This window comes from Apibacter adventoris (assembly GCF_002964975.1).
GTDB lineage: Bacteria > Bacteroidota > Bacteroidia > Flavobacteriales > Weeksellaceae > Apibacter > Apibacter adventoris.
Genome location: NZ_PSZM01000040.1, coordinates 288,358 through 344,999, shown reverse-complemented (window position 1 = coordinate 344,999; position 56,642 = coordinate 288,358). Strand labels below are relative to the sequence as shown.

Sequence of the window (56,642 nt, the reverse complement as noted above, 5' to 3'; positions counted from 1 at the left end):
AGGATTATACCCGAGAAGAATGGGAAGCATTTGAGCAAAAACAATTTGAAGCCTATGCCCGTAAACATAATATTTCTATAGCCAAAAATGATAAGAAAGATACCCATGGGTTTACTTCCCGTTTTTTACTAGATGAATAAGATTATTTTATATATATGAATAATATTCTAAACAAAAAAAATATCTATAAGCTGTTAGTATTTTTTTCTATGAGCGGGATTTTTATTTCTTGTCAAGGACAGGAAATAAAAAAAAGTAAACCAAATACAAAAAATACTCACATGATAGAAAAATTTGATTTTAATGTATATGAAAAAACCAATAAAGGGTCTGATGAATATACTTTACCTAATGGTAATACGATATTTTCTATAGGATTTATTAAAGATAAAAAAGGATTTCAAAGAGAACGGCTTCCTTCCCCTTCTTTTTTAACTGTATATAAAGAATTTTATGCCAATGGAAATTTAAAGTTAAAAGAAACCTATATAGGAGAACATGTAAAAGTGGGAATTTCCCGATATTACGATGAAAAAGGAAATTTAATCAAAGAGGTAAATGAAGATAAAAAATTCGGAAAAATAAAGCCCCAACAGGTACTGGAATTTTTACAGGAAAAAGGCTATATTAACCTAAAAACCGGAAAAGGAAGGGTAGATGAAGATGGACGAGCCGTTTTTGAATTATATTTTGGAGAACAAAATAAAGAAAAATACTGGATTATATCCATAGTTAAAGGAATTCCCAATACCGACCCAAAAAACTTTCCGGAATATGGAGAACCTCCTGCTTTTATACCGTTAAACTATGTAATGGATGGAGAAACCGGAAAAGTAAAAATAGAGGGAGCAGAGGATAAAAAGACATCTGGAGTTTACAAAACCTATGAAGGGAAGGATTATACCCGAGAAGAATGGGAAGCATTTGAGCAAAAACAATTTGAAGCCTATGCCCGTAAACATAATATTTCTATAGCCAAAAATGATAAGAAAGATACCCATGGGTTTACTTCCCGTTTTTCACTAGATGAATAAGAATATTTTATATATGAATAATATTCTAAACAAAAAAAATATCTATAAGCTGTTAGTGTTTTTTTCTATTAGCGGGGTTCTCTTTTCTTGTCAAGGCCAGGAAAGAAAGAATAGATTGTTAGAAGCTACAGCAAAACAACCAATACCTAACGATACTATTACGGAAAGATTTAATATAGACGAATTTAATAAACATCAAAAAAATGGAAGTTGGTTATTTACAAAGAATAATCAAGAATATTTTGTGAGAAAAGTAAAAGATGAGTATTGGATAGAAATTTCAAGAAAAGATAATCCTTTCATTTTAAAATGTAATTATTATTTAAACGGAAATATAAAGATAAGAGGTCTAATATTTCATGGTAATGCCTTTACTAAAGGAATTGTAGTTGATTATGATGAACGAGGAAATATAATTAAACAGACTGATTACGATGCTCCCTATAAAGATTTTCCTTGGGAAAAAGTAAAGCTTTGGTTGGAAAACCGAAAAGTAAATTTATTGGATCCTTTTACACGGGTATGGAGAGAAAATGAAAATAACCATCCTATTTGGTATTTGAGTTGGGATACTAAAGAATTTGATAAATATGGAAATCAAATAATACAAGAAATAGAGCTGGATGGAAGAACTGGAAAGTTACTTAAAGAAACTACTCATACCTTTGGGGAATATATACCGGAAGAATACAAAAACGATTTGGATAAGAAAGAAGATAAGAAAACATCTTCAAATTACAAAACCTATGAAGGGAAGGATTATACTCGAGAAGAATGGGAAGAGTTTGAGCAAAAACAATTTGAAGCCTATGCCCGTAAACATAATATTTCTATAGCCAAAAATGATAAGAAAGATACCCATGGGTTTACTTCCCGTTTTATATGAGAGGAAGAATAAATACATTATAAAAATGCCACAAAAAATTACAGAAAAAGCCAAATTACAATGCAATCAAGGAACTGCACTAACTCAATTGAAAGTAACCAGCCAGAATTTTTTCTTTATTGAAAATAAACCTATTGCTACCGAAAAAGATAAACAAGGTAATATCAATATAAAGGCTTTTGGTTTGTGTAAACTAAAACCGATACCCGGTGGATTTCTTCCCTGTGTGCCTACACCTATTTCTTGGAAACAAACAACAAAAAAAGACAAATTAAATGACTATAAAATATTATTAGATACCTCAATTTGTCCCTGTGCTATTGGGGGAACTATTAAAGTTATAGATAAAGGTCATTCGGAAAATCATGAAGAAGAATAGATAGTTTATGAATATAATATGATTACAATTATATTCAAGTATCATCTAAAACAGCTCATTTAATAGGGTGAAAAACATCAACCGGAGAATGCCTCACAAGATATTTAGATCCTATTGAATTTAATTATTAGAGGAAGCGGTGAATAGAGAAAATTCTAGATATCTACATTTTTAGAGTTTTTCTATTAACTCATTTTTCTGGATTATTCTTCTACAAAGTTTTTTTTATATAATAGAGATCTACTTTTTTTGAAAACATATTCTCTAATACTATACTATTTTAATTTAAATAAAAATGTTAATTTTAATTGTAATTAGTTAGGATTTTCATTTATTTAAAACCTCAACAGCCTTTTCAATAAAAGGGTCTTTTCCTTGTTTGATCCCTTCAATTGTATAATCTATGTAAATATCTGGTTGTACTCCTTTGGTGAAAAATTGAGAGCCATCAGGATTTTTTACTTTCATTCCTGTAAAGGTCATAAAAAAATTATCTGCTAATTTAATTCTATTAACGTTACCATTAGCTCCTGCTGTGGAATGTCCCAAAATAGTAACAAACTTATTTTCCTTTAAATAGGATGTCACGGATTCTGCATAGCTAATACACCTTTCATCAACTAATAAAATTATTTTAGCTTGCAAACTATCGGTCAATTTATAGAGCCATCTTCCTCCTTTCCATTCTGCCCCTCTAAGTTCTGGTTCTTTAATAAGTGGTTTGAAAAACACATCATTAAAAAATTTATTAGGAAAAAAATTGGTGAGCATTTCACGTACACCTTTATTAGGGTATCCTCTTAGATCTAAAATAATTTTATGAAAGGATTTTATTTTATCGTATTGTTGATAGAATTGATATTTAGTTATTTTATCTAAATTAAGATATAGTATATTACTGTTTAGTTCCTTAAACATTATAGTATCGAAAGAGAGAAAGGAAAGGAATTACTACAGGATATAGAAACTGGAAGTATCAACTATATCAGCGTACACAGCATAGACCGATTGGGGAGAAACCTCTTTGATATACTTTCTACTCTGGAGGTATTCAATGAAAAGAATATTACTTTAAAAGTAGATAATCTGGGAATAGAAAGTTTAGTAAATGGAAAGCCTAACAGTGCTTTTAAGCTTATTATAAGTGTTATGGCTAACATAGCAGAGATGAAGCAAACTATGTTAGAGAGGCAGAGAGAGGGTATTAAGATAGCTATTGCTAAGGGTATTTACAAAGGCAGAGTCAAAGGGTCAAAGGAAACAGACCAGCATGTTTTGGACAAGTACAAAAATGTAGTGAAATACCTGAAACAAGGGCAATCACTCAGAAATACAGCTAAGTTATGCAATGTGAGTCTGGGAACTGTGCAGAAAGTGAAGGGGATTTTAGGGCAGAAATAATTATTTAAAATTCAATAAGATAAAGTAACACATTTTCACTAAATTTGAATGTAGTATAAAAATACTTGTATTAAATTATTACCTATGATAAAAACTGAAATAGAAGAATTAATTGATAAAATAACTTCTATGACTAATTTAGCTTCTGCAATAGATGAATTTGTGGATAAATTAATTGAAACAAAAAAAATTACTATTTCAGTGAATGATTACACTCCAAATGAGATATTGACTAATGAAAAAATAATAAGTATAGTTGGAGAAAAATATGTTATAAACAATCCTTTAGCAATTGCCATTAAGGTAATTGAAAAATATAAGAAAAAATTTTCATTTGATTTTCAAGAGGATTTTAAACTAAATTCTGAATTTCTAAATAAAATAGAGCAAGATTTTGATGTTAGAAATTTTAGACTTCTTAGAAAAGAATTATGGAAAATTACAATATTAGAATCAAATAACCAATATAAATCCAATTTTCATGATTTTATAAATTCTTTTAATAAAGAAGATAAACCCAAAGAGTTATATGATTTCATTAGTGTATATAACTTATTGTTAGTGGAATTAGATATTACAAGTGATATGCTATATGCAAATTCATTAAAACTTTTAGAATTGAATCAAAAAGAAGTAGATGTTAATATCTCATATAACAACATTTTATTTGCAATTAAACAAAAATGCTTTGATGATGAGTCTGTAGGATTGGAATTATTAAAAATTGCTCTTCAAGAAAATTCTTTACATAATGAAAATATTATTTCTTCTATAGTAACTGGATTATATGATAAAATAGGTTATGCATTCTATAAAACACATTTAAAAGATTTTGTGGAATCCAATAAATTTCAAAAAGGAATATTTACAGGACTTTCTTGTGTAAAGAATATAACAGAAATAGAAAGTAAAATATTTATAAATTTGTTTGATACATATAAAAATTTTAATGATTTAATTTTTTCTTTACTTCAATTATTATTTTCTATTTTAAGTTCTAAAGATTTTGAAAACAAACAAAGTTATATTTCACCATGTTTTGATAGGGTATCAAAGGCTGTTGAAGATGAAAAAGTTGTGTATTTCGTTATTAATGAGGTAGTTTTGTTAGAGGAATTCGAAGTAGAAAGAATAAATTTGATAATTAAGATTGTTAATCAAAGTTATTTTAATATTGAGAAGCATTTAAAATCTATATGTCAGATATTTTGGTACATTAAAGATGTAGAAACATTTAAAAAAATTTTAATAAGTCTTGCCAAAAATAATCCTTTTACTCCTGTTGCAAAATATTTTGAATCAAGTTTTTCATATTTTGATAAAAAAGAATTAGATAGAATATTAGTAGAACTTTTAATAAATAATAAAGCTAATATAAGATTTGTAGCAAAGGATATATTTAATAACCTATCACAAACGGTAGTAGATGGATATGGATATGTTTTCTCATATAATATATTAAAATTAGAGTCTATAGACCAATATAAATTATGTATTTCTTTGTATCAAGAGTTTAGAGAGCCTAAATTTATTGTTCCAGCATTATTACCTTTATTTGATTCTAAATCAGATACAATAAAAGAAATTTTTATTGCTAAATTAGAAGAATGCTCTGAAAATTATGGAGGACATTTATTAGAAACTTTAGAAAAGTTCATTAATAATAGTTCTAAGCATATAGAAATAACAAATAGGATTAAAACTTATATGAATCATTTTTATGAAGTCAATGCAAATGTTAAAAATGATATTAAAGAGTTAAATCCTATTTATACACACAATAAACTCTTTAATGATTATAATCTTTTCCATTGGAAGAATATGAATAAAAGTATTAATAATGCAGAGATGAATAGTCCATTTTTAAATTTGATAGGAAATAATACTATCATCCTAGCCAAAGGAGGAGGGTGGAAAACTGGAAATAAAACAGAAATTTCCAAATTAGCAGAAATTAGAACAAGTTTTGCTTTACCAAGAAGTTACTTTATTAATCCCAATAAATTTGATATAGAAGAATGGCAAAGAATAATAAACGATTGGAAAGATGAAGATTTTGAAATTGTAAAAAAATTCATTTCTAATGAGCAGTAATAATATTATTGTACGAGAATACCTAAGCTCTTTAAAAGAAGATACAGAGTTGGATTATCTTTTCCCATTACTATTAATTATCATGGGATTTAGAATTATACAGACAGCTAAGGAGTCAAAAGGGCAAAGTCAATATGGGAAAGATATTGTGGCAATAGGTACAGATGAAAAAGGAGATAAGTACCGATGGTATTTTGAACTAAAAGGGTATACAGATAAAGATATATCAGATAAAAACTATTCTATTCCAGATGGTATAAGAGAATCAATTATTGAAGCTAAAGATACTGCTTTTAAAGATTCCTCAATTCCTGAATTCAATAATCTCCCTATTAAAATAGTATTAGTACATAATGGAGTATTGAAAACAAACATAAGACCAACATTTGAAGGATTTATTACTAGAGAATTTGAAGATGGTCAATTTGAAAGATGGGATATATACTTTTTAACTGATTTATTCAGCCAATTTTTATTTAGTGAATATCTACTATTGGATAGTGAAAGCAATAGGTTATTTAAAAAGACTTTAGCCTTTTTAGATACTCCTGATTATGATTATAGAGATTTTAAGAATTTAGTCAAACTCCAATTTGATAAAATTAATTCAATAAAAGGCAGGGCATTTAGAAAGTTATTTGCAACATTAGGTTTATTAGAATCATTAATTTTTCATTATAGTAAAGAAAATGATAATTTAGTACCAGCCAAAGAATGTTCAAAACATCTAATATTATCTACATGGCATTGGATTTTAAGTAATAATCTGGAAAAAAGAAAAGCTGTATTAAATGAATTCAAAAAGCTTTTAAATATTCAATATGACATCTTTAATTTATATTTTAGAAAGACTTTTCAAATTGCTAAGTTAGAAAATGGATTATATGCAGAAAATGGTTTGTTTTTTGAAAAAATTGGTTATCCCATTAGGTGTTTTGACTACCTTGATGATGTTATTTATTTCTGTAGACTTAGAGATAATTATCCCCATTACAATTTTCCATCAAAACATATTTCTAAAATAAAGAATAAGCAAAAAGATTTAATAATTGAATTGATTGAAAATAATTCTGGATTCTATATACCTATTATGGATAATAACTCTATTCCCATCATTCAGTTATTTCTATTTATCGCAGATAAAAATTATTTAAGACAAAAAGATATTGAATTTTTAGTATCTTATATTTTTAAAGTTATTTATAGTATTAATATTGAAAAAGTAAAACATAATAGATTTCCAGAATTATATAATAATTTAAATGCAGTAATAGAAACAATAGCGTTAAATGAAAAATCAGAAGAGTATTGTGATTCTTCATCAATTTTAATTGCCACCCTATTAGAGTTAATGGTCGTATTTAACTCAAAAGAAATGTTTGAAGAAATCTTAAAATACATTGATAATGATTTAAGTCTGCAAATAGCATCAATTAGCTTTGAAGAATATGATGTAGAACAATTGTTATTTGAAAAACATTTACATAATGAATATCATGTTGAGTGTATAGAAAGATTACCTAAAAGTTTGAAATATTTAAAAGTAGAAAAAGATTTTGAATCATTTAAAAAATCTACAAAGGATAAAATAGAGTCTTTGCATGAGTATAGAACTGATAAGGCTGGTTATTCTTTTCTACGATATTTAGCTCACAGTTATTATAAGAATGAAATTCTTCCAGAAGAATGGAGGCAATATATAGAATAAAAACTCATAAGTTCCTTTTAAAAATTTACAGGAAACATAAGAAAAACTAAAATCCTTTTGAGAAATTAGTCATGGTATAGTTTGTTTATATATTATGAAATGTCATCTCTTAAAAATATAATTCTTGCATATTTAAGAAAGAAAGAACCAATAATAAATATTCCTTCTTTTTACTTAAAAACCTGACCTGTATCCTGACCAATATAAAAACAAAAAGCACCTACATTAATGTAAGTGCTTGATTGTCATTTGCTCCTCCTGCTGGGCTCGAACCAGCGACCCTCTGATTAACAGTCAGATGCTCTAACCAACTGAGCTAAGGAGGATTTTGCGAGTGCAAATCTATAAGATTTTTTTTATATCACAAAATTTTTAATGAAATTTATTTATTTATCATACTCTGTATAATATTCCAAATATCATTTCCAAAGACTAATATCATGATTGCTAGGAGTATAAAGATCCCTACCATTTGAACTTTTTCCATAGCTTTATCACTTAACTTTTGTCCGGTTATCATTTCCACAATCGTAAACAAAGCATGTCCGCCATCTAACCCGGGAATAGGTAAAAGGTTTAAAAAAGCCAGCCAAACAGAAAACATAGCGGTAAAGTTCCAGAATTTCACCCAATCCCATTCAGGAGAAAAAGCCTGGTATAATCGTAACGGACCGCTTACTTGTTTATAAGCTTCTGTCTTAGGGTTAATAATTAATTTAAATTGCTTTATCTGAATAACCAACATTTCCCAGGACAAGGCAGGAGCTCTTTTTAAAGCATCAAAAAATCCATATTTCTTATAGGTAGTCGCATTTTTAAGAGACGTTATTATATCTGTAGAAAATCCTAATATAGCACTATCAGGAACATAAATTTTTTGAGTTATAGCTTGGCTGTTTCGTTTCAAATTAATTGTAATAGTATCTTTTTTATATTTAGGAAGTTCGTTTTTAAATTCATCAAAAAATGGAGTAGGTTTATTATTTATACCTGTGATTATATCTCCTTTTTGAAGAATTTTATAAGCAGCACTATTAGGCAATACAGAGTCTACACGGGTAATGATTCTTGGAGAAATAAATCCTTTTCCTTCACTAGTAAGTACATGTTTTTTTTCTTCCGGCAAAAGATTAAAATTCAATATCTTTCCGTCACGTTGCACTGTAACATTATCTCCAAATAAAATATATATAGGAAGATAATTAAAAGAAGATATTGTTTTACCATCAACTTTTAATATGTTATCTCCATCTTTAAAACCCAATTTTTTACCAACCTCTGAAAACGAATATCCATTGGGTAATTTTTGTGTATCAACAGTACTTTCACCAACAGTCATTAAAATACCGGCATATATAATAATAGCTAAAATGATATTAACAATAATTCCAGCAAGCATAATAATAAGTCTTTGCCAGGCAGGTTTAGACCTGAATTCCCATGGTTGAGGTGGTTTTTTCATTTGTTCAGTATCCATACTTTCATCAATCATTCCAGCAATTTTAACATAGCCTCCCAACGGAAGCCATCCTATACCATACTCGGTATCACCAATTTTCTTTTTATAAAGAGAAAACCAAGGATCAAAAAATAAATAAAACTTTTCAACTTTGGTTTTAAAAAATTTTGCTGCAAAAAAATGCCCGGCTTCATGAAATACAATAAGTATAGAAAGACATAATAATAGTTGAGCAATCTGAATAAATAAATGCATATTTTATTGTTATTAAGTAAACATGTAAGCTGCAAAAATAACAAATTTTATTAAAAGGATTTTTTATTCATTGAAATAAAATTTTTTTTATCTTTAACAAGATATATTAAAATTCATTAAACCTATGAGATCAATAGTTGTTCCGGTTGATTTTTCTGAATCTACCGCATATATTATAGAAGAAGCTATTTACTATGCAAAAGCAATTCATAGTAAAGTATATTTATTGCATGTTGCAAGTTTAGATTTAGGGTTTGTAATAGGAGATATTGGATTTCAGTACTTACCAGAATTGGAAGAAGCAGGAATGAAAGAAGAAACAGATGAATTACTTAAATATGAAAAAAAAGTAAAAGAGGCAGGTGTAGAAGTTGAAATTATTGTAAAACAGGGGGCTCCGTCTGAAATTATTTTAAAAGAGGCAAAAGCAAAGGAAACAGATCTGATTATAATGGGATCTCATGGCAGAGGAGTTTTTATGGAAGCTATATTAGGAAGTGTATCTAAAGATGTAATAAAAAAGGCAAAAGTTCCGGTATTAATAATTCCACCTAAAAAATATGTAAATCACAAATAAATGTTACAAATAATATTAATTCCTAAAATATCAGTTTTAAAATTGATTCAATATGGTTATATTTGCCCCTTAGAAATAACATATGAACGAAATTAAAATACTTGATAAAACATTTACTCCGTTTGTAACTTCTGAAGAAATAAACCATGCGATTCAAAGAATGAGTAACACACTTTATGAAGAATATAAAGAAGAAACCCCTGTTTTTGTTGGAGTACTTAATGGGGTAATTATGTTTTTTAGTGATTTGTTGAGACATTATAAAGGAAATTGTGAAATAGGTTTTCTTCAATTATCTTCATACCATGGTGGTGTTAAGAGTTCTGGTAGAGTAGATTTAGTTACAGATATTGGCATTAATATAACTAATAGGCATGTAATTATATTAGAAGATATTATAGATACAGGAAACACTTTAGAATATTTATATAAATTATTGGAAACCAAACCAGTAAAAAGTATTAAAATTGCTACTTTATTTTTTAAACCGGAAGAATATAAGAAAGAATTAAATATTGATTTGATTGGTATGAATATACCCAGTAAGTTTGTAGTAGGATACGGTTTAGATTATGAAGGACTAGGTAGGAATTTAGAAGGTCTCTACCAATTACAAGAATAAATGAACAAAACTAAAATAAATGATTATTATTGTATTATTTGGCCCTCCGGGGAGCGGTAAAGGAACACAAGCTCAAATTTTAGCACAAAGATTTCACTTGATGCACATATCCACAGGGGATTTGTTCAGGTATAACATGAAAAACAATACTCCATTGGGATTAGAGGCAAAATCTTATATAGAAAAAGGAAAATTAGTACCTGATGAGTTAACTACAGAAATGCTAAAAGATGAATTGCAAAGAAATTCAGATCAAAAAGGATTTATTTTAGACGGATATCCAAGAACAACCAGTCAGGCTGAAGCTTTAGATCATTTATTGCAAGAATTATATAACTCAGATGTAGATAAAACTTTAGCCTTACATGTAGAAGATGAGGCATTAGTAAAAAGAATACTAAAACGAAGTATAGATAGTGGAAGATCTGATGATGGAGATGAAAATATAATAAGGAATAGAATTAAAGAATATTATGAAAAAACAGAAATAGTTTCAGAATATTATAAAAACCAAAATAAATTAGTTGAAGTAAAAGGAGAAGGAAATATAGAAGAAATCACTCAGGCTTTATCTCATGAATTGGAAGAAATTTTGCAATCCAAGGATTAAAAAGAAAGTCCGGTATTGTATAATAAAATAAATTTAAAAATATAATAAATTAAGGGGTTGTTATGAAATATACATGATAATCCCTTTTTTATAAATTCTAATACTAAAAAGGAAATGCAATCTAATTTTGTAGACTATGTAAAAGTTAATTGTAAAAGCGGACATGGAGGTGCGGGTTCAGCTCATTTACATCGAGCTAAATATATTCCTAAAGGAGGTCCCGATGGGGGAGATGGAGGACGAGGAGGACACGTTGTATTAAGAGGAAACAATCAATTATGGACTTTATTGGCACTAAAATATTTACGACATATAAAAGCTGAAAATGGTAAACCAGGAGGTAAACAGGAATTAACCGGTGCAAATGGGGCTGACGTTTATTTAGATGTACCTATAGGAACAATAGCTAAAGATGAAAAGGGAAATATTCTTGGAGAAATAACGGAAGATAAACAGGAAATAATACTTTTAAAAGGAGGAAAAGGAGGCTTGGGAAATTCTCATTTTAAATCTTCAACTAACCAAACTCCTCGCTATGCACAACCTGGATTGGAAGGAGAAGAGGCTGTTGTTACTTTAGAATTAAAATTATTAGCAGATGTAGGATTAGTAGGATTTCCTAATGCAGGAAAATCTACATTATTATCAGCGATAACTTCTGCAAAACCTAAAATAGCCAATTATGCTTTTACTACTTTAGTTCCAAATTTAGGAATTGTTGAATATAGGGATTTTCAATCTTTTGTAGTGGCAGATATTCCTGGAATTATAGAAGGAGCTTCTGAAGGTAAAGGCTTAGGGTATAGATTTCTAAGACATATTGAACGAAATTCAATATTATTATTTTTAATTCCGGCAGATGCAGAAGATTATTATAAAGAATATCAAATATTATTAAATGAATTAGCTAAATATAATCCTGAGTTGGCAGATAAGGAACGATTAATTGCAATTTCAAAGTCTGATTTATTGGATAAAGAATTAGAAGAAGAAATAATAAAAACTTTTCCTGAAAATTTTAAGTTAATATTTATATCAGCAGTTACCGGAAAAAATTTAGTAGAATTGAAAGACGAGCTTTGGAAAATTTTACATTAATATAAAATTTTTTTCGTTTTTAAATAATACATTAGTGGAATTTAAATGAAAAAATATAAATAGTGTTATAAATTATTAATTACATTAAAAAATTTAACAATATATAATTTGTTCAATTTAGAAGTTTTGATATAAGCTATATAAATTAGTAGAAATTATAGGCTTATAAAATTTATATAAATTCTAAAAAATCAATGCATAAAAAATGCAGTTTTTATTTTAATAAAAACTGCATTAAAAACTACTAATTAAATATATGATTTTAAGCTGTATTTTTATAATTTAAAGCCTCTTCTGTATATTCTTCCATACGTATCTACATATCTTACAGAAACAGTTCCTTTATAATTTTTTAATATTTTTTCAATATCTTTTTCACTGTTTACAGGCTTATCATTAACTTCCATTAAAATATAGTCTTCATTAATACCTGCAGCCCTCAATTTTCCATTTCCATCGATACTTGAAATAACCACTCCAGATTCCAAACCGTAATTTACTTTTTGTTGATCGGATAATTCTTGGAAACTCGCTCCTAATTTTTCAGCTACACTCAAATCATCTTTTGTTTTTACGGAAGTTCCCCCTTTAGCATCTTTTAATTTAACAGTAAATGTTTTATTAGTGCCATCTCTTAAAACAATAACTTTTACAACATCTCCCGGTCTTTTTTCACCTATAATACCTGAAAGAGTAGGGAAATTTCGGATAGTTACCCCATCAATCTGAGTAATAATATCTCCTTTTTTCATACCGGCATCTTTTGCACCTCCATCATTCTGAATTTCTGTAACCAATACTCCCTGCTGAGATTTATAAGAAGTTTTGTTTTGAGTATTATATTGTTTTACAGCAGCATCATCACTCATGTCCAAAGCACCGATTCCTAGATATCCTCTTTGTACTAAACCATATTTTTTAATATCTTCTACTACTTTTTTGGCTAAATTGGAAGGTACTGCAAAACTGTAACCTTCATAGGTTCCGGTTCCTGAATGCGAAGATATTGCTGTATTAATTCCTATCAAATCACCATTAGTATTTACTAACGCACCCCCACTATTTCCTGGATTTACGGCAGCATCTGTCTGAATAAATGATTCAATAGGTGAACGGGAATTAGATTTTAATATATCTAAACTACGACCTTTTGCAGAAATTATTCCGGCAGTAACTGTAGAAGTTAACCCAAAAGGATTACCAACAGCTAATACCCATTCTCCTACTTTTACATCATCAGAATTATAGAAATTAAGAAAAGGAAGCCCTTTTTCATCTATTTTTAATAAAGCAATATCAGAATTAGGATCAGTACCTACTAAAGTAGCCATGTAAGTTTTCTGATTGTTTAAAGTGATTTCAATTTTATCAGCTCCATCAATCACATGATTATTGGTAACAATATAGCCATCTTGGGAGATAATTACCCCGGAACCTATTCCATTAGGTACATCTTTAGGAGCTTGTTGTTGTCTGGGTTTTTGTGGAGCTGAATCGAAAGGATCTCCAAAAAAGAAATCAAACGGATCAATCATTTGACGTTGTTGTCTTTGTTGTGTGAAAGAGGAATAATTTTTTACACTCACAACTGCATTTATAGTTTTTTCTGCTGCAACAGTTAAATCTGGCGGATTAAAATTAGCCGCACTAGTAGCAGATGTAAAATATGCATCAGATTTTTTATTTTGTTTAAATAATTCAAAATCGCCTAAACTTGTATTTTTAGTCATTGAAGATACACCTATGGAAATAGAAGCACTTAAAATTCCAACTAAAAGGTAAGAAGCAATTTTTTTAAGTTCAAATTTATTTTTTTTCATAGTACAAAATATTTTTATTCATTATTATACTGCTCTATTTACTTTCAAAAGTGATACCAAAAATGAAGGCGATTTGTATCTTTAACGATTTTTAACACGACCTTAATATTTTCTTATTAGTAGAATAAAATTTAATATTTTTTTTATTGTAAAAATGTTTAACTAAAATAAAGTAATTAAATATTTAAAGTTTTTAAATTAGCACTTTATTTAAAAAACCTTATTTATAATATGAAAAATATATTATCTATTCAATCCCATGTTGTTTACGGACATGCGGGAAATAGTGCAGCAGAATTTCCAATACAACGTTGCGGGGTTGGGGTATGGTCGCTTAATACTGTGCAGTTTTCGAATCATACACAATATGGACAATGGACAGGAGAGGTAATGTCTGCCAATCATTTAACAGATATAGTAAAAGGTATAGATCATATACATCAGCTAAAAAAATGCGATGCTGTTTTAAATGGATATATAGGTTCGCCTGAACAAGGAAAATCTATTTTAGAAATTGTAAAAAAAGTAAAGTCGGAAAATCCAGAAGCAATTTACTTTTGTGATCCGGTTATGGGGCATCCCGAAAAAGGTTGTGTAGTAGCACCAGGAGTTTCTGAATTTTTTACCCACGAAGCGGTTAAGGTTAGTGACATTATGGCTCCTAATTTATTGGAGTTAGAAATATTGACAGGTAAAAGTATAAATTCTGTAGAAGAATGTATAAAAGCAGCCAAAATTTTGCTTGAAAACGGAGTAAAATTAGTATTAATAAAACATTTAAGCAGAGCTGGATATAGAACAGATAAATTTGAAATGCTTTTGGTTTCTACATCTGAAATATGGCATATTTCTCGTCCTTTAATAGATTTTGGAGTTCGTCAACCAGTTGGGGTAGGCGATTTAACTTCCGGGTTATTATTGGCTAATTTACTATTAGGTAAATCTCACAAAGAAGCATTGGAACATACAACTTCAGCGGTGTATGCTGTAATGTTGGAAACTCATAAACTTGGTGAATATGAGTTGCAATTGGTCGCTTCTCAAAATCAAATTGTAAATCCTTCATTAATTTTTGAAGCAGTAAAAATATAAAAAATAATACATGGAATTTATATCCATTGAAATGGATCTCTTTGTTCTAAAAACTTATATTTTTTCCTCCATTTATGTATTTCAGTTTTAAAAAGAGTGCATTGATATAAGGATTTATGAATTTTTTTTGTTTTAACTTTTTTTCCTAAAGGAGATAAAATTGTAGAATGTCCTGAATAATATAAATGATTTCCATCTATTCCAATCCTGTTTATTCCACATACATATGAAATATTTTCTATGGCACGTGCTTTAAGTAGGCTTTTCCAAGCATCAAGACGTGTATCTGGCCAAGAGGCTACATTAATCATTAAGTCATAATCTTCCATATTTCTATTCCAAACGGGAAATCTAAGATCAAAGCAAATCATAGGACAAATTTTCCAACCTTTATATTCGAAAATCACTTTTTCATTTCCAGGAGTATAAACCATAGATTCACCGCTATAATTAAAAAGATGGTGTTTATCGTATTGGGCAATTATTTTTCCCTGATTAATAAAGATAAAACGATTATAATATTTGTTATTTTCATTGATAGCTAAACTTCCACATATTCCTGAATTCTTTTCAAGAGATAGTTTTTTCATCCAATTTATAGTTGTTCCTTCCATTGTTTCGGCTATTTTAGTAGTGTTCATACTAAATCCGGAATTAAACATTTCTGGAAATATAATAAGATCTATAGCTTTGTTGCCTTGTAGGATTGAAGTTAGATATTGAAGATTATTGTCTATATTTTCCCATTTTGGATTAAACTCAACATATTGTATTATGAGATTTTCATGCAATTGCATATTTATCAATTTCTTTTATTATTAAAAAAAATATCAGCCAATAGTTTGTAAGAATTAAATCGCTCTTCTTTATTTTCAGCATATGTAATTAGCATTATTTCCTCTAAACCATAATCTGAAGCCAATTTTTCTATATCATTTTTCATTTTTTTAGGAGTACCGAAAATCATTCTTTTACGATTAGCCATTATTCTTTCTTTTTCATAGGAAGAATATATTTCATTTTTTATATCATTGTATGTTACTGCATTAAAATTTCCGTTTTTTCTTTCCAGTTGAATAAAACGAAAGTCCATAATAGCTTCATTTCTATGAATAGCTTTTTCATCTTCACTACAAAAAGCAAATATAGCTACATTAGCTTTAGCATTACTTAGGTTTTGAGACGGGCGAAATTGCTCTTTATAAGATTTTATAGCTTTCTCTCCACCATTGCCATTAATAAAATGAGCAAAAGATAATTTCATACCAAAATGTGCGGCAAACATAGCACTTTCTCCACTTGAACTTAGCAACCACAATTCGGGTATGTTATGAGTAATGGGGATGGCTTGTACTTTTTCAAATAATGTACCTTCTTTTTTTATATTTTGAAAAAATGCTTCCAGATGATATAATTGTTCAATAAAGTTTTGTTCGCTGAATGTATTAGAAGGATTCAATAGAGAAGCGGTAAATCTATCTGTTCCGGGTGCTCTGCCAATTCCCATATCGATTCTTCCCGGAAAAAGAGACACTAATAATTTAAAATTCTCTGCCATTTTTAAAGTACTATGATTAGGCAACATAATTCCACCGGAACCCACTCGGATATTTTGTGTATGATCTGCTAAATGTGCAATTAGTATTTCAGGAGCAGGACTTGCTAAAGAAGGAAAATTATGATGTTCAGATACCCAAAACCGGGTGTATCCTAATTGATCGGCAAAAATAGCAAGATCTGTAGTTTCTTTTAAAGCCTCTGTAGAGGTACTGTTTTTTCTTATATATACCTGATCTAATATACTTAATTTTAATTGTGAATTGTTCATATATAAATCTACAATTTTTTGATATTTCTTTATTTAATTTTTATTAGACATTTAATTATAAAATCTCAAAGGATAAATTAATATTTTTTTATTATGTTAAATTTAACTATTATTCGGAATTATGTATATTCTTTTATTAAAATATAAAAATTAAATAAATTTATAATAAAATAAATAACAAATGGATGTAAAAGAGATTTTTGTTGCTCAGATTAAAATTAATAACTTTGCAAAAATGTTAAATTTGTATTATGAGTATTAAAACAGAATATATTCCATATAAAGTCAAAGATATTTCTTTAGCTAAATGGGGTAGATTGGAAATTGAATTAGCAGAAGCTGAAATGCCAGGATTAATGGCACTACGTAAAGAATATAAAAATGAACAACCGTTGAAAGGGGCAAGAATTGCAGGTTGTTTACATATGACAATTCAAACTGCAGTTTTAATAGAAACCTTACAAGCTTTGGGAGCAGAGGTTAGCTGGAGTTCGTGTAATATTTTTTCCACTCAAGATCATGCAGCAGCAGCTATAGCTGCTAAGGGAACTTCTGTTTATGCATGGAAAGGTTTAAATGAAGATGAATTTAATTGGTGTATAGAACAAACTTTATTTTTTGGAGAAGAAAGAAAACCGTTGAATATGATTTTAGATGACGGTGGTGATTTAACTAATATGGTATTAGATAAATATCCGGAATTAATAAAAAATATTAAAGGACTTTCAGAAGAAACCACTACCGGAGTACATAGATTATATGAAAGAGTTAAAAACGGTACTTTGTTAATACCTGCTATAAATGTTAATGATTCTGTAACTAAATCTAAATTTGATAATAAGTACGGGTGTAAAGAATCTGCTGTTGATGCTGTAAGGAGAGCCACAGATGTAATGATGGCCGGTAAGGTAGTAGTAGTTGCAGGTTATGGAGATGTAGGTAAAGGAAGTGCTGCCTCATTTAGGGGGGCAGGAGCTCGTGTTATTGTCACAGAAATTGATCCTATATGTGCTTTACAAGCAGCTATGGATGGTTTTGAAGTTAAAAAAATGGATAACGCTATAAAAAAAGCCGATATAGTGATCACTTGTACAGGAAATTGTGATATAATACAAGGGAAACATTTTGAATCTATGAAAGATAAGACAATAGTTTGTAATATTGGTCACTTTGATGATGAAATAGATATGGCTTGGCTAAATCATAACTATGGAAATACAAAAGTAACCATCAAACCTCAAGTGGATAAATATACCATTAATGGAAAAGATATTATTGTTTTAGCAGAAGGTCGTTTGGTGAACTTAGGTTGCGCAACCGGACATCCTAGTTTTGTAATGAGTAACTCTTTTTGTAACCAAACCTTAGCACAAATTGAATTATGGCAAAATCCTGGAAAATATGAAAATAAAGTATATACTTTGCCTAAACATTTGGATGAAAAAGTTGCACTTTTACACTTACCTAAGATAGGAGTGGAATTAGATATTTTAACAGAAAAACAAGCTCAATATATTGGAGTTACTGTAGAAGGACCATTTAAATCAGACCTGTATAGATACTAGTCTACTTCTTGCTAGGACTTAATTTTATATATAAAACTTTTAAGTTTATTATATATTCTATGAAAAAATTTAGATATATAATAAACTTTTTTTATTGTACAAATAAAAAGTAGTTATTAATATATTAATAATAATCTTATATTAAATTTATAAGTTCTATTTTTACTTATAGTCTAAAAAGCATTATTTTTGTAAAAAATTTAAGAATGCTAATATTAATTATCAACGCAGGAAGTTCGTCTATAAAATATCAATTACTGAATATGAATTCTAATGCATTAATAGCTAAAGGATTAATTGAAAGAATTGGTATTGAAGGAGGTAAAGTTATTCATAAATATTATAAAAATGATAATTTAGAAAAAGTAGAAATTAATCAGAATTTCCTTTCACATATAGAAGGAATGAGAGTAATAGTTAATTTACTCACAGATAGTAAAATAGGAGTAATAAAGGATGTGTCAGAAGTTGATGCTATTGGGCATAGGGTAGTACAAGGAGAAAGTGTTTCACATCCTGTTCTTATAACAAAAGAAATAAAAGAATTTATAAGAAAAATTAGTCCACTCGCTCCTCTACATAATCCTGCAAATCTTTTAGGAATAGAAGTTGCCGAACAATTATTTAAGAATGTACCTCAGGTAGCAGTTTTTGATACCTCATTTCATCAATCTATGCCTGCTAAAGCTTTTAGATATGCTATTCCTAATGAATTTTATATAAATCATAAAATCAGAGTTTATGGAGCCCATGGTACCAGTCATAAATATGTTCGTGAGCAGGCAGCCAATTATTTAAAAAATAAAAATGTTAAAACGATTAGCTTGCATTTAGGAAATGGTGCAAGTATTACTGCAATTAATCAAAATGGAGAGAGTATAGATACTTCTATGGGATTTACTCCACTTAACGGATTGGTAATGGGAACCCGAAGTGGAGATATAGATCCTTCTGCTTTATTTTATATGGTGAGAGAATGTGGAGTGAATTTCGAAGAATTAGATGATTTACTAAATAAAAAATCAGGAATGCTTGGAATGACGGGAAAAAGCGATGCAAGAGATGTTGAACAATTAAGTTATGAGGGAGATAAAAATGCTGTTTTGTGTTTGGATTTATATTCTTATCGGGTAAAAAAATACATAGGAGCTTATATGGCGGCTTTAAACGGTGCTGAAGCTATTATTTTTACTGCAGGAATTGGTGAAAATGATTGTAATCTTCGTTATTTAATATGTAAAGATCTTGATTTTTTAGGCATTAAATTGGATAAAGAAAAAAATGAAAAATTTAATTCTCCTGACAGAGTAGTCGAAATTCAGTCAGAAGATTCTAAAATTAAAATACTAATAATTCCTACCAATGAAGAACTGGCCATAGCTCAAGAAACATTAAAGATTATAGCTAAACACTAAATTATTTTTTTGTGTTTTTGTAAATAAATATAACTGAATTTAAAATTAATTAATAAAAATAAAAGAGCCGCTTTATAGCGGCTCTTTTATTTTTATTGAAGTCTTGATTTTATTTTTTGAATACAACCTCAACACCTTCTTGTTCTGCTAAGGTTTTTCTTCTTACAGAGTCAGGTTCAACATCAGCATTTATTTTACCTTTGTTTTCTGCAATACCATATGTAAGCCAATACGGAAGAATACTCACTAAAAACATTAAACACCAAAAACCCATTGTAGCAATAATTAAAAATAATAGAAAACCTATAAATTTAGCAAATGGCCAAACTCCTGTATAAAGTAATGTTATCATTATATATTCCTTTTTTCAAATGTAATAAAATATTTTATTTTAAACAAAAATTAATAATTTATATAATCAATAAAATATCTTTATAATTCTTTCCATTCACTATCCGTATTATAGTTGAGATTCAAAGCTGAGTATATTATAAAATATAGATTTTAATTTTCATCATAATTATCAAAAAATGAATAAACTATATTAAAGGATAAATAGTTGTTTGATATATATATAGAGATAATTATTTATATTGAATAGAACTAATTAATAATTGTATATATTAAAAAATATAATTTTTACAAAGTATAAAATAAAAAGGAGATTAATCATAAATTAATCTCCTTTTTAAAAATTACATTTTATAAAGATTGTAAAACTTTATTAGTGTTTATTATAGCTTTCTCATTTTTACTGTCTAACCATTTTTTACCATGTTTCTTTCTCATGTAATTATCATAATTTCTTTTAACAAAAAGGTTTAGTACGGCATTTGTAAAATTGGCAGGTCTTTTAGCTAATGAACGTAAACTCATTGAAAAACCAGGGGTCAGATATTGCATATAATGCCACCATCCTTCTGGCATATAAAGCATTTCTCCGTGAGATAAATGAACCTTATATGTATTGACATATTTTAGTGCCGGCCATTTTTCAAAATCAGGATTATCAAAGTCTATATCCTCTCTACATATATTAGCATAGGGTAACTTATACATATATTTTGTATCACCAGGAGGGACTAAAATGCATTGTTTTTCTCCGGCGAAATGAAAATGTAAAATATTAGCCAAATCAATATCAAAATGCATAAAAACATTAGATCCTGCTCCGCCAAAAAATAACATAGGTAAACTTTTAAATAAATTTAGTCCTAAGTCAGGAAATGAAAAATCATTTTGGAGAGAAGGAGCCTGTTTTAGAAGGTTAAATAAAAAAATTCTTAGATCTGTAGGACCTTTTAAAAGTAAATCTATATACTCAGACATTTTCATCCGGGCATCCGGCTCATTAACTTTTTTATCTGCACTAACAGGATCATTATTATATAAAGGAACAATTTTATCACCGGCAATTTCTTTTATATAATCAAAATTCCATTTTTTATATGCAGGCCAGTCTTCGGTAAGTTTTTCTACTACTACCGGAGTTTGTGTCTTGTAAAAGTTATGGTAGAAATCATCTTTTGATATCCGCTCAACTCTTTGTACATCTTTATATTTGAACATATGTAAAAGTTTAGAAATTATATTATTTTTATGAAGGAGCAGAATTCATAAGATCTTCTATTTCATCTGCTTCTATAGGAATATTTCTCATTAAATTATAAGGCTCTCCATTAGATTGAATTACCACATTGTCTTCAATTCTAATACCAAAACCCTCTTCAGGAATATAAATGCCCGGTTCAACTGTAAATACCATATTGGGAACAAAAGATTCAGTTAATATACCATAATCATGAGTATCTAATCCCATATGATGAGAATTACCATGCATAAAATATTTTTTATATGCCGGCCATTTAGGATCTTGATTTTTAATGTTTTCTTTGGTAAGTAATCCTAATTTTAATAATTCTTCAGTCATAATTTTACCTACTTCTTCATGATAGCTATACCAGTTATTACCGGTAATTAAGAGTTTTGTAGATTCATTTTTAACATTCATTACGGAATTGTATACTTCTTTTTGTCGATCTGTAAATTTCCCATTTACCGGAATGGTTCTACTCATATCAGAAGAATAGTTCGCATATTCAGCCCCTACATCTAATAAAATAACATCACCGTCTTTACATTCTTTGTTATTTAAAATATAATGTAATACATTGCTGTTTTTTCCTGATGCTATTATTGGAGTATAGGCCCAACCATTAGATCTGTTACGTATAAATTCATGTAATAATTCTGCTTCTATTTCATATTCCCATACACCTGGTTTTACAAAATTTAATATTCTTCGGAATCCTTTCTCTGTTATATCACAAGCTTTTTGTATAATTTCAAGTTCTTCAGGTTCTTTTATAGATCTTAAATGTTGTAAAATAGGGTTACTTCTAAGGTAATTATGTGCTCGGTATTTATTTTGAAGTTTTTTTATAAATCGATCTTCTCTGGTTTCTACTACTTTTTCAGCTCGGTAATGTTCATTAATATTTATATAAATATTATCCATTTGTGGAATAACAATATCTAGTATTTTATCAAAATCTTGAAGCCAATAGACATTTTTAATTCCTGATACTTCTGTAGCTTGTTCTTTAGTATATTTTTCTCCTTCCCATATAGCTATGTGTTCATTAGTTTCACGTATAAAAAGCATTTCTCTATGCTCTTCAAGATAAGCATAAGGACATATAACCAGTATAGATTCTTCTTGATCGATGCCTGAAAGGTAAAAAATATCACGATGTTGTTGAAATGGAAGTGTGCTATCTGCACTTATGGGGTATATATCATTACTATTAAAAATAGCAATCGATTTAGGCTCCATTCTTTGAACAAATTTTTGTCTATTTTTTATAAATAAATTTTTTCCAATAGGTTTATACTTAGTTTTCATATAAATAATAATATTTGACTTTTCAAAGATAATTAAATTACAATAAATTTTTAGAATAAAAAATAAATATTTATTGAACAGTGATTTATGAAATATCTATTTTAACTTATCTTTTATATTTTTATAAATTTAAAAATTAATTGTATTTTTTATATAAAATAATAATTTTAATAATAGATAATGATTAATTTCATTATTTTGAATTTTTTTTAGATTATATTTTAGTATATAATAAATGAATTTAAACATAAAATATGAATAATTATGATAGCAATTATAGATAGTGGATCAACTAAGACTGATTGGGTAATTATTGAGAAAAATGGAAAAGAAGTATTAAGGGAAGAGACAATAGGCTTTAATCCCAGATTTACTCTACCTGAAGAAATGGATAAAGAAATTCATAATAATAAAAAGATATATAGTGTTTCACAAAAAATAAAACATCTTTATTTTTATGGAGCCGGATGCTCTTCTAAATCTGTTGATTCAATAATTGAAAAGATATTAAGAAAATTATTTCCTTATGCTGTTATAAATATTACAGATGATTTAAAAGGAGCAGCCTATTCAGCTTACTTTGGTAAACCTGCTTTAATATGTATTTTAGGTACAGGTTCTAATATTTGTTATTTTGATGGAAATGAAATCAAAAAAGAAATCCATTCTTTAGGTTGGATTATTGGAGATGAGGGAAGTGGTAGCTTTTTAGGTAAAAAATTATTAAATGCTTATTTTAATAAAAAATTACCTGAATATTTATCAATAAAATTTAAGGAAAGATATAAATTAACTATTGATGAATTATTAGAAAATGTATACCAAAAACCAAGGGCCAATTCTTTTGTTGCTAGTTTTAATCGATTTATAGTAGAAAATAAAAGGGAACCTTTTTTTCAAAATTTGGTTTACGATGCAATGAAAACTTTTTTTGAAAACCAAGTGATGGCTTTTACAGATGCAAAAAATTTAGAAATTAATTTTATAGGTTCTATAGCGCATTATTATGAAGATATTTTAAGAGCAGTAGCATTAAAGTATCATTTAACAATAGGGGAAATTGTAAAAAAACCTATTAATAATTTAGTAAATTATCACTTATTATATATTATACCCCAATTGCAATATTAAATAATATATACATACATAAAAAAGCTTAAATTAATTGTTTATATAGTTAGTATAAAAATTAACTTTATTAAATATTTATATTAAAATTATTTTTCGATTAAAAAATTTGATTTTAATCAACTCATAATGTTCATAATTTTAAATCTAAATTATATTGGAATGAGAAGATATTTACTAATATTAATTTATATTTAATTATTAGAACCTATATTTTCACCAGTAGATGTAAGTTGTTTTTTAGGCATCCATCCACTAATATCTCCTCCATTTTTTTTTAAATACATTACAAAATAAAATTCCTCATATTCAGAATAAACAATTACCCTATCATTGTGAACAATAAAAAGACTTGGGCTAATTAGACAATTAACATCTGGAGAAGAATAAAAATATGCACGCTTAGCTGTAACTTTAAAAATTTCTCTGGGGTAAAGGCTAATTTCATTTTGACGTGCCTCTTCTTCTTTACTTTCGCAATATCTACATATTTTAAATGAATTAGCATATTTGTGATCGAATGATAATTCTTTATTATTTTGAGTTTCTATTTTGTATAATTTATTGGAATAAAAACCATATTCATTTTGTCCGTAAATAAAATTTATCAGTAACAATGGAAATACAATTTTAATTACATAATTTTTCTTTTTCATAATTAATTTTAATGGATTATTGACTAGCTTCATAAATTATTTTAAGGCTAAAATTAAAATTATAATTAGACATAAAAAAATCAAGTTCTATGAATATAGTCTTTCATAACTAGAAAATTCCGAACTTTGATCAATAAAAAATACAGAAGAAAATTATGGATAATCAAGAGATCAGAAATTTGGAACCAAAAAAATTATGGAATTATTTTGCAGATTTGAATGCTGTACCACGTCCTTCTAAAAAAGAAGAAAAGGTAAGACAATTTATTAAAAATTTTGGAAACACTCTGCATTTAGAAACTTTAGAAGATGAAGTAGGAAATATTGTTATAAAAAAAGCAGCAAGCCCGGGGTTTGAAAAACATAAAAAAGTTGTTTTACAATCACATTTAGATATGGTTTGTCAAAAAAATAATGATATTAATTTTGATTTTGACATTGAAGGTATTAAGATGGAAATAAATGGAGATTGGGTACAAGCTAAAGGTACTACCTTAGGAGCTGATAATGGGGTAGGAGTTGCTACTATTATGAGCATTTTATCTTCTGAAGAAATACAACATCCAGCCATTGAAGCTTTGTTTACTGTAGATGAAGAAACCGGAATGACTGGAGCTTTTGGTTTAAAGTCAGGATTATTATCTGGTGAAATCTTATTAAATTTAGATACAGAAGAAGATGATGAAATAGATATAGGATGTGCCGGAGGAATTGATGTAACTGCAAAAGGCAAATATACCGAAATTGAAATACCTTATGATTATAGTATTTATAAATTGGTATTAAAAGGATTGCATGGAGGTCATTCGGGAATGGAAATACATAAAGGATTAGGCAATTCCAATAAACTTTTAAATCGTTTTTTATATGATTTCCTTGATTTACAGATACATTTAATTTCATTTGATGGAGGCGGTTTAAGAAATGCTATCCCCAGAGAAGCAGAAGCTGTTTTTTGTTTAATGGATAATCAAAAAAACAAACTAATACAGCAATTTGAAAAATTAAGAGAAGAAATAATAACAGAATTTTCCACTATAGAAGAGAATTTAGAAATAGAATTAACTAAAATAGAAGGAGAGACCTCCTCTTTAAACTTTGAAGATAGTAAAAAAATTATATCGGCAATACAAGCAGCACATAATGGGGTATATAGAATGAGTCCTGATATAAAAGATTTAGTGGAAGCCTCTAATAATATTGCAAGAGTAGAATTGAAAAATGGAGAAATCCAAATTCTTTGTTTAACACGTTCATCTGTAAATAGTTCAAAATATTGGGTAGCTACTTCTTTAAAAGCGGCATTTGAATTAGCAGATATGAAAGTAGAATTTACAGGTTCTTATCCAGGATGGAAACCTAATCCAGATTCAGAAATATTAAAGCTGGCTGAAAATATTTATGAAAAACAAAACAAAGAAAAGCCTCTTGTTATGGCTTGTCATGCCGGTTTAGAATGTGGAATTATCGGGGAAAAATATCCGGGCATGGATATGATCTCTTTTGGTCCTACTATTAAAGGAGCACATTCTCCCAAAGAAAAAGTAAGTATATCATCTGTGCAAAAATTTTGGGAATACCTATTAGAAATCTTAAAGAATATTCCGACAAAATAAGAATATATATAATCAAACATAATAGAGATTAATAATTTAAATTAATCTCTTTTTTATTTATTTTTAATCTGATAATAAAAAATAGATGAAAAACTCTAAATGCGAAAAATTCTGTTTTCTAATATGAAAGTTTCCTAAATTTAATCTATATCAAGTTTAGCAACACAGGTTTATATGCAGCTGTAATAAATATAAATAAAAAGGATGTAAAGATGGATATAAAATTATTAGGAGGAAATAAATATTCCGGAATAAAAAAATCTCACGATTGTTTCTAATCAGAATTTCAAAAATATATATTTAAGAATTTAATTATACAGAAACTTTATCTTTTAAATCAAGAATTAAAATTCAAAAGCATATGTATTAATATAAGAAAAATATTTTAGCTGTGTTAGTTTGGTTATGGAGGTTAAAAAAAATATAGAAAATCATAAAATTTTATTTTTTTACACAAAACTTTATGTTCGTATAAAATATTCAAGTTGTAAAAAAAATTCAATAAGCTCAAAATATCTTCCATATCTAAGAGCTTTATGAAAAGGTGAAAAAATTAAATAAAAACTAAAAACTAAAAAGTTTTTAACAAAAAATATTTTTTTTGTTAATAAAAAAACAGCTGACTTTTATTTGAAAGTAAGGTTTTTTCTCATGATTAATTTAATTTTGTAAAGAAAGAATCTACACTTTGTTTCTTTCCTAATAAAAAATAATCAACTATAATAAAATAAAATATGTCAACATATGTTGTGGTCGGTCTTCAATGGGGCGACGAAGGAAAAGGAAAAATAACAGACGTTTTAGCAGAAAAATCTGATTATGTAGTCCGTTATCAAGGAGGAAATAATGCAGGACATACGGTATATGTAAAAGAAGATAAATTTGTATTACATCTTTTACCTTCAGGAGTGCTTCAATGTAAAGGAAAATGCATTATAGGAAATGGAGTTGTAGTAAATCCTGAAGCATTTTTTGATGAAATAGAACAGATTGAAAAAAGAGGTTTGGCTACAGATCATGTTTTTATAAGCAGCAGAGCACATATTATTATGCCTTATCATATTTTATTAGATACTTATAGAGAAGAATTTGCAGGAAAAGGACAAATTGGTACAACAAAAAGAGGAATAGGACCATGCTATGAAGATAAAGTGGCTAGAGTAGGAATTAGAGCTATTGATTTGCTTAATCCCGAAATATTAGAAGCTAAAATTAAAGAGAATCTCTTAGTAAAAAATGCATTATTTGAAAAGCTCTTTAATAAAAAACCTTTAAAATTTGAAGAAATATACCAAAAATATTTAGCCTTTGGTCAAAAATTAAAACATCGGATTATTGAAAGTGAATTTGAACTTAATTATGCCATCCAGCAAGATCGTACAATATTATTTGAAGGAGCACAAGCGTTAATGTTAGATATAGATTTTGGAACCTACCCTTATGTAACTTCATCTTCACCTACTACAGGAGGAGTTTCTGTAGGTGCGGGAATACCACCAACCAGTTTACAATATTTAATCGGGGTGTCTAAAGCCTATTGTACGCGAGTTGGGAATGGTCCTTTCCCTACAGAATTAGAAGATAATATTGGCGAACATATTCGAGAAATAGGAAACGAATATGGAGCTTCTACAGGAAGACCTCGTCGTTGTGGTTGGTTAGATTTGGTTGCTCTTCGGTATTCTTGTATGATTAATGGAATAACTCATTTAGTTATAACCAAACTTGATGTTTTATCAGAGTTTGATAAAATAAAAGTATGTACAGCATATAAAACGAAAGAGGGAAAAATTATTGATTCTTTTCCTGCAACAACAGAAGAATTAGCTGGATATACTGCTGTATATAAAGAGTTAAACGGGTGGAAGTCTGATATTTCTCACATAAAATCTTTTAATGAACTACCAAAAAATGCTCAAGATTATTTACATTTCATTGAAAGTTATTTAGATGTAGAAGTATATTTAGTATCAGTAGGACCAGAACGATCTCAAAATATTATAAGAACTAATTTATTTTAAATAAACAAATAATAATATAAACTTACAATAGTACATTAAAGTAAATGTAGTTTTATTAGTTTAATTAAGAAGTGATTGAGCTTGTGCTCTTGCAATATCTGTAACATCTGATCCACTAATCAGCTGAGCAATTTCCTCTATTCTTTCCTTTGGAGTAAGTAAACGTATCTGGGTTTGAGTTTTGTTCTCAACCTCATTTTTTTCAACCTTAAATTGATAATTCCCTTTTGCAGCAACTTGAGGTAAATGGGTTATAACAATAAGTTGCATAGTCTTTGACATTTCTTGCATCAGTATGCCTATTTCATTAGCAATTCTTCCTGAAACTCCGGTGTCTATCTCGTCTAATATCAAAGTAGGAAGATTATCATTTTCAGCCATGATTTTTTTGATAGCAAGCATAACCCTAGAGCGTTCTCCTCCAGATATTGATTTTTCAATAGGTAATAACTTTTTCCCCATATTAGCAGAAAATAAAAATGAAATCTTATCTGAACCTAATCCATTAAAATGATCGATAGTTTCTAATTTTATATTTATTTTAGACTTATCCATTCCTAATTTAGTTAGAATTTCTAATATTCTTTTTTCAAGAAATGGAATATTTTCTAATCTTTTATTATGTAATTCCGTTGCATGTAAATTGAGCTCATTTATATATTTTTGTATCTGTTTCTGACTAATAGAAATTTCTTTTTCTAAATTTTCAGAATTTGTAGTTTTTTTTAATAAATGGTTTTTAATTTCAAGCAACTCATCAACAGAATTTACTTTATGTTTTTGCAATAAGGTATTAATTTCATTAAACTTTTGATTAAGCTCTTCAAATCTTATAGGATTAAATTCTAATTTTTCTAATAAAAGATCATATTCTGAAGTGATATCTTGCAATTCTAGTTTTACACTGTTTATCCTTTCGGCAAGTTTTTCAAGATCAGATAACAAAACAGCTCCTTTATCCATACGTGAAGAAATTTCTTGCAATTGGTTTAAAGTACCTATATCCTCATTTTGTAATAATTGTTGAGATTCGGAAATAATATGAGCAATGAATTCGGAATTTTTCATCATATTCAGTTCGTTTTCCAAATCAGAAAATGAAAGAGATTCTAGTTCAGCATTTTCTAATTCTTCCCATAAATATTTATTATATTCAGAATCATTATTATTTGAATCAAATTGCTTTATTAACTCCTCAAGTTTCTTTTTTTCCAATATATATTGATTATATATAGAAATATATTTAGAAAATTGAATTTCAAGACCTGAGAATTTATCCAATAATCCCATCTGATAGTTTTCATTATACAAATCAGAAGTTTCAAATTGAGAGTGAATATCTATAAGTTGATATGTTAATTCATGTAAAGTATCTAAAGTAACAGGAGTGTCATTAATAAATGCACGAGATTTTCCAGAAGGAAGAATTTCCCTACGTATTACCGTATTTTCTTCAAAATCTAAATCGTTTTGTATAAAAAAATTTGCAAATTGACCAGAAGATAATTGAAAATCAGCTTCAATAAAACATTTTTTTTCAGAATTTTTAATTGATTTAATTTCAGCTCTTTCACCTAATACTAATTTTAAAGCACCTAATATAATAGACTTACCCGCACCGGTTTCTCCGGTAATTGTAATCAGTCCGTTAGGAAAATCAATAGTAAGATTATCTATCAATGCATAATTACGAATTGATAAATGAGTCAACATGTTTTTTAGTTTTTAATTTTATTCCAATAATCACTGCTGTTTATTGGGGATAGATTTTGAAGTAAAGTTTTTAAATCATTTATGTTAACAGCTGTCACAGTTTGCCCACCAGAGAAAATATTTTTGATTTCTTCTTTTTTAGAAGAAAGGAATATGTCTAATGGATAAAATTGAAAATTTTCTGAATATGTTTTTAATGCTAATAAACTATTAGCAATAGTTGTTTTGGCCTTTTGTTCTTCAGTTGCCATATTATCCAATCCTAATCGATGATATTGATAAGAAATATTTCTGAGAACGGAAGACTTATCATTTATAATATCAGCAATAATTCCACCGCGAGTTCTTGGACCGTCAAAAGAATTCCAACCATTATATCCTTGATTTATAGCATTATCTGATATTTTTTGAGCAGTATTAAAGTATTCTGTTCCTCCCATAGGAGAAAAAGTATCTGCATCATATCCTAAGATCATAAAAACATAGAAAGAAATAACATCAACTAAATTTTTTCCACTAAATCTGCGCCCATTAAAGGTAAGATTTTCAGATTCAATATAATTAAAAGTAAAATCTTTATCCTGATAATTTAAAACGGGAGTTTGATAGGTACTATTAAAAACGGGACGACTGGATTGTACGAGAATAGAACCTTTAAATTGATCTGTAGACTTTCTTTCTTCTATAATTATACTGAAAGAACATTTGATTCTTTCTTGTAAAGATAAATGTTGGGTTGTCCAACTTGTATTATTGATAAAATCTTTTAAACTTTTTTCTAAAGTTATAAATACCTGATTATTAGACCCCTGTACTTTACTGTAATTTATAATTACATTAGCTAACAGTTCCTGCGAAAAATTATAAGTAGGAAAAGATAAGAATAACAAGAGCAATATAAAATGTTTCATACCTTAGGAAATTATGAAGATTCTAATAATTTGGATTCTATATATTGTAAAATATCTTCTGCAACTTTCGATTTTAATTTTAAATCAAAGTGTTCTTTTTTTCTATTTTTATCAAAAATAGTAATTTTATTTGTTTCAGATTGAAAACCGGCTCCTTTATCTTGAAGAGAATTGAGAATAATAATGTCAAGATTTTTCTTTTGTAATTTTTTTATAGCATTTTCTTCCTCATTATTGGTTTCTAAAGCAAAACCTACCAAAAATTGTTTTTCTTTAGTCTTCCCCATGTTATAAAGTATATCTTCATTTTTAACAAAAGAAATAGAAAATGTATTTTCAGTTTTTTTGATTTTGGTTTTTGATACCGTTTCAGGACGATAATCAGCTACAGCAGCAGCCATAATTGCTATATCTGTATTTGCATAATAGTCAAAAACAGCTTTATACATTTCTTTTGAAGAAACGACATCAATTCTTTTAATGTTAGATGAAGAAGAAAGTACTTGATTTGTAGGACCTGTAATTAAAGTAACATCTGCCCCGAATTTTTCTGCTGCTTTTGCTAATTCAAATCCCATCTTACCAGAAGAGTGATTTCCTATAAACCTTACAGGATCAATTGATTCATAAGTTGGTCCGGCAGTAATTAATACTTTCTTTCCAAAAAAAACTAAATCTTTTCTTATAAAATGCTCTATATATGTAACTATTTCATCAGGTTCAGCCATTCTTCCCTCACCATCTAAACCACTTGCCAATTCTCCTTTATTAGGGGGGATTAATATATCGCCTTTTAACTGTAGTTTTTTTATATTTTCCTGATTTATAGGATTTTGATACATATCTAAATCCATTGCAGGAGCAAAAAAAACAGTAGATTTTGCTGAAAGATAAGTGGTTAATGCTAAATTATCCGCTTCTGCACTTGCCATTTTAGATATAGTATTAGAAGTTGCAGGCGCAATGACAATAAAGTCTGAATTTAAAGCAAAATTAACATGATTATTCCATTCGCCTGTTTCATTTTTTATAAAATGGGTATAAACAGGTTTTTTAGAAAGAGTAGAAAGTGTAAGCGGGGTTATAAAATTATGAGCCTCAGGAGTCATAATTACTTGCACTTGGGCACCTTTTTTTATAAAAAGTCTCACAAGGGAAGCTGTTTTATAAGCTGCTATTCCTGCAGTTACTATCAATAATATATTTTTCCCTTGTAAAAACGACATAGAAAAAAATTAGATTTGCGGGGTATCTGTTTTTCTAAAATAAACTTCATTGTCTAACCATTCTTGAATAGCTATTAAAGTAGGTTTCGGAAGTTTTTCATAATATTTAGATACTTCAATTTGCTCTCTGTTTTCAAACACTTCATCTAAAGAGTCGCTATTAGAAGCAAATTCATCTAATTTTTGGTTTAGATCATTTTTTATAATAGTATTAATTTGTTCGGCTCTTTTTCCAATAATTACTATGGCTTCATAAATATTTCCAACTTTACTTTCAATTTCTTCTTTATTAAAAGTAATAGTACTAGAGGGTGCATGTAATTCTTTTAAATTCATATCTTGGATACTATGTTTATATTTATTATAATTAATATTAGCTGATTTTTCTTCTGTCTTTTTCTATCTCTTTGGTATTTTCTTCTGAATTTGATTTAGATTCTTGTATAGCTTTTTCAGTATTTTCATAACTTAGTTCTGCATTATCTAGTCTATTTTTTAGACGTTTTGATTCATCAAAATATTCAGAATTTGGATACTGAGCAATAAAATAATCATAAGTTTTTCTAGCATCTGTAATTCTATCCTTTTGTAACTTGTGTATAGAATTAACAGCTAATTCAGTTTTTGCTCTTAAAAGATATATAGTTATTTCTTCTTTAAATTTTGTGTCCGGAAAATCATTTAAAACATTATTTAATGAAATAATAGCTCCTTTATATTCTGTAATTTTATAAAGGGTTTTTGCATTTTCAAACGCTTTTTTCTCTAATTTTCTATTAAGTTCATCAATCATTTGATTACATGAAGAAACTTTATCAGAATTAGGATAGGTATTTATATAATTTTGTAATTCTTTTAAAGCATCATAAGTATTCGTTTGATCGAGGTTATAATCCGGAGAATCAATAAAGTAACAATAAGCAACCATATAAGCCGCTTCGTTTGCTCTTGGATCTTTTGGAAAAGAGAGTACAAAATTTTTAAATTGATGGGCAGCTAATCGGTAATTCTTATCTTGATAGTTTAAGTTGGCATTCCTATAAGCTACTTCTGGAGCTTCATCTGTACCTACTACAAATTTTGTAGCATATTCATAAAGACTAATAGCTTGTGTGTATTTCTTTCTAGCTTCATATTCTTCAGCTACTTTTAATATAAAATCTTTGTCAGTGCTTTTTAATGCTCGACTCAATCTTCTTTCACAACTTACTAAAAGCATTAATATAAAACTTGTAAGAATTATTTTTTTCATCAGCTTGCAAAATTACATTTTTTTAATAATTAAAACAAATAAATAAAAATTAACGTTTTATGAACTTAGAGAATGAGTTTTCAATGTCAAAATTTATTTATATGTATAATGCTTATGACATGGAAATACGATTTAGCTCTATTTTTATATCGTGAATTAATTGTTCAGATGCATGTACTAAAGGAAGCCGGGTATAAGGTTTACATAAACCATTAATAGCGAGTAATGCTTTAATGCCGGCAGGATTTCCTTCTTTAAAGATTAATTTGAAAAGATTCTGTATTTGATAATGAATTTTATAAGCTTCATCTACTTTTTTTTCTAATCCTAAATGGATCATAGAAGATACTAAATTAGGTAATGCTTGTCCAATAACAGAAATTACTCCACTTCCTCCGGCAAGAGTTATTGGCAAAGCAAGTTCATCATCTCCGGAAATTACCATAAAATTTTCAGGTTTATCTTTTATTATATAAGTTGATTGTAAAAAATTAGGAGAAGCTTCTTTGATGGCTATAATAGAACTAAATTCATTTGCTAAACGCAAAGTTGTGGCTGCTTCTATGTTAGAGGCTGTTCTTCCGGGAACATTATATAAAATAATAGGTTTCGTACTAGCTTGGGTCAAGGCTTTGTAATGCTGGTAAATTCCTTCTTGAGAAGGTTTGTTATAATATGGAGATACCGATAATATAGATACAAAATCTTTTAAATCTGCTAATTGTATTTGACTAATTACTTCATTTGTATTATTTCCTCCTATTCCCAAAACTAAAGGCAAACGCTTATTATTACTCTTTTTTATGCAATCAATTACTTTTTTTTTCTCTTCAGAACTTAGTGTAGCACTTTCTGCAGTTGTTCCTAAAACTACAAAATAGTCCACTCCATTTTCTATATTATAATGTACTATTTTTTCTAAAGCAGGGAAATCAATTGATCCATCTTCATTGAAAGGTGTTATTAAAGCTACACCCAAGCCTTGTAATAATTTCATAAGAGTAATAATTTATTTTTTATAATTTATAAAGTAAAAATAATATTTATTTTTAAATTTAGGAATACAAAACCTATATAATTTATTTTTGAGTTAATAAGAATTCTATAGTATCTATGCCATCTGCATATTCATTAAGTTTAGGATATTGGGTTTTACCAAATGAAATTTTTGTAAATCGTATTGATTCTGAATTAGAAACGACACACTGAATTTTATTTTTATTTTGTGAAATATAATTATTAAGAGAAGATATTTCTTGATAATGCTTATAGAAAATTACCCCAATAGGACTGTATAAATCTTCAGATTCTTTAAGCATAATAAAATTATTATCCCAAAATTTATCTTCATTCATGAGGTATATAGCCTTATTGTACTCATAATTATTAGTGTATTTGTTATGATTTATAACGTCTTGGTAAGGTAAAAAAGATTTAAAAATATTGTCAAGATTATAATTTTCAGGAATAAATATTTGTGTAACATTTCTACATCCTAAGCCAAAGTAGGTAAATATATCTTTAGCTAAATTATCTAAATCTTTGCCGGATTCATTTCCTTCTAAAATAGCCAAAGAGGTTCGGTTTTTTCTTATTATGTGAGGAATATCTTTAAAATAATATTCAAAATATTTTGCTGTATTATTACTGCCTGTTGTTATAACTGCATCATAAAATTCTAATTTTTCAACAATTTTAAATTCTAAATCTTTATAAAAATTTTTCCATAGATTCAAAATGAAAGGGATTAATATATTGTCTTTGGATGATAGTTTAATTTGAGCTCTATGTCCGGTTATTAATACACAAATACAGTCATGCAAACCGACCATTGGTATATTACCAGCTAATATTAAGCCTATTGTTTTTTTAGATACAGCATGATTTATTGTTTTATATTTGGAAATCCAATTAGAGATGTTTTCATAAGTAAGAATATTTCCCCAATAATCAAATGCGGTAAAAATATTTTTTTGCGTAAACCAGGGGTTTTTAATTTCAGCAAGCTTTATAATATTATCTAATTCTAAAAAAAAAGAAGAATTTTTACCCTTGTTTTGATTGAATTGATATAAAATTTCACCAACTTTTACAAGGGACTTTATTTTCTGTTCTAAACTCATGGCTAATATAAATTATGTAAAAAAAATTGTATAATTTTGCAACAAAAATAAAGTAAATAATTCGGTATGGCCATAAAAATAACAGATGAATGTATAAATTGTGGAGCTTGTGAGCCTGAATGCCCTAATAATGCTATATATGAAGGAGCTGTGGACTGGAAAATGTCAGAAGGAACTGAATTAACAGGAATGATTGTTACTAAAACGGGGCTTTCTATTGATGCTGATGCTCCTCAAAAACCTTTATCCGATGATATTTATTATATAGTTACAGATAAATGTACAGAATGTGAAGGATTTCATGAAGAACCACAATGTGCAGCAGTATGTCCAGTAGACTGTTGTGTCCCAGATGATAATCATGTAGAAACAAGTGAAGAATTATTAGCTAAAAAGAATTTTTTACATTCTTCATCTTAATATTTAACGATATGCACCCAACCTTAAAAATTTAAACTAATGAAAAAATTTAATTTTAGTGCTGGTCCTTCTACACTACCAGAAGAAGTTCTTCAGCAGGCCTCAGAAGCAATATTAGACCTTAATAAAAGTGGATTGTCATTAATTGAAATATCACATAGAAGTAAAGATTTTATTGCTATTATGGATGAATCAAGGGCCCTAGTTAAAAAATTAATGAAGCTGGATGATGATCATGAAGTTTTATTTTTACAAGGTGGAGCTAGCCTTCAATTTTTAATGGCTCCTTTAAATTTTTTAAAAAAAGGTTCGAAAGCTGCTTATATAGATAGTGGGAATTTTGCTTCAGCATCTATTAAAGAAGCAAAAAAAATAGGATTTATTGATGTTTTAGCATCTTCTAAAGAGGCTAATTATACATATATTCCTAAAAATTATGAAATACCCTTAGACGTAGATTATTTACATTTAACTTCTAACAATACAGTTTACGGTACTGAAATGCACGATTTTCCGGAAACTTCTGTACCATTAGTATGCGACATGTCTTCTGATATATTAAGTAAAGAATTAAATTTTAATAAATTTGCTCTTATTTATGCAGGAGCACAAAAAAATATAGGTCCTGCTGGAGTTACATTGGTGATAGTAAACAAAACATTATTAGGAAAAACAGGTCGTGATCTTCCTTCTTATCTAGATTATCAAGTACATATAAGCAAAGAAAGTATGGCTAATACTCCCCCTGTTTTTGCTATTTACACCACTTTATTAAATTTGAAATGGCTTGAAAAACAAGGAGGGGTTAGTGCAGCTGCTGAAAGAAATAAAATTAAAGCAGATCTTTTATATGGAGAAGTAGATAGAAATCCTTTATTTAGAGGAGTATGTGAAAAAGTAGATCGTTCTTTAATGAATGTATGTTTTTTTCTTAATGATGAGGAAAAGTTAAAAGAAAAGTTTGATAAAATGTGGAAAGATTCCAATATAGTTGGAATTGGTGGGTACCGTTCTGTGGGTGGTTATAGAGCAAGCATTTATAATGCTATGCCATTAGAGGGTGTTCAGACTTTGGTAAATGTCATGAAAGAGTTAGAAAAAACTGCCTAAAATCTATATAATATATTTAAATATGAAAATATTACCTAATGATGGCATATCATTATCTGCCATAGAAGTGTTAGAAAAAGAAGGGTTAGAAGTTTTAAATCATAAAGTAGCCCAAGAGCAATTAGCAAATTTTATTAATGAAAACAAAGTAGAAGTTTTATTGGTGAGAAGTGCAACTCAGGTAAAAAAAGATTTAATTGATTCATGTCCAACCTTAAAAATTATTGGTAGAGGAGGTGTAGGCATGGATAATATAGATGTGGATTATGCTAAGAAAAAAGGGATTAATGTAATAAATACACCTGCAGCTTCATCAAGATCTGTAGCAGAACTTGTTTTTGCTCATATGTTATCTTTATATCGTTTTTTACAAGACTCAAATAGAAATATGCCATTAGAAGGAGATACTAATTTTTCTGCTTTAAAAAAATCTTATGGAAAAGCTATGGAACTTGGAGGTAAAACGTTGGGGGTTATTGGCTTTGGAAGAATTGGGGTGGAAGTAGCAAAAATAGGTTTGGCTTTAGGTATGAAAGTTATTGTTTCTGATGCCGAAAAAATAACTCGTACATTAACTTTAGATTTTTTTGATGGACAAAAAGTTGATTTTACTTTAACAACTACAACCATAGAAGAAGTTTTAAAAAACTCAGACGCAATTTCTGTTCACGTTCCTAAACAGCCTAAATATATTATAGGTGAAAAAGAAATTAATTTAATGAAAAAAACTTCTATTTTAGTCAATGCTTCTCGTGGAGGAGTTATTGATGAAGTTGCTTTAATAAATGCGCTTAATGAAGATAAAATATTTGGTGCCGCTTTAGATGTTTTTGAAAAAGAACCGAAACCTGAAATTACATTATTAATGAATCCAAAATTATCCCTTTCTCCTCATATCGGAGGTAATACACTTGAGGCACAGGAAAGAGTTGGAATAGAATTAGCAGAACAAATAATTAGCTTTTATAAGAATAATCATCAAAATTTATCATCCTAACCGAAGACTATGTTAAGTTTTAAACCGTTTAAAGGAATCCATATAAAAGAAGAATATATAGAAAAATTTCCCATATACACTCCGGAGAAATATACAGAAGAGCAAATTAAAGCTAAATTAAAAGATAAAAATCCTTCCTATATAGATATAATAAGACCTACTTTTTTTAAAGGAGAAAGTCCTCTTAAAAACAGGTTTAAAAAAGTTAGAAAAAGATTTGAAGAGTATATAAACGAAAATCTTTTAGAACATGATCCGGCATCAATTTATATATATGAACAAAAGAAAAGAAATGGAGAAATTTTTAAAGGGATTATAGGTTTGGTTTCAGTAGAAGACTTTAAAGAAAATCGTGTAAAAATACCGGAAAAAACAATTGAACAAAAACAAAAAATATTTACCGAATTCTTAGATATTACTTATTTACAAACTAATCCTGTTTTATTAACATATGATTCTAATTCTAAATTAGATGTAATGATGGAGCTCGAAATGAAAAGTAAACCCCTTTTTCATATTGAGGATGAATTAGATATTTCGCATAAAATATGGAAAGTCGATAATCGGTTAAAATTAGCTCAGTTTAAAGAAACTATAGAAAATCTTCCTGCATTATATTTAGCTGATGGACATTATCGAATGGCTGCAGCAATAGAACATTCAGATAAAATAAAAGAAAAAGCAAAATCTAAAGATTTTTTATTTGATATGAACCATCAGGTTATGTCCTTACTAATTTCAAGTCATTCATTAAAGATATATGAATATAATAGATTAATCAAATCTTTAGGTTCTTTAACAAAAGATAAATTATTTACAAAATTAGAAAAATATTTTACCATAAATGAAAAAGGAGAACAACCATATTTTCCTTCTCATAAGCATCATATAAGTATGTATTTTGATAAAAAATTTTATGGTTTATATATAAAACATGAGTATAGAGGAACTCCTGATGATTTAGGTAATATAGACACGTATCTATTTAATAAATTTATTCTCGGTCCTGTATTTAATATTTCCGATGAAAATGAAGAAAAAAAACTAGTCTCATATCTTAAAGGAACAAATGATATAAAAGGGATTATAAATATGAAACAAGTTGTGGATAATGGTGATTATCAAATCGCATTTGGTTTTTATTCAATACCTTTTTCAGATTTAAAAGTAATTTCGGATTTAAATTTAAAAATTCCTGCAAAAAGTACTTATATAGAACCTGAATTACTTTCCGGTTTGATTATGCTTGATATGAAATAAAGTATTTTTAATAAATTTTGTTTTATATTAGATTCATTTTTAATTTTTTATAGGTTCTAATTCTTTTGCGTAAGGAGTTTCATCATTTATTTTCCAATTATATAAACGAGCAATACTATAAAGATCTTTTAAATTAGAAATTAATTGATTGTGAGCTAATAATTTTATATTAGAGTTTTCCACTTCTTTTTGTATATCTTTTTTTCCTTCTGTCATTACTGAATTTAAATCAGCTTTGGAAAAATTATTAAACAATCCTTCTTCCATACTATATATTTCTACATCAGGATAAACGTTGAGTTCTGGTTCTGGTAAAAAAATTATATTTATTTTTTTATTAACAGAATCAACATTAATTTTCATTTTTTTCATATCATAAGTAACCTGAGCTTTAGCAGTAATATATAAAACAATATTTTTATTAAGAAAATTTAAATATTTAGGATTATAATCATTATACTTTTTAGTTCTGAAAGCAGAATAGTTTTGCTCTATAACAATCATTTTATTTAAACGTTGTATCTCATGATTTATAATCCTTGTATCAACAATGTTATTTTCTTTAGTTGAGAAATTTTTAAATAATAAAATAGATATTATACCTCCAATAATAAAACAGGCAATTACAATAATAATTTTAGTTAATTTTGCTAACATATGCTTAAATATATATATAATTATATATGCATAAACTATGCAAAAATTGATATAATTACATAAAAATATCTAAAAATTAAATTATTTTCTTAAAAATATGTTATAAAGATCTTCTTCTAAAGTTTCATGAGTGGGGGTTTCAGTTATTCTTCCTATTTCATTTTCACCTTTATATATTATAAAAACAGGTATTCTGGTAATACCTTTTTGGTTTTGTTCTCCATAAAAACTTTCTTTATTTTTATTTAAAGCATATAGATCAATTTTTTTCTTAGGAAATTTTGATTCATCAAGAATCTTTAAAAATCGAGGAAGTTGTTCTTGCGTATCACTACACCAAGTACCTAAAAAAATTTCTATTCTATAAAATTTAGCTTTCCTTCTTATTGTATTTATAAATTTTTTCTTTGGAATATAGGAGTCATATTCTTTAAGATACCAATCTTTAAAATCTGGAGACGTTAAGGCATCAGTTGTTATCCTTCCAATAAGCATAGGCTCTCCCTCCGTATTTATAATTTTTTTATTAACTATAATTTTTTCAGATCTACAACTTGAAAACATACAAAGAACACAAATAAATAATATAAATTGATTAATTTTCATATATCAAAAATAATTTTGGTAAATATACAAAACTCTTGTAAATTTTTTATAACAGTTAATATTTAACTAGATATATATTATAATTTCGATTATATATTTAGAATTAATAAATACCAATAATAAATTTAATCGATTAATATTAAAAAAAATAAAGAGAAAAAGAGTTTTTAAATAAAAAAGTAAAATAAAGTTCTTACCTTAATACAATATATAAATATGTAATAAAAAATAGATAATCCATAATAATTCTTAGGCAATAAATATTTATGCTAAAAAATTATATTATTCTAAAACTACAATCGGGATAATCATTTCTTCAAGAGATATACCACCATGCTGATAGGTATCTTTATAATAATTCACATAATGATTATAATTTTTAGGATAAGCAAAAAATTTATTTTCTTTAGCAAAAATATATTTGGAGTTTACGTTTACTTTTGGCAAAAAGAAATCTTCAGGATCACTTACAGCAAATACATCTTTTGCTTCATATTGAAGATTTTTGCCTAATTTATATCTTAGGTTAGTAGAAGATTCTTTATCCCCTATAACTCTGCTAGGTTTTTTCACATAAATAGTTCCATGATCAGTAGTAATAATCAATTTATATCCGTCTTCAGCAGCTTGTTGCACAATTTTAAGAATGCTTGAATTTTCAAACCATGTGTATGTTAATGAACGAAAAGTTTTATCATCTCTTATTAATTCACTAACAATATTATTATTTGTTTTAGCATGAGAGAGTATATCAATAAAATTGTAAACAATAGTAATAAGATCTAAATTATTATAAATTTTAAAATCTTCATATATTTTTTTTTCAAAATCAGCATTGAGTACCTTAAAATATTTAGTTTTTAGGTCTTTTAATCCTAATCTTTGCAATTGAGCATTTAATAGCTCATTTTCAAATTGATTTTTTTGTTCCTCATCATTTTCCCCAACCCAATATTGAGGAAAATTTTTTTCAATTTCGAGAGGTAACAAACCCGAAAAAAAAGAATTTCTTGCATATTGAGTAGAGGAAGGTAAAATACTAAAATATGATTGTTCAGTAACTTTATTATAATACTTACTAAATAAAGGTTGTATAACTTTCCACTGATCATAACGTAAATTATCAATCATTAACAATAATACCTTCTCATTTTTTTCAATGGTAGGTCTTATTACATCTTTAAAAACAGTATGAGACATTTTAGGCTTTACATCAGTATGAAGCCAATCTCTATAATTTTTTTCAATAAACTTGGAAAATAAATTATCGGCTTCTTCTTTCTGGTTTTGAAGAATGCTTGTCATTTCTGCATCCTCTAATTTATCGAATTTAAGATCCCATTGTATTAGTTTAAGATATATTTGTACCCAATCATTATAATTTTCTGCATACATTAAATCCATAGAAATCTTACGAAAATCTTGTTGGTAATTTAGAACCGTCTTTTTTTCAATAATTTCATCTCCCTTTAAAACTTTTTTTAAACTCAATAATATCTGATTGGGATTAACGGGTTTCAAAATATAGTCGGAAATTTTTTCACCAATAGCTTCCTCCATAATGTCTTCCTCTTCATTTTTAGTTATCATAATAACAGGTAAAGTGTTTTCAATTTCTTTAATTTTTTGTAAAGCTTCCAAACCACCCATTCCCGGCATATTTTCATCTAATAAAACCGCATTGAAATTCCCTCCGGTAATTAATTTTAAAGCATCAGGTGCGTTATTTATTCCTGTTACTTCATATCCTTTATTTTTTAAAAATATAGAATGAGACTCAAGCATTTCAATTTCATCATCGATCCATAATATTTTTGCAATCATTTTAAATATTTTATTTTTGCATATAAAAATACAAAAAATATGCCTTTTGAAAGAGTATAAAAAAGAAACTAGAATAAATAAAAAGAAAATATTTAATGATCCCGTACTTGGATTTATTAGTATTTCGGATGAATTAATTTTTGATTTAATAGAACATCCTTATTTTCAAAGGTTAAGAAGAATTTCTCAAACAGGGTTAAGTTATTATGTATATCCGGGAGCTACTCACACACGTTTTTTACATGCTTTAGGCTGCATGCAGCTTATGCATATAACCTTAAGATCATTAAAAGAAAAAGGGGTATATATTTCAAAAGATGAAGAAAGAGCTTCAAAAATAGCTATATTATTACATGATATTGGACACGGACCATTTTCGCATGCATTGGAATCTACCATTATAAATGGTATACATCATGAAAAAATATCACTAACTTTGATGAAATTACTCAATGAAGAATTTAATGGTAAACTATCTTTAGCAATAGATATTTTTTTAGATAAGTATCCTCGAAATTTTTTTCATCAGCTTATTTCTAGTCAAATAGATCTAGATCGATTAGATTATTTAAGAAGAGATAGTTTTTTTACAGGTGTTTCTGAAGGAAATGTAAATTCTGAAAGAATTATTACAATGATGAATGTTATTGATGATGAATTGGTTATTGATGCAAAAGGTATATATTCCATTGAAAAATATTTAACCTCAAGAATATTTATGTACTGGCAGGTATATTTTCATAAAACTTCGGTAACGGCTGAATTTTATTTAATTGAAGCTTTAAAGCGGGCAAAAAAATTATTTTATAAGGGACAAGAACTGCCTACAACACCAACGCTTCAATATTTTTTAACAAAAACAGATTTTAGTGATTTAAAAAATGAAGATTTATATCAATTTTCTCATTTAGATGATTCAGATATAATTTCCGCGTTACAACTTTGGCAGTATCATGACGATAAAATATTACGAATATTAAGTAAAAGCATTATTCAAAGAAAATTGCCTGTTTCACTTATAATGCCCAAACCATTAACAAATAACGTAATTGAGAAACTATTAATTGAAACGGAAAAAATTTACAATATTAAAAAAGGTAACTATTTCATTCATCAAAATAAATTAAATATATTACCTTACAATAGTACGAAAGACCCCATAAAATTATTATTGAAAAGTGGTAAAGTTATTGATTTAGAAAAAATGAATAATCAAGTATTTATTAAAGGTTTAAGTAAAGATATAATAAAATATCATATATGTGTGCCTAGGGAAATAGGTGGATTCATACAAAGATTTTTGTAATTTTAATAAAATGTTTACATTTGCAAATTATGAAATTTAGTGCCCAGCAGATAGCTGATTTAGTTAACGGAAAAGTAATAGGAAATCCTGAAGAAATGGTTTCCTATATTTCAAAAATAGAAGACGGTATTCCTGGAACTTTAACCTTTTTAGGTGGAGAAAAATATCAAGAATTTTTGAAAGGTAATAAAGCTTCCATAATATTAATATCTGAAAAATTAATTCCTCAAGATATTTCAGAATTACCAACTATTATATCCGTAGAAGATGCATATTCAGCTTTTAATCAATTATTAAGATTTTATAATGAAATGAAAGAAAAAAAGACAGGTGTTGAAGAACCTGTTTTCATATCTAATAATGTGACATTAGGTAAAGATCTTTTTATAGGAGCATTTGCATATATAGCCTCAAATGTTAAAATTGGAAATAATACTAAAATATATCCTCAAGCTTATTTAGGAGATAATGTAGTTATTGGTGAAAATTGCTTAATAGGTCCAGGCGTAAAAATTTATAATGATTGTATTATTGGAAATAATTGTGTAATACATGGAGGAACTGTAATAGGAGCTGATGGTTTTGGTTTTAGTCAGTCAAAAGAAGGATATGAAAAAGTTCCACAATTAGGAAATGTAATTATTGAAGATGATGTAGAAATAGGAGCTAATTGTACAATAGATAGAGCAACAATAGGATCTACTTTAATAAAAAAAGGAGTTAAATTAGATAATTTAATTCAAATTGCTCATAATGTAGAAGTTGGTCAACACACTGTAATAGCTTCTCAGGCAGGTGTAGCCGGTTCTTCAAAAATAGGTCAATGGAGTATGATAGGAGGACAAGTAGGTATTTCCGGACATTTAAAAGTAGGAGATAATGTTATACTACAAGCCCAGAGCGGAATTACAAATGATGTTGATAATAATGAAAGATTATTTGGTTCACCGGCAATAAAATATATTAAATATCAGAAAAGTTTCGTTTATTTTAAACAGTTACCTGAAATTATAAAACGAATAGAAAAATTAGAAAAAGATAGTAAAACTCAAAGTGAATCATAATGTCAGATAAACAAAAGACAATAAAACAGCCCTTTACTTTAAAAGGGAAAGGGTTACATACAGGAATAGAAGTCATTATGACCATAAAGCCTGCTCCTATTAATACAGGCTTTGTTTTTGTGCGAGTAGATTTAGAAGGTCAGCCTACAATTGAAGCTGATGCAACCTATGTAACTTCTACAGAAAGAGGGACAGTTTTAGAAAAAAAAGGAGTTAAAATTCATACATGCGAACATATACTAGCTGCTCTCACTGGAATGGACTTAGATAATGTATATATTGATCTAAATAGCTCTGAACCACCAATTATGGATGGATCATCAAAATTTTTTGTTGAAGCAATTGAAAATGTTGGAGTAGAAGAACAAGAAGCAGAAAGAGAATATTTTGCCATTAAAGAAATTGTATCTTATACTGATCCGGAAACAGGATCAGAAATAACAGCAATTCCTTCAGATCATTTTGAAGTCACGACTATGGTAGATTTTGGAACCAAAGTATTAGGAACTCAAAATGCTACAATGAAGGACATAAAAGATTTTAAAAATGATTTTGCAAAAGCACGAACATTTAGTTTCCTTCATGAACTGGAAATGCTGTTAGATGCCGGATTAATCAAAGGAGGAGATATAAATAATGCCATAGTATATGTTGATAAAGAACTTTCATCAAAAACTTTAGAAAAATTAAAATTAGTTTTTGAACAACCGGAAGTAACAGTTAGACCCAATGGAATATTGGATAATGTAAATTTATACTATCCCAATGAGGCTGCTCGTCATAAACTATTAGATGTTGTAGGAGATTTAACGCTGGTTGGTGTAAAATTGAAAGCAAAAATTATAGCAACCAAACCAGGACATCATTGCAATACACAATTTGCAAAAAAATTAAATAAACTATATAAGTTATTTAGAAGAAAAAACATACCTGAAATTGATTTTCACAAAGAACCAGTTTATAATATAAAAGATATAATGAGAATGCTCCCTCATCGACCTCCATTCTTATTAATAGATAAAATTATGGAAGTAGATAGCAAACACATAATAGGAGTGAAAAACGTAACGATAAATGAACCGTTCTTTGTCGGGCATTTTCCTAGTGAACCAGTAATGCCTGGAGTATTACAAATAGAAGCCATGGCACAAACCGGAGGAATTTTTGTTCTTGAAAATGTAGAAGATCCTCAAAATTACTCAACTTACTTGATTAAATTAGATAATGTGAAACATAAAAGAAAAGTAGTACCAGGAGATACATTAATACTTAAAATAGATTTATTAGAGCCAATAAGGAGAGGAATTGTACATATGCAAGGATATGGATATTGTAATGGACAAATGGTAGTAGAAGCAGAAATGATGGCACAAGTAGTAAAAACAAAAGACTAAAACATGATTCAGCCTTTAGCATTTGTACATTCTGATGCAAAAATTGCAAAAAATGTAGTAATAGAACCTTTTTCTTCCATATATAAAGATGTTGAAATAGGAGAAGGAACTTGGATAGGACCCAATGTAACTATTATGGAAGGAGCCAGAATAGGTAAAAATTGTAAAATATTTCCAGGAGCAGTAATTTCTGCAGAACCTCAAGATCTTAAATACAAAGGAGAAAGAACATTAACCTATATTGGTAACAATACTGTAATAAGAGAATGTGTAACCATTAGTAGAGGAACTTCCGATAAGATGAAAACAGTTATTGGGAATAATTGTTTACTCATGGCTTATTCTCATATAGCACATGATTGTGTAGTAGGAGATAACTGTATATTTTCAAATAATACAACTTTAGCAGGACATATTAATGTAGGAGATTTTGTTGTAATGGCAGGAATGACGGCAGTGCATCAGTTCTGTTCCATAGGAAGTCATGCTTTTGTAACTGGAGGCTCCTTAGTAAGGAAAGATATTCCTCCTTATGTGAAGGTAGCCAGAGATCCTTTATCCTATGTAGGAATTAACTCAGTTGGTTTAAGAAGGAGAGGATTTAATTCTCAAAAAATTGCAGAAATACAAAACATATATCGTGTTATATTTCAAAAGAAAATGAACATTACTCAAGCTCTATCTGTGGTCGAAGCAGAATTTGAAGCAACTCCGGAAAGAGATGAAATTATACAATTTATACAGTCAAGTATGAGAGGAGTAATGAGAGGCTTTAACTCAATGGGATTATAAAAAACAAAAAATAGATATTTATGGCAGGAATGGGAGACATTAAAAAAGGACTTTGTATCAATTTTAATGATGACATTTATAAAGTAATAGAGTTTTTGCATGTTAAACCAGGTAAAGGACCTGCTTTTGTAAGAACAAAGCTAAAATCATTAACTTCAGGTAAAGTAGTAGATAATACGTTTTCTGCAGGGAGCAAAATAGAAGAAGTAAAAGTTATAACTAGAAAATATCAATATTTGTATGATGATGATCACGGATTTCATTTTATGAATAATGATGATTTCTCTCAAATTTATATAGATAAAAATTTGATTGAAAATTCCCAATTTATGAAGTCAGGAGAAGAAGTTATGATTATTTTAAAAGAAGATGACGATACTCCTTTATCTGCTGAACTACCTCCAAGTGTAATAATGGAAGTTATAGAAGCAGAACCTGGGGTAAAAGGAAATACAGCTACAAATGCATTAAAAAATGCAACTATAGAAACCGGAGCAAGAGTATTAGTTCCTTTATTTATAGAAGCTGGGGAAAAAATAAAAATTAATACAGAAGATGGTTCTTATATAGAAAGAATAAAATAAAAATATATAAATTTTTCTATTTATAAATTAAATGAAGTTCCCTAAAATACAATCACTAAAGAGCATTGCTTCAATAATCAATTCAAAATATATAGGAGAAGCAGATTTACCTATATATGGTACCAATGAAATTCATAGAGTGCAAAAAGGTGAAATTGTTTTTGTAGATCATCCTAAATATTATGATAAAGCATTACAAAGTAATGCAACTGTAATTCTTATTAATAAAGAAGTTGAATGTCCCGAAGGAAAAGCTTTGCTTATTTCCGAAGATCCTTTTAGAGATTTTAATAAAATTAACTCATATTTCAAAAAATTTGAGATATATAATCAAATGATTTCAAATGATTTAGAAATAGGGAGAGACACAATTATACAACCTAATGTATTTATAGGTAAAGAAGTAAAGATTGGGAAAAATTGTATTATTTTTCCAAATGTGATAATTCATGATTATACTGAAATTGGTGATAATGTTATTATACAATCAGGAACAGTGATTGGTGGGGATGCTTTTTATTACAAAAACAGAGGTAATTATTATGATAGGCTAAAATCTTTTGGCAATGTAAAAATAGAAAATAATGTTGAAATCGGATCAAACTGTTGTATTGATAGAGGTGTAACATCTTCAACTATCATTGGGGAAGGATCTAAACTGGATAATCTAATTCAGATAGGACATGATACAATTATAGGAAAAAAATGTTTAATAGCTTCTCAGGTTGGAATAGCAGGGTGTTGTATTATTGAAGATGAAGTGACTATATGGGGACAAGCTGGTTTTGCCTCATCCCTAACCATAGGCAGTAAAGCAGTTATTCTTGCACAATCAGGAGTTTCTAAGAGTTTAGAAGGAGGGAAAACCTATTTTGGTTATCCAGCAGATGAAGCAAAAAAGATGTTAAAAGAACTGGCTAAATTGAAAAGGTTAACTAAATGATATAAGAATTAAAAAAAATAGATATATTTGTTTTATACAAAATGAGAAACTATGTCGGTTTTAGTTAACAAAAATTCAAAAATAATTGTTCAAGGTTTTACTGGTAAAGAAGGAACTTTTCATGCTGAACAAATGATAAAATTTGGAACGCAGATAGTAGGAGGGGTTACCCCAGGTAAAGGAGGATCTATTCATTTGAAAAGACCTGTATTTAATACTGTAAAAGAAGCTGTAGCAAAGGTGAAAGCAGATACCTCTGTTATATTTGTTCCTCCGGCATTTGCTGCTGATTCTATAATGGAAGCTGCCGAAGCTGGAATCAAAGTAGTGGTTTGTATTACAGAAGGTATTCCAATTCAAGATATGGTTAAAGTTAAAAATTATATCAAAAATTATAATTGTATTTTAATTGGACCCAATTGTCCGGGAATTATTTCAGCAGATGAAGCCAAAGTAGGTATCATGCCTGGATTTATATTTAAAAAAGGAAAAGTAGGTATCGTTTCTAAATCAGGAACATTAACCTACGAAGCAGCAGATCAAGTCGTAAAAGCAGGATATGGAATTTCTACAGCAATAGGCATAGGAGGAGACCCTATTATCGGTACAACTACACAACAAGCTATGGAATTATTATTAAATGATTCTCAAACAGATTGTATTGTGATGATTGGAGAAATAGGTGGACAACTAGAAACTGATGCTGCTCATTGGTATAAATCACTAGGTGCTACAAAACCTGTTATAGGGTTTATTGCAGGTCAAACAGCTCCTAAAGGAAGAACTATGGGACATGCAGGAGCTATAGTTGGAGGAGAAAATGATACCGCTCAAGCTAAAATGAAAATTATGTCCGAGTGTGGAATTCATGTAGTAAATTCGCCTGCAGAGATCGGAAATACCGTAGCATCTGTTTTAGGATAAATGTAAAAACATAATATATTATGAAAAATTTATTTCGTAAAGAAGTTCTTTTGACTCTATTATTTCCTGTTATCACTTACTCACAAGTTAGATTAGGTATAAAAGGATCTGTGCACAGAAGTAATATATCTGAAATACATAAAGAATCTGAGGGAAGAATTTCAGGATCTTTTGGAGCATTTTGTCAGATTCCTTTAGATAATAATAATCAGTTTTTTTTTCAACCGGAAGTTATTTATTCCTTAGAAGGGGAAAAGGATAAACATACAAGCCATGTTATAAAATATTTTCAAAATTATTTAAATATACCTTTAATGTTAAGGGCTTATTTTTCTGAAGCAGACAGTGAATTTTTTGGTGAAATAGGACCACAAATAGGATTTTTGGTATCACAAAAAAATAAAGATTTAGATATATTATATTATAATGATAAGCCTAAAAATATTAATTTATCTATAGGTTTTGGTATAGGTTATAGCATTTTAAGAAATTTTGAATTTTCTATACGTTATAATTATGGTTTAATTGATATATATAAAGATTATCCTAAACAGGAAAGAACGTCTGTTTTAGGGGCTTCTTTGGCATATATTTTTAATTAATAGTTTTGAATAATAAATAATTATTTATTATTCTGATTATGTTCTTTGATGCTTTTATTATTTATTCACAACCAAAGTTGTGGAAATATAATTGCTTAAGCTAATGCTTTCTGTTTATGAAAAATAACTGTTTCTAAATTATACTTCAATAGTAAAAGACTTTATTAATTTCATTCATTCAAAATGAATTTCTTTAATTAAGTTTTTAGTTGCATTTAAACAAATGTTACATTATTTTTTATTTATTTTCTAATGATTAAAAAATGTATATTCTTAAATTAAGGAATAAGGAAAGTATATAAAATTTCATGTCAATATGTCTAAGCAATTTTTAAGGTATTTAAATATTAATTTTTAATAGTAATAAATAAAACTATTCAGATTAAACTTAAATAATCAAAATAAAAAGTTAAATATTTTGGCTTGAAGTTTGATGTGTCGAAAATGGAAAAATAAAATATTAAAGTTATTTGTAATAATAAAAAATTTAATTGTAATGTATTGGACTTTAGAATTAGCATCATATTTAAGTGATGCACCATGGCCTGCTACCAAAGATGAATTAATTGATTACGCAATTAGAACCGGTGCACCTTTAGAGGTAGTAGAAAACTTACAAGCAATTGAAGATGAGGGAGAAATTTATGATAATATAGAAGAAATTTGGGCTGATTATCCTACAGATGATGATTTTCTGTGGAATGAGGATGAGTATTAATTAGGCGAAAATAAATTAAGTCTATAATTGCTTAAATTAGTGCCTATTATTTCTTTATACTACCATGTAGATAAAGTATTTTTCTTACATTTGTATGCTAAAAAAATTAATTAGATAATGAATATATTAAATTCTGTCCTAAAATTATTTATTGGAGATAAACATAAAAAAGATCTTGAACAACTTAATAAATACTTAGATAAAATCAAAAAGGAGGAGTCTGGTATTTCCTCATTATCAACAGATGAATTAAGAAATAAAACCATTGAATTCAAAGAAAAAATAGCCCAAGCTAACTCAGAATTAAAAGCACAAATTTCAGATTTAAAAAGTAAAACTCAACAAACTGATGATGTTGATGAGAAAGAAAATTTATATGCTCAAATAGATAAACTTGAAAAAGAAGTTTATGATATAGAAGAAAAGGTTTTATTGGAATTACTTCCGCAAGCTTTTGCTGTAATTAAGGAAACTGCAAAAAGATTTGCAGAAAATGAGAAATTAGTGGTAAAGGCTACAGATTTTGATCGGAAATTATCAGAAACTACAAACTATGTAAATATTGAAGGAGATAATGCTGTATGGAATAATAGTTGGGATGCCGCAGGTAAAGAAGTAAAATGGGATATGGTGCATTATGATGTTCAGTATATAGGAGGAACTGTATTGCATGAAGGAAAAATTGCAGAAATGGCTACAGGAGAAGGGAAAACTTTAGTTGGAACTTTGCCAATTTATTTAAATGCTCTTCCAGGAAGAGGAGTTCATGTCGTTACAGTAAATGATTATTTAGCTAAACGTGACTCTGCATGGATGGGACCTATTTTTGAATTTCATGGTTTAAGTATTGATTGTATAGATAAACATCAGCCTAATTCAGAATCTCGTAGACAAGCCTATTGGGCAGATATTACTTATGGAACTAATAATGAGTTTGGTTTTGATTATTTACGTGATAATATGGCAAATTCACCTGCCGATTTAGTACAAAGAGAATTAAACTATGCGATTGTGGATGAAGTGGATTCTGTTTTAATAGACGATGCTCGTACCCCTTTAATTATTTCAGGTCCTATACCTCAAGGTGATAAACAAGAATATCAAGAATTAAAACCAATTGTAGAAAATATATTTAGTGCTCAAAAGAATGAAATCTCTAAATTATTTCAAGAGGCCAAACAACTATTAGCTTCAGGAGATAAAAAAGAAGGTGGGCACAAACTTTATCAAGTATACAGAGGGTTGCCTAAATATAAACCCTTAATAAAATTTTTATCTGAAGAAGGAAATAAAACTACTTTATTAAAGGCTGAAGCTTATTTTATCTCAGATAATAATCGCATGATGCCAGAAGCAGATAAAGATTTATACTTCTCGATTGATGAAAAAAACAATCAGGTAGAATTAACCGATAAAGGAATTGAATTTTTATCTAAAGGTAATGAAGATCCTAATTTTTTTGTTTTAGAAGATTTAGGAACTGTGTTTGCAGATATTGAAAATAAAAATCTATCTAAAGAAGAAGAACATAAAGAAAAAGAAGATTTTTTGCGTTATTTTGCTATAAAATCAGAAAGAATACATTCCTTAAGCCAGTTACTTAAAGCTTATACTTTATTTGAAAAAGATATTGAATATGTAGTAATAGATGGTCAAGTAAAAATTGTTGATGAACAAACAGGACGTATTATGGAAGGCCGTCGATATTCCGATGGTTTACATCAAGCATTAGAAGCTAAAGAAAATGTAAAAATAGAGGCAGCTACTCAAACTTTTGCTACAGTTACCCTGCAAAATTATTTTAGAATGTATAACAAATTAGCAGGAATGACTGGTACGGCAGAGACTGAAGCTGGTGAATTTTGGGAAATTTATAAACTGGATGTCGTTGTAATTCCTACTAATAAACCAATCATAAGAAAAGACCAACAAGACTTGGTTTTTAAAACAAACAGAGAAAAATTCAATGCTGTTTTAAATGAAGTGATACGTTTATCTCAAGAAGATAAAAGACCTGTATTAGTAGGGACTACTTCTGTTGAAATTTCAGAATTGTTAAGTAAGGCATTAAAAATGAGAAAAATTCCTCATAATGTATTAAATGCGAAATTACATAAGAAAGAAGCTGAAATTGTTGCAAAAGCAGGAAATTCTGGAGTAGTTACTATTGCTACCAATATGGCAGGTAGGGGTACAGATATTAAACTTACTGACGAAGTAAAACAAGCTGGAGGATTAGCTATTATAGGTACAGAAAGACATGATTCCAGACGAGTAGATAGACAGTTGAGAGGGCGTTCCGGACGTCAAGGAGATCCTGGATCCTCTCAGTTTTATGTTTCTTTGGAGGATAATTTAATGCGTTTATTTGGTTCTGATAGAATAGCTAAAATGATGGATAGGTTAGGACATAAAGAAGGAGATGTCATACAGCATTCTATGATTACTAATTCTATAGAAAGAGCTCAAAAAAAAGTTGAAGAAAATAATTTTGGAATACGTAAAAGATTATTGGAATATGATGATGTGATGAATAAGCAAAGAGAAGTGATTTATAAAAGACGTAGAAATGCACTTTTTGGAGATAAACTAAGTATCGATATTGCCAATATGATTTTTGATACAGCAGCTCTTATTACTAAAGATAACAAATATTCTAAAAATTTTAAAAATTTTGAATTTGAGTTGGCAACTATCTTTGCGATGGATACACCTGTAAATGAAGATGAGTTTAATAAACTTACTGAAAAGGAACTTACGGACAAAATTTTTGAACAAGCTGACTCAAATTACAAAGAAAAATTAAATAATACAGCTAAACAAATATTCCCTGTTATTTCCAATGTATTTTTAGCACAAGGAAATCAATATAAAAATATATCTGTTCCATTTACAGACGGAACAAAAGTGTTGAATGTTACTACTGATTTAGAAGAAGCATATAACTCTGAAGGAAAAGCACTTTTACAAGATTTTGAAAAAGGGATTACTTTGGCATTAATTGATGAAAACTGGAAAGAACATCTGAGAGAAATGGATGAATTAAGAAAATCAGTTCAATCTGCAGTTTATGAGCAAAAAGACCCTTTGGTAATTTATAAACAAGAATCTTTTTCTTTATTTAGTGAAATGCTAGATAAGACAAATAAAGAAATTATTTCTTTTTTATTTAAAGGAGGACTTCCTTCAGAACCTGAAGAAACTTCAATACGACAAGCTAAAGAAGTTAAACAGAAAACGATAGAAAGTAGAGATTTTGAAGAAAATAAAAAGAATATTCCTCAAGCAAAAGAAGTTTCAGAACCTTTACGGGTTAATAAAATAGGACGTAATGAAATGGTTAATATAAGAAATTTAAGAACCGGAGAAGTTAAAGAATTAAAATTTAAACAAGCGCAAAATCTAATTGAAGAAGGTTGGGTTTTAGTAGAGGAAGAATAAAAATTATAGTATAATATAACTATACTTAACCGGAATAAATAAAAATTTATTCCGGTTTTTTATTAATTTAGAGAAATTTTTAAAATGAAATCTTTATCAGAAATCAGACAGCAATATATTAAACAATTATCTGAACAATATTCTCTTCAAGAAATAGATATCATATTTTATGCTCTGGCTGAAAATTATCTTCATATAAATAAATCTATTTTAAAATTATCTTTAAATGAATTAAAAGATGAAAATGATTTAAAATATATTCTTTTTCTAAATGCATTATTTCAATTAAAAGAAGGTATACCTTATCAATATGTATTAGGAAGTACAATATTTTTTGGTTGTGAAATCCTTGTTAATAAAAATGTTCTTATTCCCAGACCGGAAACGGAAGAGTTGGTCGAGTGGATTTTAAAAGATATTAATAATAAAAATCAAAAATTACAAATTATAGACTTATGTTCGGGTAGTGGATGTATCAGCATAGCTTTAGCAAAAAATTTACCTAAATCTCAAATAGATGGTATTGATGTGAGTGAAAAAGCTTTAGAACTATCTCAAAAAAATTCTGTACTTAATAAAGTCTCCGTAAATTATATTCAAACAAATTTATTGGATTCTGAAAAAATAAATACAAATAAAAAATATGATATTATTGTATCTAATCCGCCTTACATAAAAAAATCCGAAAAAAGAGATATGGATGAAAGAGTTTATAAATTTGAACCTAATGAAGCACTATTTGTGACGGATGAAAATCCTTTGATTTTTTATAAGGAAATTATTAAATTTTCTATGATGAATTTAAATGAAAAAGGTAAAATATATATAGAAATTAATCAGAATTTAAGTGAAGAAACTCAGGAATTATTTTTGAAATATTTTACTTTTGTTGAGTTAAAGAAAGATCTATCTGGTAATTATAGAATGATAAAAGCTGAAGCTGCAATAAAATAAAATTTAATTATTTTGAAAAAATCTTATATATCTATATTAATATTTCTTATATATATAAATATATTTTCTCAAAATAATAAAGATTTTTATACAAAAGAATTTGGTATTATTTCTGAAAATGATGCATACATGTTATTAGGGGATGATGGATATTATACCAACGGTCTAGAATTTTATGTAAATTGGAAATCGAAAAAAAATAAAGATTCATTAAAAATAGCTACTTTTTCTTTAGGACAAAATATTTATAATGCACAGAATGGAAACTATTCTAAACTAATAAATATAGATCGACCAGTAACAGCCTATTTATATATATCTTATAAACAAACTCAGTTTACAAAAAATAAAGAAATGATAAAATGGGGAGTTTCTATAGCTTCTATTGGACCTATATCTTTTGGGAAAGAAACACAGGTATTTATACATCATTTATTTGATATGTATGACCCAAAAAAACAATGGGATTTTCAATTAAAAAACTCCATAGGAATAAATGGTGAATTAACATGGATTAAAGAAATTCCTATTAAAGATAATTTTGAAATTCAGGCTATTGCAGGAGCAAGAGCAGGTTTATTTTTTGATAATATTAAATTGGGTAGTTTAATTAGATGGGGAAAGTTTAATAATAATTTATCTACTTCATATTGGAATACGAGATTAAATGCAAAATATAAAAATTCCCATAAGGAATTTTTCTTTTATTATCAACCGTCACTTTTAGTATATGCTTATAATGCAACTATCGAAGGAGGTGCTTTTAGAAAAGATAAAGGTCCTGTTACAGGTAAATTAAATCCATTATTGTACCATCAAATTGTAGGGATAATGAAAACATGGAATCGTTATGCTTTAAATCTTGCAATTAATTATCAAACAAAAGAAACTTCTTTACAAGAAAAAACTCAATGGTATGGAACTATAGAGTTAAAGTATTTGTTTAAATAAACATATTTAGTTTATTGTAAATAAATTAATTATAATTTATTTTTATCTATAATATATAAAGTAGGTTGTACCTTAAATAAAGAATAATTCATTTCTTCACCGGTAATATAAATTTTATCTTTTGATATTGCTATACCTTCTGTCTGACTAATCATAGGAGTTAAACCAATAAAAGTTTTTTGAGCCTCTCCATTAAAAAATTTTCCATCAGAAAAATTTATAAATTTCCATGTATATGCAAATCCATCCTTAGTATATCCTATAAGATATAATTCTTTATTATATATATCGGCACCTGTTATAACACATTCGGTATTGAAAGTTTCTATCTTTTTTGCAGTAAGAGTTTTTTTAGTAGTATTAAGATTAAGTTCATAGTGTGTTGTCTGGTAATCACCCCATCGTTTAGTAAAAATATGAAGTTTTTTATCATAGTATACAAAAGCCTCACAATCAAAATTAGTTACTAGATATTCCTTATTGTTAAAATTTATTTGATCTTCAAAATTAAAGTAATAAGTATGTAATATATTGACTTCAATATTTTTTGATAAAGTCTCTTGAGGTATAATTATTGAATAAATAGTAAGGTCCTTTCTATTTCCTAAATTATTCCCAAAATCACCTATAAATAGAGTATCTCCTTTTCGGGCAGTTTCTTCCCAATCTACATTTGTAGCATCCTTAATTTTAATGGTTTG

Annotated in this window: 52 protein-coding genes and 1 tRNA gene (1 of these 53 running past the window's edge); 32 read left to right on the top strand and 21 right to left on the bottom strand. The window is 27.9% G+C overall.

The features are described 5' to 3' along the window. Positions 1-209: 209 nt before the first annotated feature. From C4S77_RS08360 to C4S77_RS08350, 3 genes are read left to right on the top strand one after another with little or no spacing between them, the layout of a single operon-like run. Positions 210-1,034: a hypothetical protein gene (locus tag C4S77_RS08360; protein WP_146106074.1), complete on the top strand. Its 825-nt coding sequence runs from the start codon at positions 210-212 to the stop codon at positions 1,032-1,034. Positions 1,035-1,047: 13 nt separating this feature from the next. Next, positions 1,048-1,920 carry a hypothetical protein gene (locus tag C4S77_RS08355; protein ID WP_146106073.1) on the top strand — a complete coding sequence of 291 codons (873 nt, stop codon included), beginning with the start codon at positions 1,048-1,050 and terminating at the stop codon, positions 1,918-1,920. 25 nt (positions 1,921-1,945) lie between these two features. Further along, positions 1,946-2,299, top strand: a complete 354-nt coding sequence (locus C4S77_RS08350) for a DUF4280 domain-containing protein (RefSeq protein ID WP_105247153.1) — start codon at positions 1,946-1,948, stop codon at positions 2,297-2,299. 327 nt (positions 2,300-2,626) lie between these two features. Here C4S77_RS08350 and C4S77_RS08345 read toward each other — a convergent pair whose 3' ends face one another. Next, the gene (locus C4S77_RS08345; protein WP_105247152.1) at positions 2,627-3,217 is read right to left on the bottom strand and encodes a S41 family peptidase; all 591 of its coding nucleotides are present in this window, start codon (positions 3,215-3,217) and stop codon (positions 2,627-2,629) included. 6 nt (positions 3,218-3,223) lie between these two features. Between C4S77_RS08345 and C4S77_RS08340 the strand changes: the two genes are divergently transcribed. The 3 genes from C4S77_RS08340 (at position 3,224) to C4S77_RS08330 (ending at position 7,502) form a co-directional block, all read left to right on the top strand. Next, positions 3,224-3,700 carry a recombinase family protein gene (locus tag C4S77_RS08340; RefSeq protein WP_146106072.1) on the top strand — a complete coding sequence of 159 codons (477 nt, stop codon included), beginning with the start codon at positions 3,224-3,226 and terminating at the stop codon, positions 3,698-3,700. Positions 3,701-3,784: 84 nt separating this feature from the next. After that, positions 3,785-5,794: a hypothetical protein gene (locus C4S77_RS08335; RefSeq protein WP_105247151.1), complete on the top strand. Its 2,010-nt coding sequence runs from the start codon at positions 3,785-3,787 to the stop codon at positions 5,792-5,794. Further along, positions 5,784-7,502, top strand: coding sequence for a hypothetical protein (locus C4S77_RS08330; RefSeq protein ID WP_105247150.1), 1,719 nt, complete (start codon positions 5,784-5,786; stop codon positions 7,500-7,502). The genes C4S77_RS08335 and C4S77_RS08330 overlap by 11 nt, the downstream gene beginning before the upstream one ends. A 252-nt stretch (positions 7,503-7,754) precedes the next feature. Here C4S77_RS08330 and C4S77_RS08325 read toward each other — a convergent pair. Continuing rightward, positions 7,755-7,828: transfer RNA gene (locus tag C4S77_RS08325), tRNA-Asn, on the bottom strand. Between the two features lie 56 nt (positions 7,829-7,884). After that, positions 7,885-9,216 (bottom strand): RIP metalloprotease RseP, encoded by a 1,332-nt coding sequence (gene rseP, locus C4S77_RS08320; protein ID WP_105247149.1) that lies wholly within the window; start codon positions 9,214-9,216, stop codon positions 7,885-7,887. Between the two features lie 124 nt (positions 9,217-9,340). Here rseP and C4S77_RS08315 point away from each other — a divergent pair, with 124 nt between their 5' ends. The 4 genes from C4S77_RS08315 to obgE all read left to right on the top strand — a co-directional run bounded on the left by C4S77_RS08315 (position 9,341) and on the right by obgE (position 12,123). Beyond that, on the top strand, positions 9,341-9,793 hold the full coding sequence (locus C4S77_RS08315; protein ID WP_105247148.1) for a universal stress protein: 453 nt from the start codon (positions 9,341-9,343) through the stop codon (positions 9,791-9,793). Between the two features lie 82 nt (positions 9,794-9,875). Then, a complete protein-coding gene (gene hpt / locus C4S77_RS08310) occupies positions 9,876-10,415 on the top strand; it encodes a hypoxanthine phosphoribosyltransferase (protein WP_105193162.1) in 540 nt (179 codons plus the stop codon). A gap of 19 nt (positions 10,416-10,434) precedes the next feature. After that, a complete protein-coding gene (locus C4S77_RS08305; protein ID WP_105193164.1) occupies positions 10,435-11,025 on the top strand; it encodes an adenylate kinase in 591 nt (196 codons plus the stop codon). Between the two features lie 114 nt (positions 11,026-11,139). Then, positions 11,140-12,123: a GTPase ObgE gene (obgE, locus tag C4S77_RS08300; RefSeq protein ID WP_105247147.1), complete on the top strand. Its 984-nt coding sequence runs from the start codon at positions 11,140-11,142 to the stop codon at positions 12,121-12,123. 275 nt (positions 12,124-12,398) lie between these two features. On the opposite strand, the gene C4S77_RS08295 is transcribed toward obgE, so the two are convergent. Then, positions 12,399-13,943 (bottom strand): Do family serine endopeptidase, encoded by a 1,545-nt coding sequence (locus C4S77_RS08295; protein ID WP_105247146.1) that lies wholly within the window; start codon positions 13,941-13,943, stop codon positions 12,399-12,401. 231 nt (positions 13,944-14,174) lie between these two features. On the opposite strand from C4S77_RS08295, the gene pdxY reads away from it, so the two are divergent. Further along, entirely contained in the window at positions 14,175-15,035 is an 861-nt protein-coding gene (pdxY, locus tag C4S77_RS08290; RefSeq protein WP_105193170.1) for a pyridoxal kinase PdxY, read from the top strand. 17 nt (positions 15,036-15,052) lie between these two features. Here pdxY and C4S77_RS08285 read toward each other — a convergent pair whose 3' ends face one another. Together C4S77_RS08285 and C4S77_RS08280 are read right to left on the bottom strand one after the other, a co-directional pair. Further along, a complete protein-coding gene (locus tag C4S77_RS08285; protein ID WP_105247145.1) occupies positions 15,053-15,832 on the bottom strand; it encodes a nitrilase-related carbon-nitrogen hydrolase in 780 nt (259 codons plus the stop codon). A 5-nt stretch (positions 15,833-15,837) separates the two neighbouring features. Then, a complete protein-coding gene (locus C4S77_RS08280; protein ID WP_105247144.1) occupies positions 15,838-16,863 on the bottom strand; it encodes an LLM class flavin-dependent oxidoreductase in 1,026 nt (341 codons plus the stop codon). 251 nt (positions 16,864-17,114) lie between these two features. Here C4S77_RS08280 and ahcY point away from each other — a divergent pair, with 251 nt between their 5' ends. Both ahcY and C4S77_RS08270 read left to right on the top strand, forming a co-directional pair. After that, positions 17,115-18,428, top strand: a complete 1,314-nt coding sequence (gene ahcY / locus C4S77_RS08275; protein WP_181042852.1) for an adenosylhomocysteinase — start codon at positions 17,115-17,117, stop codon at positions 18,426-18,428. A gap of 206 nt (positions 18,429-18,634) precedes the next feature. Beyond that, positions 18,635-19,843: an acetate/propionate family kinase gene (locus C4S77_RS08270; protein ID WP_105247142.1), complete on the top strand. Its 1,209-nt coding sequence runs from the start codon at positions 18,635-18,637 to the stop codon at positions 19,841-19,843. Between the two features lie 109 nt (positions 19,844-19,952). Here the strand turns inward: C4S77_RS08270 and C4S77_RS08265 are convergent, their stop codons facing one another. The 3 genes from C4S77_RS08265 to C4S77_RS08255 all read right to left on the bottom strand — a co-directional run bounded on the left by C4S77_RS08265 (position 19,953) and on the right by C4S77_RS08255 (position 22,748). Then, positions 19,953-20,195 carry a hypothetical protein gene (locus C4S77_RS08265; protein WP_105247141.1) on the bottom strand — a complete coding sequence of 81 codons (243 nt, stop codon included), beginning with the start codon at positions 20,193-20,195 and terminating at the stop codon, positions 19,953-19,955. Between the two features lie 350 nt (positions 20,196-20,545). Continuing rightward, a complete protein-coding gene (locus C4S77_RS08260) occupies positions 20,546-21,412 on the bottom strand; it encodes a cupin-like domain-containing protein (RefSeq protein ID WP_105247140.1) in 867 nt (288 codons plus the stop codon). A 28-nt stretch (positions 21,413-21,440) separates the two neighbouring features. Next, the gene (locus tag C4S77_RS08255; protein ID WP_105247139.1) at positions 21,441-22,748 is read right to left on the bottom strand and encodes an aminopeptidase P family protein; all 1,308 of its coding nucleotides are present in this window, start codon (positions 22,746-22,748) and stop codon (positions 21,441-21,443) included. 264 nt (positions 22,749-23,012) lie between these two features. Here C4S77_RS08255 and C4S77_RS08250 point away from each other — a divergent pair, with 264 nt between their 5' ends. Next, entirely contained in the window at positions 23,013-23,879 is an 867-nt protein-coding gene (locus C4S77_RS08250; protein WP_105193185.1) for a BadF/BadG/BcrA/BcrD ATPase family protein, read from the top strand. 191 nt (positions 23,880-24,070) lie between these two features. Here the strand turns inward: C4S77_RS08250 and C4S77_RS08245 are convergent, their stop codons facing one another. After that, a complete protein-coding gene (locus C4S77_RS08245; protein ID WP_105247138.1) occupies positions 24,071-24,532 on the bottom strand; it encodes a hypothetical protein in 462 nt (153 codons plus the stop codon). Between the two features lie 155 nt (positions 24,533-24,687). On the opposite strand from C4S77_RS08245, the gene C4S77_RS08240 reads away from it, so the two are divergent. Then, a complete protein-coding gene (locus C4S77_RS08240; RefSeq protein ID WP_105193189.1) occupies positions 24,688-26,148 on the top strand; it encodes an aminoacyl-histidine dipeptidase in 1,461 nt (486 codons plus the stop codon). A 734-nt stretch (positions 26,149-26,882) separates the two neighbouring features. Further along, a complete protein-coding gene (locus tag C4S77_RS08235) occupies positions 26,883-28,169 on the top strand; it encodes an adenylosuccinate synthase (protein ID WP_105193191.1) in 1,287 nt (428 codons plus the stop codon). 60 nt (positions 28,170-28,229) lie between these two features. On the opposite strand, the gene recN is transcribed toward C4S77_RS08235, so the two are convergent. The 7 genes from recN to C4S77_RS08200 form a co-directional block, all read right to left on the bottom strand. Next, complete coding sequence (gene recN, locus C4S77_RS08230) at positions 28,230-29,882, bottom strand: DNA repair protein RecN (RefSeq protein ID WP_105247137.1); 1,653 nt, start codon at positions 29,880-29,882, stop codon at positions 28,230-28,232. Between the two features lie 5 nt (positions 29,883-29,887). Further along, positions 29,888-30,793, bottom strand: coding sequence for a type IX secretion system protein PorD (gene porD, locus C4S77_RS08225; protein WP_105247136.1), 906 nt, complete (start codon positions 30,791-30,793; stop codon positions 29,888-29,890). An 11-nt stretch (positions 30,794-30,804) separates the two neighbouring features. Next, on the bottom strand, positions 30,805-32,019 hold the full coding sequence (gene coaBC, locus C4S77_RS08220; protein ID WP_105247135.1) for a bifunctional phosphopantothenoylcysteine decarboxylase/phosphopantothenate--cysteine ligase CoaBC: 1,215 nt from the start codon (positions 32,017-32,019) through the stop codon (positions 30,805-30,807). A 9-nt stretch (positions 32,020-32,028) separates the two neighbouring features. Next, positions 32,029-32,355, bottom strand: a complete 327-nt coding sequence (locus tag C4S77_RS08215) for a DNA-directed RNA polymerase subunit omega (protein WP_105247134.1) — start codon at positions 32,353-32,355, stop codon at positions 32,029-32,031. Positions 32,356-32,392: 37 nt separating this feature from the next. After that, positions 32,393-33,271: an outer membrane protein assembly factor BamD gene (locus C4S77_RS08210; RefSeq protein WP_105193201.1), complete on the bottom strand. Its 879-nt coding sequence runs from the start codon at positions 33,269-33,271 to the stop codon at positions 32,393-32,395. A 112-nt stretch (positions 33,272-33,383) separates the two neighbouring features. Beyond that, the gene (gene dapA / locus C4S77_RS08205) at positions 33,384-34,268 is read right to left on the bottom strand and encodes a 4-hydroxy-tetrahydrodipicolinate synthase (protein ID WP_105247133.1); all 885 of its coding nucleotides are present in this window, start codon (positions 34,266-34,268) and stop codon (positions 33,384-33,386) included. Positions 34,269-34,350: 82 nt separating this feature from the next. Continuing rightward, positions 34,351-35,394, bottom strand: coding sequence for an acyl-CoA reductase (locus C4S77_RS08200; protein WP_105247132.1), 1,044 nt, complete (start codon positions 35,392-35,394; stop codon positions 34,351-34,353). Between the two features lie 66 nt (positions 35,395-35,460). Here C4S77_RS08200 and C4S77_RS08195 point away from each other — a divergent pair, with 66 nt between their 5' ends. The 4 genes from C4S77_RS08195 to C4S77_RS08180 are packed head-to-tail and all read left to right on the top strand — an operon-like array spanning position 35,461 to position 39,181. Further along, positions 35,461-35,814, top strand: coding sequence for a 4Fe-4S dicluster domain-containing protein (locus C4S77_RS08195; RefSeq protein WP_105193207.1), 354 nt, complete (start codon positions 35,461-35,463; stop codon positions 35,812-35,814). A 39-nt stretch (positions 35,815-35,853) separates the two neighbouring features. Next, positions 35,854-36,924, top strand: coding sequence for a 3-phosphoserine/phosphohydroxythreonine transaminase (serC, locus tag C4S77_RS08190; protein WP_105247131.1), 1,071 nt, complete (start codon positions 35,854-35,856; stop codon positions 36,922-36,924). Between the two features lie 22 nt (positions 36,925-36,946). Next, positions 36,947-37,921, top strand: a complete 975-nt coding sequence (locus C4S77_RS08185) for a D-2-hydroxyacid dehydrogenase (protein WP_105247130.1) — start codon at positions 36,947-36,949, stop codon at positions 37,919-37,921. Positions 37,922-37,930: 9 nt separating this feature from the next. Next, positions 37,931-39,181, top strand: a complete 1,251-nt coding sequence (locus C4S77_RS08180) for a DUF1015 domain-containing protein (RefSeq protein WP_105247129.1) — start codon at positions 37,931-37,933, stop codon at positions 39,179-39,181. A gap of 39 nt (positions 39,182-39,220) precedes the next feature. Here the strand turns inward: C4S77_RS08180 and C4S77_RS08175 are convergent, their stop codons facing one another. The 3 genes from C4S77_RS08175 to porX form a co-directional block, all read right to left on the bottom strand. Continuing rightward, positions 39,221-39,838, bottom strand: coding sequence for a DUF4230 domain-containing protein (locus tag C4S77_RS08175; protein ID WP_105247128.1), 618 nt, complete (start codon positions 39,836-39,838; stop codon positions 39,221-39,223). Between the two features lie 81 nt (positions 39,839-39,919). Further along, positions 39,920-40,444 (bottom strand): thioredoxin family protein, encoded by a 525-nt coding sequence (locus C4S77_RS08170; RefSeq protein WP_105193217.1) that lies wholly within the window; start codon positions 40,442-40,444, stop codon positions 39,920-39,922. Positions 40,445-40,726: 282 nt separating this feature from the next. Next, entirely contained in the window at positions 40,727-42,268 is a 1,542-nt protein-coding gene (porX, locus tag C4S77_RS08165; RefSeq protein ID WP_105247127.1) for a T9SS response regulator signal transducer PorX, read from the bottom strand. 46 nt (positions 42,269-42,314) lie between these two features. On the opposite strand from porX, the gene C4S77_RS08160 reads away from it, so the two are divergent. From C4S77_RS08160 to C4S77_RS08105, 12 genes are all read left to right on the top strand, one after another. Beyond that, complete coding sequence (locus tag C4S77_RS08160; protein ID WP_105247126.1) at positions 42,315-43,574, top strand: HD domain-containing protein; 1,260 nt, start codon at positions 42,315-42,317, stop codon at positions 43,572-43,574. A 29-nt stretch (positions 43,575-43,603) separates the two neighbouring features. After that, entirely contained in the window at positions 43,604-44,638 is a 1,035-nt protein-coding gene (gene lpxD / locus C4S77_RS08155; protein WP_105247125.1) for a UDP-3-O-(3-hydroxymyristoyl)glucosamine N-acyltransferase, read from the top strand. Next, complete coding sequence (locus C4S77_RS08150) at positions 44,638-46,032, top strand: bifunctional UDP-3-O-[3-hydroxymyristoyl] N-acetylglucosamine deacetylase/3-hydroxyacyl-ACP dehydratase (protein WP_105247124.1); 1,395 nt, start codon at positions 44,638-44,640, stop codon at positions 46,030-46,032. Before lpxD ends, C4S77_RS08150 begins: the two co-directional genes overlap by 1 nt. Before the next feature lie 3 nt (positions 46,033-46,035). Beyond that, positions 46,036-46,824, top strand: a complete 789-nt coding sequence (gene lpxA, locus C4S77_RS08145; RefSeq protein WP_105193225.1) for an acyl-ACP--UDP-N-acetylglucosamine O-acyltransferase — start codon at positions 46,036-46,038, stop codon at positions 46,822-46,824. A 20-nt stretch (positions 46,825-46,844) separates the two neighbouring features. Further along, the gene (gene efp, locus C4S77_RS08140) at positions 46,845-47,408 is read left to right on the top strand and encodes an elongation factor P (protein WP_105193227.1); all 564 of its coding nucleotides are present in this window, start codon (positions 46,845-46,847) and stop codon (positions 47,406-47,408) included. A gap of 31 nt (positions 47,409-47,439) precedes the next feature. Next, positions 47,440-48,351 (top strand): UDP-3-O-(3-hydroxymyristoyl)glucosamine N-acyltransferase, encoded by a 912-nt coding sequence (locus C4S77_RS08135; protein WP_105247123.1) that lies wholly within the window; start codon positions 47,440-47,442, stop codon positions 48,349-48,351. Between the two features lie 51 nt (positions 48,352-48,402). Beyond that, the gene (gene sucD, locus C4S77_RS08130; protein WP_105247122.1) at positions 48,403-49,275 is read left to right on the top strand and encodes a succinate--CoA ligase subunit alpha; all 873 of its coding nucleotides are present in this window, start codon (positions 48,403-48,405) and stop codon (positions 49,273-49,275) included. A 20-nt stretch (positions 49,276-49,295) separates the two neighbouring features. After that, the gene (locus tag C4S77_RS08125) at positions 49,296-49,877 is read left to right on the top strand and encodes a porin family protein (protein ID WP_105193233.1); all 582 of its coding nucleotides are present in this window, start codon (positions 49,296-49,298) and stop codon (positions 49,875-49,877) included. A 496-nt stretch (positions 49,878-50,373) separates the two neighbouring features. Then, entirely contained in the window at positions 50,374-50,595 is a 222-nt protein-coding gene (locus C4S77_RS08120) for a DUF2795 domain-containing protein (protein ID WP_105193301.1), read from the top strand. Between the two features lie 117 nt (positions 50,596-50,712). Then, a complete protein-coding gene (gene secA / locus C4S77_RS08115; protein WP_105247121.1) occupies positions 50,713-54,036 on the top strand; it encodes a preprotein translocase subunit SecA in 3,324 nt (1,107 codons plus the stop codon). Between the two features lie 84 nt (positions 54,037-54,120). Next, complete coding sequence (prmC, locus tag C4S77_RS08110) at positions 54,121-54,990, top strand: peptide chain release factor N(5)-glutamine methyltransferase (RefSeq protein ID WP_105247120.1); 870 nt, start codon at positions 54,121-54,123, stop codon at positions 54,988-54,990. Between the two features lie 12 nt (positions 54,991-55,002). Then, positions 55,003-55,941 (top strand): lipid A deacylase LpxR family protein, encoded by a 939-nt coding sequence (locus C4S77_RS08105; RefSeq protein WP_105247119.1) that lies wholly within the window; start codon positions 55,003-55,005, stop codon positions 55,939-55,941. A gap of 29 nt (positions 55,942-55,970) precedes the next feature. Here C4S77_RS08105 and C4S77_RS08100 read toward each other — a convergent pair whose 3' ends face one another. Beyond that, positions 55,971-56,642, bottom strand: the 3' portion of a protein-coding gene (locus C4S77_RS08100) for a hypothetical protein (RefSeq protein ID WP_105247118.1). 240 nt of this gene lie beyond the right edge of the window; only the last 672 of its 912 coding nucleotides appear in the window; its start codon lies beyond the right edge, outside the window; its stop codon occupies positions 55,971-55,973.

What these genes read in the sequence shown, in the direction of transcription:
- C4S77_RS08360 (WP_146106074.1), top strand. Translation starts at nt 210, where the DNA reads ATGAGCGGGATTTTTATTTCTTGTCAAGGACAGGAAATAAAAAAAAGT.
- C4S77_RS08355 (WP_146106073.1), top strand. Translation starts at nt 1,048, where the DNA reads ATGAATAATATTCTAAACAAAAAAAATATCTATAAGCTGTTAGTGTTT.
- C4S77_RS08350 (WP_105247153.1), top strand. Translation starts at nt 1,946, where the DNA reads ATGCCACAAAAAATTACAGAAAAAGCCAAATTACAATGCAATCAAGGA.
- C4S77_RS08345 (WP_105247152.1), bottom strand. Translation starts at nt 3,217, where the DNA reads ATGTTTAAGGAACTAAACAGTAATATACTATATCTTAATTTAGATAAA.
- C4S77_RS08335 (WP_105247151.1), top strand. Translation starts at nt 3,785, where the DNA reads ATGATAAAAACTGAAATAGAAGAATTAATTGATAAAATAACTTCTATG.
- C4S77_RS08330 (WP_105247150.1), top strand. Translation starts at nt 5,784, where the DNA reads ATGAGCAGTAATAATATTATTGTACGAGAATACCTAAGCTCTTTAAAA.
- rseP (WP_105247149.1), bottom strand. Translation starts at nt 9,216, where the DNA reads ATGCATTTATTTATTCAGATTGCTCAACTATTATTATGTCTTTCTATA.
- C4S77_RS08315 (WP_105247148.1), top strand. Translation starts at nt 9,341, where the DNA reads ATGAGATCAATAGTTGTTCCGGTTGATTTTTCTGAATCTACCGCATAT.
- hpt (WP_105193162.1), top strand. Translation starts at nt 9,876, where the DNA reads ATGAACGAAATTAAAATACTTGATAAAACATTTACTCCGTTTGTAACT.
- C4S77_RS08305 (WP_105193164.1), top strand. Translation starts at nt 10,435, where the DNA reads ATGATTATTATTGTATTATTTGGCCCTCCGGGGAGCGGTAAAGGAACA.
- obgE (WP_105247147.1), top strand. Translation starts at nt 11,140, where the DNA reads ATGCAATCTAATTTTGTAGACTATGTAAAAGTTAATTGTAAAAGCGGA.
- C4S77_RS08295 (WP_105247146.1), bottom strand. Translation starts at nt 13,943, where the DNA reads ATGAAAAAAAATAAATTTGAACTTAAAAAAATTGCTTCTTACCTTTTA.
- pdxY (WP_105193170.1), top strand. Translation starts at nt 14,175, where the DNA reads ATGAAAAATATATTATCTATTCAATCCCATGTTGTTTACGGACATGCG.
- C4S77_RS08285 (WP_105247145.1), bottom strand. Translation starts at nt 15,832, where the DNA reads ATGCAATTGCATGAAAATCTCATAATACAATATGTTGAGTTTAATCCA.
- C4S77_RS08280 (WP_105247144.1), bottom strand. Translation starts at nt 16,863, where the DNA reads ATGAACAATTCACAATTAAAATTAAGTATATTAGATCAGGTATATATA.
- ahcY (WP_181042852.1), top strand. Translation starts at nt 17,115, where the DNA reads ATGAGTATTAAAACAGAATATATTCCATATAAAGTCAAAGATATTTCT.
- C4S77_RS08270 (WP_105247142.1), top strand. Translation starts at nt 18,635, where the DNA reads ATGCTAATATTAATTATCAACGCAGGAAGTTCGTCTATAAAATATCAA.
- C4S77_RS08265 (WP_105247141.1), bottom strand. Translation starts at nt 20,195, where the DNA reads ATGATAACATTACTTTATACAGGAGTTTGGCCATTTGCTAAATTTATA.
- C4S77_RS08260 (WP_105247140.1), bottom strand. Translation starts at nt 21,412, where the DNA reads ATGTTCAAATATAAAGATGTACAAAGAGTTGAGCGGATATCAAAAGAT.
- C4S77_RS08255 (WP_105247139.1), bottom strand. Translation starts at nt 22,748, where the DNA reads ATGAAAACTAAGTATAAACCTATTGGAAAAAATTTATTTATAAAAAAT.
- C4S77_RS08250 (WP_105193185.1), top strand. Translation starts at nt 23,013, where the DNA reads ATGATAGCAATTATAGATAGTGGATCAACTAAGACTGATTGGGTAATT.
- C4S77_RS08245 (WP_105247138.1), bottom strand. Translation starts at nt 24,532, where the DNA reads ATGAAAAAGAAAAATTATGTAATTAAAATTGTATTTCCATTGTTACTG.
- C4S77_RS08240 (WP_105193189.1), top strand. Translation starts at nt 24,688, where the DNA reads ATGGATAATCAAGAGATCAGAAATTTGGAACCAAAAAAATTATGGAAT.
- C4S77_RS08235 (WP_105193191.1), top strand. Translation starts at nt 26,883, where the DNA reads ATGTCAACATATGTTGTGGTCGGTCTTCAATGGGGCGACGAAGGAAAA.
- recN (WP_105247137.1), bottom strand. Translation starts at nt 29,882, where the DNA reads ATGTTGACTCATTTATCAATTCGTAATTATGCATTGATAGATAATCTT.
- porD (WP_105247136.1), bottom strand. Translation starts at nt 30,793, where the DNA reads ATGAAACATTTTATATTGCTCTTGTTATTCTTATCTTTTCCTACTTAT.
- coaBC (WP_105247135.1), bottom strand. Translation starts at nt 32,019, where the DNA reads ATGTCGTTTTTACAAGGGAAAAATATATTATTGATAGTAACTGCAGGA.
- C4S77_RS08215 (WP_105247134.1), bottom strand. Translation starts at nt 32,355, where the DNA reads ATGAATTTAAAAGAATTACATGCACCCTCTAGTACTATTACTTTTAAT.
- C4S77_RS08210 (WP_105193201.1), bottom strand. Translation starts at nt 33,271, where the DNA reads ATGAAAAAAATAATTCTTACAAGTTTTATATTAATGCTTTTAGTAAGT.
- dapA (WP_105247133.1), bottom strand. Translation starts at nt 34,268, where the DNA reads ATGAAATTATTACAAGGCTTGGGTGTAGCTTTAATAACACCTTTCAAT.
- C4S77_RS08200 (WP_105247132.1), bottom strand. Translation starts at nt 35,394, where the DNA reads ATGAGTTTAGAACAGAAAATAAAGTCCCTTGTAAAAGTTGGTGAAATT.
- C4S77_RS08195 (WP_105193207.1), top strand. Translation starts at nt 35,461, where the DNA reads ATGGCCATAAAAATAACAGATGAATGTATAAATTGTGGAGCTTGTGAG.
- serC (WP_105247131.1), top strand. Translation starts at nt 35,854, where the DNA reads ATGAAAAAATTTAATTTTAGTGCTGGTCCTTCTACACTACCAGAAGAA.
- C4S77_RS08185 (WP_105247130.1), top strand. Translation starts at nt 36,947, where the DNA reads ATGAAAATATTACCTAATGATGGCATATCATTATCTGCCATAGAAGTG.
- C4S77_RS08180 (WP_105247129.1), top strand. Translation starts at nt 37,931, where the DNA reads ATGTTAAGTTTTAAACCGTTTAAAGGAATCCATATAAAAGAAGAATAT.
- C4S77_RS08175 (WP_105247128.1), bottom strand. Translation starts at nt 39,838, where the DNA reads ATGTTAGCAAAATTAACTAAAATTATTATTGTAATTGCCTGTTTTATT.
- C4S77_RS08170 (WP_105193217.1), bottom strand. Translation starts at nt 40,444, where the DNA reads ATGAAAATTAATCAATTTATATTATTTATTTGTGTTCTTTGTATGTTT.
- porX (WP_105247127.1), bottom strand. Translation starts at nt 42,268, where the DNA reads ATGATTGCAAAAATATTATGGATCGATGATGAAATTGAAATGCTTGAG.
- lpxD (WP_105247125.1), top strand. Translation starts at nt 43,604, where the DNA reads ATGAAATTTAGTGCCCAGCAGATAGCTGATTTAGTTAACGGAAAAGTA.
- C4S77_RS08150 (WP_105247124.1), top strand. Translation starts at nt 44,638, where the DNA reads ATGTCAGATAAACAAAAGACAATAAAACAGCCCTTTACTTTAAAAGGG.
- lpxA (WP_105193225.1), top strand. Translation starts at nt 46,036, where the DNA reads ATGATTCAGCCTTTAGCATTTGTACATTCTGATGCAAAAATTGCAAAA.
- efp (WP_105193227.1), top strand. Translation starts at nt 46,845, where the DNA reads ATGGCAGGAATGGGAGACATTAAAAAAGGACTTTGTATCAATTTTAAT.
- C4S77_RS08135 (WP_105247123.1), top strand. Translation starts at nt 47,440, where the DNA reads ATGAAGTTCCCTAAAATACAATCACTAAAGAGCATTGCTTCAATAATC.
- sucD (WP_105247122.1), top strand. Translation starts at nt 48,403, where the DNA reads ATGTCGGTTTTAGTTAACAAAAATTCAAAAATAATTGTTCAAGGTTTT.
- C4S77_RS08125 (WP_105193233.1), top strand. Translation starts at nt 49,296, where the DNA reads ATGAAAAATTTATTTCGTAAAGAAGTTCTTTTGACTCTATTATTTCCT.
- C4S77_RS08120 (WP_105193301.1), top strand. Translation starts at nt 50,374, where the DNA reads ATGTATTGGACTTTAGAATTAGCATCATATTTAAGTGATGCACCATGG.
- secA (WP_105247121.1), top strand. Translation starts at nt 50,713, where the DNA reads ATGAATATATTAAATTCTGTCCTAAAATTATTTATTGGAGATAAACAT.
- prmC (WP_105247120.1), top strand. Translation starts at nt 54,121, where the DNA reads ATGAAATCTTTATCAGAAATCAGACAGCAATATATTAAACAATTATCT.